This window comes from Streptomyces sp. NPDC043870 (assembly GCF_056435785.1).
Genome location: NZ_JBWKDT010000036.1, coordinates 1 through 56808, shown reverse-complemented (window position 1 = coordinate 56808; position 56808 = coordinate 1). Strand labels below are relative to the sequence as shown.

Sequence of the window (56808 nt, the reverse complement as noted above, 5' to 3'; positions counted from 1 at the left end):
CGGGTCAGAGGCGCCGGCTGGAGGGTTCGCAGCGCTCGGCGAGGACGACTGGGCCAGGGAGCTGAACACGAACCTGCTGGCCGCCGTCCGCCTGGACCGCGCACTCCTGCCGCACATGATCGCCACAGGTAAGGGCGTGATCGTGCATGTCACCTCTATCCAGCGCCGCATGCCGCTGTGGAACGGAACCCTGGCCTACGCAGCCGCCAAGGCCGCCCTGACCACCTACAGCAAAGGCCTGGCCAACGAGGTCGCCCCGCACGGTGTCCGCGTCAACACCGTCTCGCCCGGTTTCGTGCAGACCTCGGCCGCCGACAACCTCGTCGCCCGGATCGCCCGCGACGCGGACATCACCCAGGAAGCGGCGCCGGGCCGGCTCATGGACTCCCTGGGCGGCATCCCGCTGGGCCGTCCCAGCCGGCCCGAGGAAGTAGCCGGGCTCGTCACCTTCCTCGTTTCCGACCGCGCCTCGGCCATCGTCGGCGCCGAACACGTCATCGACGGCGGCACCCCCACCGTCTGAACCCGCCCCCACCCCAAGGAGCGTCATGCACGACGATCAGCCCCGAACCAGCATCCCGGACACCCTGCCCGAGGTGATCACCCGCTACCTGGCAGCGCACCGCGCCCACGACACCGCCACCGCAATCACGGCGTTCACCCGCGAAGCCACAGTGATCGACGACGGCAACACCTACGAGAGCACCGAGGCGATCAGGGAGTGGCTCGACCGATCCACCACCGAATTCGCCTACACCATCCACCTCACCGGCGCCCAGCAGACCGACGCAACCCGCTACATCGCCACCCACCACCTCGAAGGCAACTTCCCCGGCGGGACCATCGATCTGCGCTACCAGTTCACACTCCGCGACGACCTCATCGAACGCCTCGTCATCGAACCCTGAGCCCCTGTTGGAGCCACCCATTGCCGCCTCATGCGAGAAGCCCCGCTCGCCCCGCAATCTCGGTGACTCACCTTCCTGCCAGGTCACGCCGCCACTCGCAGGGGCCGCCCGCCCCAGCGGATGCTGGGCAATCACCGGCACGCGGTTCCCGCCGGCCGAGGCCGGCGGGATCATCGCGCGCCGGTCCAGAGCGCCGCCAGTTTGCGGTAGTTGAGGAAGACCACGAGGTCGTCGATCAGATCGCCGTTCCCGGCGAAAGCCGGTTGATCAGCGGGTACGTACCCGCGCGCCCGCCGTCGACGAGTACGCGCCGGGTGAAGTCACCGTCTCCGTACTCCAGGAGCAGACGGTCGCCGTCCTCACCAGGCAGCATTCTGAGCGGTATCAACGAGGCCCCTTCGCACATTGACGATGACGAACGGTTCCCGCATGTCCACCCGCCAGGACAACTGCCGCGCCCGGCCGAGCCGGCGTACGCACTCCGGGTCGTCCGGGAACTCGGACAGGCCGTCGATGAGCCAGCTCAGGCCGAGGGTGTAGAGGGGCACACCGCGGTCGTACGCCTCGATGAGCCCCGCCCTGGCCGTGTCCCTGTCGGCCTGCGTCCGTGCCCGGCGGAGCTGCCGCACCGCCCGCAGCACCGAGCCGTCGCTCATCCAGGGGTACCGTTCGCGCAGACTGACCAGCAAGGGATCCCAGGGCCTCGGTCCGTCCGCCAGGTCTGTGCCGACCAGCACGTAGGCGCCCGCGGTGGCCGCGAGCCGGTTGCGTCGCTCCCCGAAGAGCATCGCCTCGACATCGGTGAAGAGCGCCGCCGCCAGGTCGAGGGCCCCCCGGGCCATATAGGCCAGGCCCGCCCCCACGGCTCGGTCGCGGACCGTCACGGCGACGGGGCTGCCGGTCGGGCTCTGGCGCGCGTTGACCAGGATCTCGACCCTCGCGGAGCCCCACGGCACCGGCAGGGTCGCGAGGTGGGCGGTGTCAGCCATCTCGACGAGCAGGAACTGCCGCCGACCGGTGGGCCAGCCGACCGGGCCGGTCAGCTTGGTCCCGCCGAAGCGGAACAGATGCGAGGTGCCGTCGGTCTCGTCGGGGCGAGGGAGGACGTAGTGCGGCGCCGCCGCGACCTCGTCCGCGATCGAGGCGTCCGCCGGTTCGGCGATCAGCGCGTTCATCGCCTCGAAGGTCCAGCTCTCCGGTGTGGCGTCACTGATCCAGGTGGCCTTGACGGACCCGCCCGGGGCCGGGGCGGCCTCCTGCTGAGGGCCGGTGTCGGCGTAGCGCGACCCCGTCGAGCGCGGGACGGGGGCCGTCGCCGGGCCGTGGTAGACGGGACGGGACTCGATGTTGCCCATGAGGTACTGCCAGGCGTGCGTCTCGTACGGCGATTCGGAGGCGTCGAGAACGACGACTGTCTCCTCGCCCTCCCGTGCTTCGGCGTCCTCGCTGAGGACGACGCCGGAGGGCAGCGTCGCCGACACGACATAGCGGCCGGGCTCGACCTCGTACCGGGCCGGCCCGACTCCGGGCCCGCAGGGGAGGAGGACATTGCGCAGCCCGGCTCCCGAGGCGTCGGCCGGGTAGATGTTGCCGACGATCCGTGCCCCGCCGGCGAGGTCGTGCTCGTAGGTGAGCACGGTGACGCTCACGCTGAGAATCGCGGTTGCGGTCATGGCGGGACCGCCTCGGCCGGCGCCGCCAGGGGCACACGGCGGAACGGCGGGCGTACGGCTCTCGCCAGTTTCCGCACGTCCTGGGCGCCGAGGCGCGCCTCGAACTCGTAGTCGCCGGGTACCAGATCGATCGCCCACTCTCCGTCGGGGTGCTCGTCATCGGCCTCGGCCGCCGTACGCCGCAGGTGTTCCCGCCCCGCCCGACGGCAGGTGAAGTCGGCGATCGCGTTCTGCTCGGGCGGTACGCAGGTGACGTAGACCGGAACGACCGGGAGGCCGCGCAGCTCGTGCAGGTCGAACACGGGCAACTCGCCGACCGTCGGCACCTGAACGCCCGTGAGCGCGTCGGCGAACACCGGCTGCTTCATGTAGTGGTCGATGGCCACGTGCAGACCGGCCGTGGTGACGCGCCAGTCGCCTTCGGGATCGTCGCTGCCGACGCCGCCGAGACCTTTCAGCAGCGCCTGGGTGAACAGGCTGACCTGGCCGGGGCGGGCATGTGACCGGTCCCCCGCCAGGGTGGCGTAGTAGGGGATGTGCAGCCGCCTCGGCAGGTTCGCCGGACGGCTCCCGGGCCCGAGCGGCACCAGGCCCGCGAAACCGCCGCTCTGCTCGATGAGCACATCGGAACTCGCGCGGCAGGCGTCCACGAAGAACACCTGCTGACTGGCCCGGCAATTCTTGAGCCCGTTCATCAGGTTCTTGAAGTCCAGCGCGCCGTTGAGCGGATTGTCCTCGTCCGCGAAGACATCGGCGGCGAGGAGGGACATGTCGTCGCCCTGCGAGACGCCGTGGCCACAGAAGTAGAAAACGAGACGATTGTCCTCGTGGCTCTCGCCGCGCCCCTTCCATTCCTTGACCGCTTCAACGATGTTGGCGATGCCGGCGAATGCGACGGCGTGGTCCGTACCCGTCTCCGGATCGGTGAACGGGGCGGGAGACTCCTCGCTCAGCAGAAGGGCGAGGCTGGCCAGGGGCTTGCGGGGATGGTGGTAATCGGCGCGCAGCCAGGTCGCGAAGGCACGAGCCGAGACGGGAGGGGAGGACAGCTGCCTCATCCCGTCCGGATTGGCCACCGGCTTCTCGCCACCGGCGAGGTGCGGGTACGTGCCGACACCGATGACCAGCGCGTGAGTGCCGGGGGTGATGCCGGGGTCGTCGTGGATCGTGAAACCAGCCATCGATCCTCCGCTAGCGTCACCAACAGGATAATCGGCGACCTTATTCATGTATATGACATGAAAGCGTCGGGACAGACCGAGGGGGACGCGGGGCGTTCCGCATGCCGATGGCCGGACGGTCCGGAATTTCCGTCGGCCGGCCGGGGATTCGGGGTTCCGTCGCCGCCCGCCGCGAGCGGCTCAGCGCACACCCGGTCTGGCGGCGTTGATCGCCCGCACGACCTGCAGGGGGTGCCGGGTGGACACATACAGATAGCGGAAGGGCACCGTCGGATCGGCGACCTCGACCCTGACCGCTGTCGGGATGTAGGCCCGCAGCGCGAAACGGGCATGCGGGCCGGCCCGGAAGGTACGCCACTCCAGCGCCTCGTCCTCGTCGAGGATCTCGACCCAGCCGAGGCGCTCCACCCGCACGGCCAGACCGTCGGTGATCAGAACGCCGTCCTGGACGCGCAGGCGTGCCGCGCCGTAGCTCACGAGTCCCGCCGTGAGGAGCACGGCGCTCGCCGCGCCGGCCGCCAGTGCGGGTCCGGTGCCGAGCGGGGCGACCGTCAGAGCGACGGCGAGGCAGGCCGCACAGGCCAGCAGCCACCAGCGCACAGGTACGACGAGGCGTTCCTGATAGGCAGTCATGAGCCGATGGTGCCATGCCGGCTGTCGCGTCGGCGGACGGGGCCCGGTCGGCCGTCGCCGCATCCGCCGGACGGTCCGGCGGATGCGGCGAACGCGGCGGAGGCCCGGCGGCGAGGCGGACCCGGCCGCGGGGCCCGGCGGCGGGGCCTCGGCGGCGGTTGCGTCGGCGGTGCCAGGTCAGCGGGCCCTGTCGGTCCCGGGCTCGGGCCCGTCGTCCACTTCGGCGGGCTCAGGAGGCTCCGGTTCTCGGGCCACTGAACCGGGGGCGCCGTGCACCGCGGGGCCCGTGCGGGCGACCTCGGCACGGATCATGGCGTTCAGGGCTGCGTAGGGGTCGATGGGCATGGCTGTCTCCTTGCGTGTGCTGGGGGATGAGCGTCCGGAGCGGGACAGGGCACCTCGGGTGCCCGCCCCGTACGGCTCCTCAGCAACGCAGGACCACGAACCTCATGGCGGGCGGCGCGGGCGGCGGCGCCCCGGCCGGGGCCGAGGCGCGCGGATACGCGCCGGGCGCGGCGGCGTCCGTGGTGACGGCGGTGTCCCGCCCGCAGGCCGGTGCGCGTCGCTGTTCCGCCCGGCCGGGTGGGGGCTGCTCCGTCTCGGACGTGTCCTGTGGTCCCTCACCCGCGGGATCGGCGGGTGAGGACGCCGGCGACGTGTGTTCCGCGCCGAGCTGGGGGACGGCCGCGGCGCCCGCCTTCGTACCGAGTACGGCGACGAGCGCCATCAGGACGGCGAGCACGACACGATCGGCACAGCGCACGGGACGGTTCACGGGGCACAACCTCCTGGACATGCCACCTGTGCCCGCGATCCACCCCCGGCTCGCCGTCCGCGGCCGGTAATGCGCTCTTCCGGGGGACGTCCGTTAGGCCGAATCCCCTGCCCGCGCCGCCGCCCGGTGGTTGCGCGCCGACATCCACGCGAAGACGAGCACTCCGGCGAACAGGAACAGCACACCCTGGTAGACGGCCGCGTAACCCGACCCGGCGACCAGCCACACCGAGAAGCCGGCGGCGACCGCCGCGAGGACCCCGTCACGTACGAGCCGGGTCCGGCTGACGCGGTGCGACCGGCCCGATGCCAGGTAGTAGATCTGCGCGGCCGTGGACAGCAGATACGGCACGGTCGCCGTGAACGTGGTGACGAGGACCAGGATCTCGAACACGCCGTCCGAGCCCACCGTGTAGTTGTAGACCGTCAGCAGCGAGGCCAGCACGACGGTCGCGAGCACCCCGGCCGTCGGCACGCCGCGCCGCTTCCGGGCGAAGACGGCCGGGAACAGCCCGTCGCGGGCGGCCGCGTACGGCGTCTGGGCGCTGAGCAGCGTCCACCCGTTCAGTGCACCGGCCATCGACACGAGCGCCATGCAGGCCACGGCCGTACCGCCCCACGCCCCGCCGAACATCGCGTTGACGGCATCGGAGAAGGGCGCGGTGGATTCGGTGAGCTTGTCATGGGCGACGGTGCCGAACACCGCGAGCGTGCCGAGCAGATAGAGGACCGCGGCGCCCACGGTGCCGAGGATGGTGGCCCGGCCGACATTGCGCTGCGGATCGCGGACCTCGCCGGCGCTCACCGCCGCGGACTCCACGCCGAGGTAGCTGAAGAGGAGGATCGCGGCGGAGGCGGAGAGCGCGCCGACCGTGCCGGAGCTGCTCGCCTCGAACGGGCCGAGGTTGTCCGCGTCGAAGAAGAACAGGCCGCCGACGGCGACGAGCAGCAGCGGTACGAACTTCATGACGGTCGCGACGAGCTGGACGGCGCCGACGTACCGCGTACCCGCCAGGTTGGCGGCGGCGGGCAGCCATTGCAGGAGCAGGGCCGCCCCGATCGTCGCGGGCGTGGAGTCATCGAGCGGTACGAGGACGTCGAGGTAGCCGACAGCGGCCACGGCGAGTGCCGCGTTCGACACCCAGGCCGTGATCCAGTACGACCACGCGGCCAGGAAGCCGGCGAAGTCGCCGAACGCCTCGCGGGCGTAGACGTAGGGACCGCCGGTGCGCGGATGGCGCTCGGCGAGCCGCCCGAAGACGAGGGCGAGCGCGATCGCGCCGACGGTCAGAACGGCGAAGGCCAGGAGGCTGATGGTCCCGTACGGCGCGACGGACGCCGGGAGCAGGAAGATCCCGCCGCCGATGATGTTGCCCATGACCAGAGCGGTGGCGACGGGAAGTCCGAAGCGCCGGGCGTGCCTGCTCGGCTCACTGCCCTGCTCTGCGGCCTGCTCTGCGCTCTGCTCTCTGCGCTGCTCTTTGCTCTGTTCCCCGGCGGTGGCCGTGGTCGAGTCGTGCTGAGGAACAGTGCTGGTCATGAGGGTGGTACGCCTTTCTCCGTGCAAACCCGACCATGGTCAGGGACGGTGAACGCTGCACCAAATCACTCACTTTTGTCCTGCACGGCCCCGCCGGCCGCCGGAAATGCTCCGTCTGCCGGGCGCGGCGACCGGCGATCCTCCACGGCTCCGAGCGGCACCTGCGGGCCCGGCAGCTCGCCCCGGCACTCGTCCAGCCACCGCCGCAGCACCTGGTGCACCTGCTCCGCTCCCACCAGTTCCCCGCCGCCCGCGACCGGCTCGGAGAGCTCGCACGGTGAGAGGAGGAAGGGGTACGACTGCTCGCCGCCGAGCCCGCCGTGCGAGCCGATCTGCTCCTCGAAGGCGTGCACCCGGCCCGTCCCGGGGTCGTACACGGAGTTGACCATGATGTCCGCGACGTGCGGGAACGAGTCGGTGCGGCGGACGGCGTCGGCCGCGCCGGGCCCGAAGGTGGCCATCGGCCCCGAGCCGTCGAGCGTGTCCACCGGCAGCTCCACCGTCCCCACCCCGTCCTTGCCGAGCACCACCGAGCCGTGCCGCTCGCTGCGCACCAGCAGGAAGCCGATGCCGGGATGGTTGGCGAGGGTGTGCAGCAGGGCGGGGTGGCGGCGGTCGATCTGCTCCCGGCTGAGCCGTCCCGGGACGCCGGGGAAGAAGATCAGGCCCAGATTCCCGGAGGCGAGGACGACGGGGTCCGAGCCGGACGCCGGCCGTTCCCCGGCGTCCTCCTCCCCCACCGGCCGGTGCAGTGCGCTGCGCAGCGCGTCGCGGGCCGCGTCACGGGCCTCCGCGCCGCTCCTGGTGCGACCGGCGCGACGCGACACCGGCAGCCCGCACCCCGCCCGGACGAGATCCTTCAGGGTCAGCCCGTACACGCCCTGGAACGTCTCGCCGGGGCTCTGGCCGTGGTCGGAAAGCAGCACGATCCGGTAGCCGCGGGGGGCGTGCTCGGCGGCCTTCGCGATCAGGGCGACGGCACGGTCGATCCGCTGGAGGACCTTCGCCGCGTCCCGGCTGTGCGGTCCGGAGTGGTGGGCGACCTCGTCGTAGCCGACGAGGTCGGCGTACACGGCGGTACGTCCGGCCAGCATGTCGCCGATCACCGCGGCGACCACCACGTCCCGCTCGACGACGGTCGCGAAGGCCCGGATGAAGGGGTAGAGGCCGCCGCGGCCGATCCGCGGCGCGTCGCCGCGCAGCCGGGAGCGGATCGACTGACCGATCTCGCGGACGACTTCGGCGACGAACGACACGGCGGTACGGACGGCGTTGGCGGGGTCGGAGAAATAGGCGAAGTAGCCGGCCCGGGAGCGGTTGGCACGGCCGCGGCGGGCAGCCACGGAGAGCACCAGCGCGAGCTGGTCGGCGCCGCCGCTGAACAGATTGCCGCGGCTGGCCCCGTCGAGGCGGAGCAGTCCGGCGTCGCGGGTCCTGGTCACCGCGCGCCGCTGGAGTTCGACGGCGCTCGCCGGGCGGTTGCTGACCATGATCCGGCCGGTGTCCTTCTCGTACCAACGGAATCCCGGGACGTCGTGGTTCGAGCCGTGCAGGATGCCGAGCTGGCTGGCGCCGGTCTGGCTGGACCAGTCCGTACGCCAGCGGGTGAGCCGGTGCGACTCGTCGAGCCAGCGCGCCACGGTCGGCATCAGCCCGTCCTTGACCGCCTGTACGAGCACGGCGTGGCCGACCCCGTCGAGCTGCAGGAACACCGTGCCGGGCGGGGCGCTGCCCGCGATCCGTTCACCGCGTCTGCGGCGCCGGCGGTGGGCGAGGCGGGAGAGGCGCCGTCGGTAGGCGTTGTCGTCACGGACGGCCAGCGCGGTGGAGGTAGTGGAGGCGACGGCGGACATGACGGCAGCGACCACGACGGCGGTCTCGGGGTCGGCCGCGCCGCGTCCGTCGGGGATCATCCAGAGGGCGAGCAGCAGCAGCGATCCGTTGAGGAAGAACACCAGGAGCCCGAGTACCAGGGCCGGGACCAGTAGGAACGCCCGTACGGCCACGGGCCAGACCAGGGCGCTGAGCAGACCGAACGCGCCGGCCCCCCAGGCCGCGGTGATCGCCGTCCTGGTGATGCTGTCCCCGTCGTCGGACTGGAGCTGGAAGTCCGGGAGGGCCGCGGCGAGCGCGAGCAGCGTCAGGGTGGACACCGCCCACACCACGATCACCCGGAACAGGGCGCTGCCAGCGGTCCGCCATCGCCCTTCACCCACGCGCCGTCACAGCCTCTCGACTCGCCTCGGATCCAGCGTGGCACACAGCGCCGGCAGGAACGGGGTCGAAGCCGCGGCCCCCGGCCCTGGCCCCAGGTCCGGGGTGCGGAGTTCGGGGTTCGGGGTTCGAGGCCCGGGGTTCGAGGCCCGGGGTCCAGTGCGAGGTCTGACGTCTGAGGTCCGGGGTCCGGGCGATGCGCCCGGTGACGAGCCGTAGGCTCAGCAGCCGTCGTACCCGGCCGTCGGCATCGACAGGCGCCGGTGCACACTCGCCTTCATCGCGGCGTCGTAGGCGGGCTCGTCGAGCCCCGCGGTCTCCAGCCGTACGCCGCGGCGCTCGCATTCGGCGGAGAAGCCCGGCACGGAACTCAGCGCCCGGGCGAGCACGCGCTCGTTGGGGACGACGAAGAGGTCGACCAGACCCGCCTCGACATCGGCCCACAGGCCACAGTGGTCGGGGCGCAGCCCGTAGAAGAGCAGTTCCCTGATGACGACGTAGCCCTTGCCCGCGGCCCAGCGCGCACACATGGCGTGCTGGCTGCGGGTGTCGACGAGAAAGGGGTCGCTGTCGAGCTCCTCCAGCGGGGTCAGGCTGGCGATCGCCGCCACCCGCACGTCGTCTCGTGCGTCGTCCGGCACGTCGTCCCGTACGTCGTCCATGGACCGTCCCCCTGCGTCGGCTGTCGCGGCCGACACTACTCCGGCCGGGACCGCGCGAGGGAGGCGCACAACGGGGGCTGGCGGAAGACCGCCGGGCCTGCGAGCGCCTACGCTCGTACGCAGACGGCGGCCGGTCCCCGCGCCGGAGGCCGCGGGTGGACCGAGCCCCGAAGAAGGCGGGTGGACCGAGCCCCGAAGAAGGAGGCAGCGCGTGCCGGTGGAGGTCACCTGGTGGGGTCACGCCACCTGCACGGTCGAGGACTCCGGGGTCCGGGTGCTGACCGACCCGCTGTTCGTGGGCAGGCTCGCTCATCTGCGCCGTCGGCGCGGTGAACTGCCACCGCCCGAGGCCGCCGTCGCCGAGGCCGTGGTCGTCTCGCATCTGCACTCCGACCATCTGCATCTGCCGTCGCTCGCCCGGCTCGCCCCGGGCACCCTGCTGATCGTGCCGCGCGGCGCTCAGCGCGCGGTTCCCGGTCTCAGGAGGCTGGACGGGCTACGGATCAGCGAGGTGGCGCCGGGCGACGAGGTGGCGGTGGAAGGACTGCTCGTACGGGCCGTGCCGGCGGCTCACGACGGCCGGCGGCATCCGGTGGGGCGGCACCGCTCGCCGGCGCTCGGCTATGTGATCCGAGGTGCGGCGCGGACGTACTTCGCCGGGGACACCGGGCTGTTCGACAGCATGGCGGACGCGGTCGGGCCGGTGGACGTGGCGCTGCTGCCCGTCGGCGGCTGGGGACCGTTCCTGGGGCACGGGCATCTCAACCCGGACCGCGCGGCGCGCGCTCTCGCGGCGCTCGCGCCCCGCTCGGCCGTGCCCGTGCACTACGGCACGTACTGGCCGATCGGGATGGACGCGATCCGGCCGCACGAGTTCCACTCGCCGGGGGACGAATTCGCACGGAAGGCGGCGCGGCTCGCGCCGAGGGTGGCGGTGCACCGGCTGGGGCACGGCGAGAGCGTCCGGCCGGAGGTCGCCCGGTGACGATCGTGGACGTGGTGGCCGAGTTGCCGCCGGAGTCGACGCAGCGGGCCGTCGGCTATCTGTCGCTCTTTCTGCTGGTGGCGCTGGGGGCCCTGGTGCCGGTGCTACCGACGGGGGCGGTGGTGAGCTCGGCGGCCGTGGTGGCGCTCCATCAGACGGCGCCGTTCTCCCTGCTGTTCGTGTACCTGGTCGCGGCGTCCGCGGCCTTCCTCGGGGACATCTCGTTGTACTGGCTGGGGAAGCGCGGGGTCGGGTCCAAGAACGGCTCGAAATGGCTGGTGGCACTGAGGGAACGTGCGGCGCCGGACCGGCTGGCGCAGGCGCAGCGCAGACTCGACGAACACGGTGCGACCGTGCTGGTGCTGTCCCGGCTGGTGCCGGCCGGGCGTATTCCGGTGATGCTGGCGTGTCTGCTGGCGCGGATGCCGGTGGGGTGGTTCGCGCGCGGCGATGTGCCGGCGTGCCTCGCGTGGGCGGCGACGTACGCGCTCATCGGGATTCTCGGCGGGTCGCTGTTCGCCGAGCCCTGGCAGGGCGTGGTGGCGGCCGTGGCGCTGACGGTACTGCTGGCCGGGGCGCCGGCGCTGTGGCGCAGAGTCCGGCGGCCGCCCGGCTCGTCCGGTGATCAGCAGGCCTGAGGTCCCGGTCATGCGGTGGTCGGCCTGCGCAGCACGGCGGTCATCCGGTGGCCGGCCCGCGCGGGAACCCTGTCATCCGGTGGCCAGCACACGTGAGGCGCCGACCGGCAGGTCCCACAGTTCGTCGCGCGGCCGGCCGGTGTGCTCCCAGGCGGTCAGCAGCCGGGTGAGTGGCTCCATCACCGGCTCGGCGGAGAGCAGGAAGGTCGCCCAGTGCATCGGCGCCATGTTGCGCGCGCCGAGGTCCTCGAAGGCCTGTACGGCCTCCTCCGGGTCGGTGTGCACGGTGCTGAGCCACCAGCGCGGCGCGTACGCCCCGATCGGCAGCAGCGCCAGATCGATGTCCGGGTGTCGGCGGCCGATCTCCTTGAACCAGTGGCCGTATCCCGTGTCGCCCGCGAAGTAGACCTGCCGGCCGAGCCGGTCGGTGAGGATCCAGCCGCCCCAGAGCGAGCGGCAGGTGTCGGTCAGGGTGCGCTTGGACCAGTGGTGCGCCGGTACGAACTCGAAGCGGACCGTGTCCGAGCCGTTCCTGGCGGGGAGCTCGGCCGCCTCCCACCAGTCGAGCTCGGTCACCCGGGTGAACCGCCGGTGCCGGAACCAGCGGCCGAGGCCCGCGGGGACGAACAGGGGGGTGCGCCTGGGGAGCCGGGCGATGGTCGGGGCGTCGAGATGGTCGTAGTGGTTGTGGCTGATGACGACGGCGTCGACGGTGGGCAGATCCTCCCAGCGGACGCCCACCGGGGTCAGCCTGGCCGGGGTGCCGAGGATCCGGCGGGACCAGACGGGGTCGGTGAGCACGGTCAGCCCACCGATCGCCAGCACCCAACTGGCGTGCCCGGCCCAGGTGACGGCGACTGTTCCCGGGTCCGCGGCGGGCAGCGGCCCGGGCGCGAACGGCAGTTGCGGGATGTCCCTGAGCCCGGCGGCCGCGGGCCGCAGCGTGCCCTCCTTGGCCAGTCTGGCCATGGCCCGCACCCCGGGCAGCGGCGCGGTGAGCCGGTCGGCGAACGATCTCGGCCAGCGACGGGTGAGTCCGAGGGGCCGCAGGCCGGTGGTGACACCGGCGCCGACGCCGGGGGTGCTCGTCGCTCCGGCCGGCCTCGGCCGGGTGCCCGGGCCAGTGCCAGTACCGGGACCGGGACCGGTCTGCCCGGCAGCTGCTGCTCCCGGAGCCGGCTGCAGTTGTGGTTGCGGCTGCGGCTGTGATTGCGGCTTCGGTCGCGTCGAGCGCGCCGCTCGACCGGTGCCGACCGGGGTGGCCGACCCCGTCGTGTGCACCGTCGGCGCCTTCGGGACGGTGGGCGGGGAGGGGGGCGGCGGCTGCTCCGTCTGGTCCGTCATCTGCGGCTCCGTTCAGCGCGGTCGGTGGCTCGCGGGTCGCGGTTCGCGGTTCGGGTCATCGGAGCTCGTCGAACGCCGATGCAAAGAGGGTCAACGCCTGTGCGATGTGGGGCAATTCCAGGGGGGCCGGTGCGGCGAGGGCTTCCAGCCGCTCCTCGGGGCTCGCTCCGAGGAGCGGGCCGGTGGGCAGCCGGGCGCGGAGGGCGCCGAGTTCGTCGCCGAAGCGGTGGCCGCCCGGGACCTGGGTGCCGAGGCGGTCGCTGAGATAGTCCTCCAGCTCCATCGAGTCGTTGACACCGCGCTCCGCGAGGCGGCCGCGGAGCGGGCCGAGGTCGGCATAGAGATGACGGCCCGCCTGCGGGGGACGGGCCACTGCGCCGGCGGTGAGGACCGCGTGATGGGCCGCGGCCGCGACCCGCCCGTGCAGCGCGGCGGCCTGCGTGGACCTGGTGCTGACCGGCCCCGGCTCGCCGAGGGCATGCGCGGCGGCGGCCGCGACCGGTCCTGCGACGAACGCCCCGAGCGCGGTGAGGATGTCGAGCACCCTGGCCCGCCGCCCGACGGCGCGCTCGGTCGCGGGGAACCGGGCGACCGCCACCGGCCAGGCAGCTGGGGTCAGCGCGCCCGACAGGTCGCTGACGACGGTCACGTCGTCGGGGCACATCTCGGCAGGGCTGAGCAGCACCCGTTCGTGCGGCTGGTGGAGTGTGTCCCGCCAGGTCTCGTCGCTGATGATGTGCATGCCCTCGTCGACCGCTGCCTCACAGGCCTCGCGGACCAGTTCGGGCGGGGCTACGGTCGCCGTGGGGTCGTCGGCGACGGAGAGCAGCAGGACGTGCGGCGCACCGCCCTCCGCCCGCACCCTGCGCACGGTCTCCAGCAGCGCGTACTGGTCGGGCACGCCACCGCACTCCGCCGGGGTGGGCACGTGGTATGCGGGCCGCCCGAGCAGCCGCGCCTGCGGTGTCCACCAGGCGGGGCAGGGCCGCGGCATCAGCACATCGCCGCCGTGCGCGGCCAGCAGGGAGAGCAGCAGGGGTTGTGCGCCGGGCGCGGCCGCGATGTCCTCGGGACGGCTGCGCAACCCGCGCCGCCACCAGTACCCGGCGGCCGCCTCGCGCAGCACCGGTCCGCCGCCCGGCGGTTCGGGCGATGTGCGCCCGGAGGCGGCAGCGAGGACGGCGGCGAGCTCCGGCAGTACGGGCAGGCCGGGGTCGGGTGAGGGCGGACCGTAACGGACCGGACCGTGACCTTCCGGATCCGACCGCTGCATGCGCCCACCTCCCGTGCTCACCACCCGGGAACCCCTGCCCGGCCCACGTGCCCTTTATACGAAGATTCAGGCCGTTCCGCCGCTCCGGACGGGCCGTTCGGCAGCTTCGAACGGGCCGTTCGGCAGCTTCGGACCGGCCGCGCCACCGCACCGGACTGGGCGTTCGGCTGAGGGCTGCGCGACGGGCCGTTCGGCCGAGGGGTCGCACGGCCGTTCGGCCGAGGCTTCGCGACGGGCAGCCGCCCCGCCCCGGCCCACGGGTCAGACCACGGTCACCCCGTGGTGCACCACCGCGTCGAACAGATAGCCCTGGGTGTTGTGGACGGTCCGCACCGGCTGGGTGTTGCCCGCCGCGTCCGTCGTACGGGCCAGCAGCGCGGCCCCACCCGTATGACGCGGGCGCCAGAGCGCCGACCAGCGTACCCAGCCGTCACGGCGCGGGGTGTCCCGAAGCCGCGCCGGGTGCCACCGCGCGCCGCCGTCCGCGCTGATCTCGACCCGGCGCACGGGCGCCGCACCCGACCAGGAACGTCCGGTGAGGAGATGGGTCTCCCCGGCCGCCAGAGTCGCTCCCAGCGGCAGCTCGAAAGCACTCTTGACTGTCAGCCGGGTCAGCGGAGCGCTGCCCTCCGGCGGATAGGCGGCGCCGAGCAGCCGGTAGGTGTCGGTGGTCCAGGGCGAGCGCAGCGGCGTCGTGCTCACCTCGATGTCACCGACCCACTTGATCGATGCGATACCGACCCAGGACGGCACGATCACCCGGACGGGGTAGCCGTGGTCGTACGGCAGCGGCTCGCCGTTCATCTCGTAGGCGAGGATCACATCGTCAAGTGCCTTCGCCAGCGGCAGGGGGCGGCGCACCCGGCCGAGGCCGACGCCGCCGGAGACGTACTCGCCGTCCAGGCCGCGCGGCATCACGTCCACCGCGTCCGAGGCCACGCCGGCCCTGCGCAGCACCTCCGCGAGGCGCACGCCGCGCCAGCGCGCGGCCCCGATCGCGCCGAGTGTCCAGGGCGTGCCGCTGACGGCCTCGCCCTGCTGACTGGTGTAGAAGCTACGGCCGTTGCCGGCGCACTCGAGGAACGCGGTGCGGGTGACGGACGGCATCGAGCGCAACTGGCCGTAGCTGAACTCGACCGGACGGCGGCCGTGCAGCCCGGTGCCCCACAGGGTGAGCTTCCAGTCCGTCTCGTTCAGCCGGGGCGTGGACGTGTGGTTGCGGACGAAGAACCGGTCAGGGGGTGTGAGGGGTCCGGTGTCCCGGAACGCCGCGAAGTTCGCCTCGGCGTTGGTGCCACGGACGGTGAACAGCTCAGGAGGGAGAGGCTTGACGATGCCGGGAGCGACGGCGCCGGCCGGGGTGGCCGTGGCGAGGGAGCCGGCGGCCACCGGCACGGCGGCGAGCAGTTTGAGCAGGGAACGTCGGGCGGGTGTGCGGACCGACGTACGGGCAGGCGTGCGGGCAGGCGTGCGGGCAGGCGGAATCGGCACAGCGTTCCTCCAAGGGCGTGGCGGAGTACGGAAACGAGTACGGCTACGAGAACGAGTACGGGAGCGAGAACGTACGAGGAAAAGGCCAGAAGAGAGGAAGAAAGGCCACAGAAAGGGAAAATAGGCGGAAAGTCGCTGTCAGCGCGCCGGGCCAGGCCCTTGCGGAGACTGCTCCGGGCATCGTCAGGGACGGCGTCCCAGCAGACACAGCAGCTTCGTCTGCGCGTCCGCTCCCGCCGGTGGCTTCACCGCAGGGGCGAACAGCCCGCTCTTGACGAGGTCCGCGGCATACGGGGAGATCTCCTCCTCGGTGAAGCCGACGAGCTCGTCGGGCAGCGTCTCGTCCGCGCCGATGCCGCGCGACAGGTCCCAGGTGTGCACCACCGTGTCGGCCACCATCTGCGAGCAGTAGTCGGCGACGCTGCTCTCGCCGTACGACAGCCGCACCGTGCGGTCCAGCGCGCCGGGCTCGTTGAAGGCCGCCTTGGCCGCGGAGGCGGCGCGGTCCCAGGTGACGGCCGGATGGTCGCCCAGGACGTCGCCGTCGAAGGCGTCGCCGACGTCGGCGATGGTGCGGCCCTCACTGACCAGGGGCGGCACCCAGAACTGCTCGCTGGTCACATGGTTCACCAGATCCCGGACGGACCATCCGGAGCAGGGCGTGGCGGCGTCCCACTGGTCGGTCCGGACGGCGTGCACCCGGTCGGTGAAGAGTGCGAGCGCCTGGGCATACCGGTCCAGAAGGCGATTGTCCATACGGTCCACTCTGCTCCGGCGCCGCGACGCACGCGAACGCTCCGACGGCGGCCCGTGGGACCCACCCGAGCGCTCCGACGGCGCCCCTTGCGACCTACCCGAGCGCTCCGACGGCGCCCCATGGCCACGCGAACGCTCCGACGGCGTCCGGTCACTCTCCCCGGGCACCTCGGCGCTGCGGGGGAACTTGCACGAAGGGCCGCTTGGGCCGCGGACACGCGGGGTACCCGCGTTCCATGTCAGCCTTCGCCCCGGAGATCTCCCCGGCCACCACTTCGCGTCCCGGCACTGTCCGGCACCTCGCCTCGGCCGCGGCCGGCTGGGACCGGCGCGTCTTCCATGCGGTGGCGTCCCGCCACTGGCCGGGCGGGGACCTGTTTCTGCCGAGGCTCAGCCGGTCCGCCAACCACGGGCTCCTCTGGTTCGGCACGGCGGCCGCGATGGCGGTCGTCGGGCGCGGTCTACGGACGCGGCGTGCGGCCGTACGGGGCGTGGCCTCGCTTGCGCTCGCTTCCGCCACGATCAACACCGTGGGCAAGCGGTCGGTGCGCAGGGCCCGGCCGATACTCGACGCCGTGCCGCTGATCCGGCAGCTGAAGCGGCAGCCGTTCACCACCTCCTTCCCCTCCGGGCACTCCGCTTCCGCGGCGGCCTTCGCGACCGGTGTGGCGATGGAGTCGAAGGCGTGGGGCGCGGCGGTCGCACCCCTCGCGGCCGCGGTCGCACTGTCCCGTGTGTACACGGGGGCGCACTATCCGGCCGATGTGCTGGCGGGTGCGGCGCTGGGCGTGGGTGCGGCGTTCGCAGTGCGCGGACTGGTACCCACCCGCGATCAGCTGCCGCCGCCGGGCCGGCCGCATGCCCAGGCGCCGGTCCTGCCGGGCGGCAGGGACCTGGTCGTGGTCGCCAACCGCTCGGCGGGCGCAAGCAGCGCGGTAGCGCTCGGCGGACTCGCGGCCGCGGAAGGCACGGAGGGCACGCAGGGCACGCAGGGCGCGGAGGGCGCGGAGGGCGCGGAGGAAACCCAGGGCTCGCAGGGCGCGGCGGCCCTGGTGCGGGACGCCCTGCCGCTCGCCACGGTGGTGGAGTGTGCGCCGGAGGAGCTCGACGCCGCGCTGGAGGAAGCGGCGGCGAGCGGCTGCCGGGCGCTGGGGATCCTCGGCGGCGACGGCACGGTCAGCCGCGCCGCGGCGATCGCCGCCCGCCACCGGCTGCCGCTTGCCGTGTTCCCCGGCGGCACGCTCAACCACTTCGCGTACGACCTGGGCATCGAGACCGTCCACGACACCTGCCGGGCCCTGGCCGCCGGTGACGCCGTACGCGTCGACCTGGGCCGCTTCACGCCCGGCCCCGGCGGCGCACCGGAGGGCCACTTCGTCAACACCTTCTCCCTCGGCGTCTATCCGGAGCTGGTTCGGGTACGCGAGCACTGGTCTCCGCGGATCGGCAGCTGGCCGGCCGGCGTACTCGCCGCGCTGCGGACCCTGCGCGGCGAGCATCCGCTGGAAGCGGAGTTCGGGGGGCGCAGGCGCCCGTTGTGGCTGCTGTTCGCCGGGAACGGCATCTACCAGCGCTTCGGCCCGACGCCGGGCCGGCGGTACGACCTCGCGGACGGGCTGCTGGACGTCAGGGTGGTGCACGGTGGCCGGGGTCCGGGGCTGCGGCTGCTCGCGGCGGCGCTCGCCGGTCCGCTGAGCCGCTCTCCCTTCCACGCGGCGGTGCGGCTCCGGCGGCTGCGGATCTCCGGTCTGGCCCCCGGCACCCCGCTGGCGTACGACGGCGAAGTGGCCGAGTCCGCCCCGGAGTTGGTCGTGGACAAGGCGCTGGAGGCGCTGGTCGTGTACCGCCCGTTGACGGTCCCGTCGGTCATCGGGAGCTGAAAGCGCATCCGGACAGCATCGACTCCGGACACCAGGTCCGGACACCAGGGTCCGGGCACCAGCAGCGGTGGTCCGGAAGTCATCGCGTCCAGACACATCTGACCAAGACGCGCATGGTCCATATAGCAAGACGCCGATCTCATCATTCGACACATCGGCGTAGCGTGTTCGTACCACTTCACGAGAGGGAGTACGGCCATGCCGAAGGAGACCGCTGTCTACACCCACGGGCACCACGAGTCCGTGCTGCGCTCCCACCGCTGGCGGACCGCCGCCAACTCCGCCGCGTATCTCGTTCCCGAACTGCGCCCGGGCGCAGACGTGCTGGACGTCGGCTGCGGACCCGGCACGATCACGGCCGACCTGGCCTCGCTGGTGGCACCCGGCACGGTCACGGCCGTTGACGCCGCGGCGGACGTCCTGGAACAGGCCGGCGAGGTGGCGGCCGGCCGCGGCCTGGACAATGTCCGCTTCGCGGTCGCCGATGTCCACGCACTGAACTTCCCCGACGACTCCTTCGACGCCGTCCACGCCCACCAGGTCCTGCAGCATGTCGGCGACCCGGTGCGTGCGCTGCGCGAGATGCGGCGGGTGTGCCGTCCCGGCGGAATCGTCGCGGTCCGCGACAGCGACTACGGGGCCTTCACCTGGTTCCCCGAAGTCCCGGACCTGGACGGCTGGCGGGAGCTCTACCACCGGGTGGCCCGGGCGAGCGGCGGCGAACCGGACGCGGGACGCAGGCTGTACTCATGGGCCCGCCGCGCCGGCTTCACCGGCATCACGGCGACCGCATCCGCCTGGTGTTTCACGACGCCCGAGGAGCGCGCCTGGTGGAGCAGCCTGTGGGCGGACCGCACGACGGCGTCGGGCTACGCGAAACTGGCCGTCGACGGCGGACACGCACGCACCGAGGACCTGGCGGCCATCGCCGACGCCTGGCGCGAGTGGGACAGCCATGACGACGCCTGGTTCATGGTCCCGCACGGCGAACTGATCTGCCGGGCGTAGAACCTGTCCCGTGGACCAGGCCACGGGGCCGGCGGGTCCTTCGGGGTCCGGCGGCGGGAATCGATCTCGTGGCACTGCTGCGCCAACTACCCTCGCCCGTATGGAGATCCTCGGAACCACGCTGCGCATCTGCGTCGACGATCTTGAGGCCGCCGCCGGCTTCTACGAACGCCTCACCGGGACCCCCGCGCTCCGCTTCGAGCGCGGCGGGGTGTCGGTCGCGGCGGTGGGCTGCTTCCTGCTGATGAGCGGCCGTGAGTCGGAGCTGGAGGTGCTGCGCAAGGTCACGGCGACCATCGCGGTCGAGGACGTGGACGTGGCACACGCGACGCTCACCGAGGTCGGCGCCCGGGTCATCGCGGGACCGGTGCCGACCCCGGTGGGCCGCAATCTCATCGCCGTCCACCCGGACGGGTCGGTCTTCGAGTACGTCGACCGCCGGGCGGTCGTGCGGGACTGTGACGTGCGGGACTGAGGCGTGCGGGACTGAGGCGTGGGGCCCGTCGACGCGTGGACGGCGGCCTCATTCCTTGCCCGGGCCCCGCGAACGGGACGGCCGCATCCGGAACTCGTAACGCTCCGGCAGTGGATCGTCGGTCAGCTCCGCCCACAGCTCGCCCAGGTCTTCGGCGCCCTCGCGCAGGTCCGCCACCTCGAAACCCTCGTCGAAGACGGCGCGGGCTGCGGCGCGCTCGCCCTCGGCGAGCAGGAGCCGGGCTTCCAGCAGACGGAAGCGCCCCCGGCTGCGCAAGGATGGCCACAATCGGTCCAGTACCGTGCGGGCGTCCACGGTGCGCCCGGACGCGAGCAGTGCCTCGATCGACTCCTGGGCGAGCGCCGCCGTCGCCGCGGTCCAGCTCTCGCCGTGGTCGCGGCGCTCCGCGCACAAGTCGTCGAAGGCCTCCGCGTACAGCTCGGCGGCGTGCTCGCGGTGGCCACCGGTGAGCTCTGCGACGGCGAGGCAGCGCAGCAACGGCCAGCGGGACGGGGCGAGCCGCAGGCCGCGCTCCCAACTGCGTACGGCCTGGGCGAAATCGCCGGCGTGCCACTGGGCGACGCCGAGGTGGTACTCGGTGTGGGGCTCCGCGGGGGCCGTCTCGAGCATGTCGCGCCAGTGCGGGGCGACCAGCGTGGCGCCCGGCGGGGCGACGCGGCGCGGCGCGGGCAGGACGCCGGTGCGCAGCAGCTCCAGCCAGGGCGCCTGTTCGTCACCGAGCGTGGCCTCGTCGAAGGGCGTGCCGGGCAGTTTGACGCCGGTGCGCAGCACTTCCAGCGCGCCCCAGCCGGAGCCGGTGGCCAGGGTGTCCCCCGACTCGGTGTCGGCGCAGCGCTGCCACGCCTCGTACGCGGCGTCGACGTCCGCTCGCGGCAGCACGGCTTCCAGCCGTCCGGCCGTCTCGGCGCACGCCTCCGCCCAGTCGTCGCCGTGCACGGCCGCCGGGTCGGCCGACAGCGGTCCGTACGCCTCCAGCCAGCTGAACTCCTCCTCCGCATCGAGCCGCAGATGTTCCAGCTGGGTACGGGCGAGTCCGGCCTGGATCTCGGCATAGCCGGGAGTGCCGGGCTCCGTCAGCCACTCCTGCCAGCGCCGCCCGCCACGTCCCGAGCCCCAGAGGAAGACCTTGCGTCCGCGCAGCCGGTCCGTCGAGGTCTGCACCAGCCCGTGGCCGTGCGCGTCGAGTGCGGCGATCCACTTACGGGATTCCCCCGGTACGTCGTAGAAGTAGTCGGCGGGGTACTCGCTGCGGGTCGGGTACGTACGGTCGGTGGAGTCGTGACGCGGCACCGGGACCTTCCGCAGGGTGCGTTCGTAGCCGAAGCGCCAGGCCTCGTCGGCGGGTGCCAGGACCCTGGTCCGCTCGTCCTCCACGACCGCGATGTTGGACCACCAGTACACGGGCGCGGGCCGCTCGTGGGGGTTGCGTATCCGCACGCCGACGTAGAGGAAGTCGGAGTCGGCGGGCAGCCACAGGTCGACCTGGAACGGCAGGTCGCGCAGCCGCTCCCACTCCCAGAGCCTGACCATCTCGCCCCCGTCGGGAGCCGGGACCACGGCGGCGTGCAGCGGGGCGCAGGCCAGGGTGGTGTGGCCGGTCGCCCCGATGTTCCACTCGATTCCACCGGAGAACCAGGCGCCGTTGAGGGCGAAGCCGGCGGGCTGGAGGACGGGGTTGCGGTACACGAGTTCGCGGCCGGTGGGCTTGTGGTGCAGGGAGTGGACGCGGCCGCCGAGACCGGGCAGCACGGTGACCCGCAGCCGGTCGTTCTCGATGACGACGGTGTCGAGGTCCGCCCCGGCGCGTTCCCGGCCGTAGCCGTCGCGCAGACGCGTCGGCAGGACGGTGCGCAGCGGCTCGTACCCGATCTGGCGGGCCATGTCGCGGGGCAGCCCCTCCTTCGCACGTTCGTCGAGCGCGTGCAGCTCGTCGAGGGGCCGCAGGGCGGGCAGCGGATTCTCGGGCCCGGGCGGTGCCACGGGCAGGGTCAGTACGGCACGTCGCACGGTCGTGGCCAAGGCAACCTCGCTTCGTTCGCATCGTTCACGCGGCCGCCGGCAACTGCCGCGGCCGACGGACCCGTTGACCATGGAACACGGTGCGCTCCGCGCTGACCAGGGGCTCTGTGGGTCAGTCTTCGGCAAAGGCCGCAGTCCGCCGGGAGCGGGGGATATTCCGTATACGGGCCGTCCTCACCGCCGTACTCTCGATCTTCGATCGGTTCATCGCCGGGCAGGCGGCAGAGGATGGCGGGAGAGCATGGGTACGCAGCACACCTACCGGGTGATCGTGCGCGGCACTTGGGACGGTCTGACGGACGCGGCGCGTGAGGCGCTTCTCGCGGACGTGGAGGACCACGGCCTCGCGCAGATGCAGTTCACCGCGGAGGGCTCGCTCGTGTACGACCGTGCGCTCAAGCACTTCACGTACCGCTATGTCGTCGCGTCCGACGCGGCGGACGGTGAGGAGATGGCGGCCGCGATCGCCGAGGACCGTGCGGAGACCGCGCTCAAGGAGCGGGGGTACGGCTTCCGGGACCTCAGGTCGTCGGCGACCGACATGGACGCGATGAAGATCAACCGGAAGCGCGGCCGCTGAGGCGGGCGGGGGCGGACTGAAGCCGTGCCCTACCTGACAGGCGCATCGTGCGTCCGCTGAGCCGGCACGGATCCTGCACCGGTCGGCCGTGGAATCCTGAGCCCTGCCACGGTCGGCAGGATCAGGAGGACGGGCCCTCGTCGCGGACCGTCATCTCGGCGGTCATCGCCCACCGTTCATGATCGCGCCAGGCCCCGTCGATGAAGAGGAAGTCGGGCGAGAAGCCCTCCAGCCGGAAGCCCAGCCGTCGGACGAGGGCGATGGACGCCTCGTTGCGCGGCTGGATGTTGACTTCGAGGCGGTGCAGGCCGAGCGGGCCGAACGCATGGCGTACGACGAGGCGGAGTCCTTCGGTCATCAAGCCGCGGCCCGCGGCGGGCGCGAAGGCGCCGTAGCCGACGGCTCCGCAGCGGAAACCGCCTTCGACGATGTTGTTGATGTTGATGAAGCCGGCGATCCGGCCGCTTCGGCGCTCGCAGACGAGGAAGCCCGCCTTGGTCGGATCGTCGATGAGTTTGCCGGCGAACGCGGCGTACGCGGCGGTCGTCTGGGGCGGGAAGAGCCAGGGCCGGTGCAACTGCCTGCTCTCACGGGCGAGTGAGGTGAACTCCTCGGCGTCGTCGAGGCGGTAGTGACGTATGCCCACCCGCGGACCCACCGCGAGATAGCCGTCGTCCGGATCATCGTGGGAGCGGAGCGCGGAGTCGGACTCCGAGCCGGGAGCGGACTCGGGCCCGGAGGCGGAAGCGGGGTCTGGCCCGGAGGCGGGAGCGGGGTCGCGCTCGGAGCCGGAAGCGGGGTCGGAGCCCGGGTCCGGGGCGTCGGCGTCAGCGGGTACGGCAGACATGGCGGGCATGACGCCAGGCTAACGCCCGCTATTTGGTGCGGCGCCGGAAGACGTACCCACCACAGAGCCCGCCGAGGACCCAGGTGGCCAACAGCGCCAGATACAACGGCAGCGTGACCTCGGGGATCAGCATTCTGATCCTCACCCGCCGGGTGTTCTCGAAGATGAAGATCAGGGTGAGGACCGCGATCACCACCACGGCGATCCTGGACGGCGTGAGCCTGCTGCGGAAGCCGTCTCCGCTCTTCGCCCCGCCCTTCGTGCTGCCCTTCACGTCCTTGGAGCTCATGGGACCAGGATGGACGGATCCTGGTCCCATGAGGCGTTGGGGCGAGCCGTACGGGTGAGACGTACGGGCGGCGCGTACGGGCAGAACCTACGGGTGTACGGGTGGGGCCTACGGGCGTACGGGCGGGACGCGGGCCTCAGTGGTGGGTGAGTACCAGCTGCGGCTCGTCCTCATCGGCCGTGGTGGCCGGGTCGGGGCGCTTGATCAGCAGCGCGGTGACGACGCCCGCGCCGAGCATGGCGAGCGCCACGAACATCGCGTTCCGGTATCCGGCCTCGGTCACGCCCTGCGCAGTGCTGCCCGCCGTGATCATGGCGGAGGCGAGGGCGATACCGAGCGAGGCCCCGATGCCGAAGCATGCGCCGTTGAGTCCGGAGAGCGAGCCGGGCTTGTCCTTGGGCGCGGTGGTGACGGCCAGGCCGTTGAGGCCGGTGAGCATGAAGCCGCCGTACGTCACCCCGAGCGCGGCCAGCGAGGCGACGAGGATCCACTCGTTGTGCAGGAAGAACGTGGCGAAGACGAAGATCGCGAAGTTGGCGATGGCGCCGGTGACCACGATCCTGCGCCAGCCGAGCTTCGGGCCGAGCCGGCCGGTCAGCGGTGCGGAGACCACGCCGATGAGCTGGATGGGCGTCAGGAAGAGCACGGCGGCGGTGACCGCCGAGAGGCCGAGGCCGACCTGGGCGTCCTGGGCGAACAGCGGGATGGTCAGGGCGATCGCGCCGAAGGCTCCGCCGAGGGTGCAGATCGTGGTGATCAGCAGCGGCCACGCGCGGCGCGAGGCGAGCACCTCGATGTCGATGACCGGGTCGGTGGCGGACTTCTGCGAGATCACGAAGAAGACGAGGGCGGCGACGCCACCGAGCAGGAAGCCGAGGGTGAGCGGGGAGGTCCAGCCCCAGGCGGCACCCTGGGCGAGGCCGACGAGAATGCCGGTGAGCCCGAGGGAGAGCGCGGCGATGCCGCGGGAGTCGAAGCGGCCCGCCGTGGTGGTGGGCGGCACGTCGGGTACGTACCTGCGGACGCCGATCAGGCCCGCGACGGCGATCAGGGCGGAACAGACGAAGATGCCGCGGAAGCCGATGGTGTCGGCAATCTGGCCGCCGCCGATGGCGTCGATGCCCGCGAGACCGCCGTTGACGGCGGTGATGATGCCCGCGGCCTTGCCGAAGCCCGCCGGGCTGAGCAGCTGGTTCAGGGTGAGGAAGGCCAGCGTGAACATCGCCGCGGAGACGCCCTGGAGGATCCGGCCCGCGATGAAGATCTCGATGTTCGGCGCGAAGACGCACAGCAGATCGCCGACGATGAGCACGATCGCGCAGAGGATCATCATGGGCTTGCGGCCACGGCGATCACTGAGGCGGGCGAGGGTGACCTGGCCGATCGCGGCCATCAGGAAGAACAGCGTCTGGGAGAGGCCTGCGGCCGCGGTCGTGGTGCCGAGGCGCTGGATGACATCCGGCAGCGCGGGGCTCAGCATCGTCGCGTTGATCTGGTAGCCGAGCACGGCCAGCACCATGGCCAGCAGCATGCCGCCGCGGCCCGCCAGGTCGGAGTCGGCTCCGGAACGCGTCCGGCCGATCGTGGATGACATGTCGGCCCCTTTGCCTCGGATGTCAGATCTCGAATCCACCGATGTGCTCATCGATACGACCGACTCTCCGATCGATCATCTCGATAGAAGCTGTCAGTTGTCTGACAAGTGTCGCTCAGACAGGGTGGAATCTACGTGCGTAGAACGTCAAGGCCTTCTGGATGTGAATTACGGTGAGCGGGAAAATGAACCCTCAACCCGGCGTACGACGGGACGAGTAGTCAGCCGGCAGGCAGTCGTCAGCAGGGCAGACAGCAGCCAGACAAGTCAGCCAAGGAGGGGTCGTGGTGGTCAGCGGACAGCAGCGGAGGCCGGTGGTCGTCCTGTACGAGCGCATCGCGGACGCCATCCACGACGGCATCTACCCGCCCGGCTCCACCCTGCCGTCCGAGCCCCGGCTCGCGACCGAGCTGGGAGTCAGCCGGCCGGCCCTGCGCGAGGCACTGCTGCTCCTCCAGGAGGACGGGCTGCTGACGGTACGGCGCGGGGTCGGCAGGACCGTCAACGACCGCCCGCCGCGGCGCGGCTTCGAGTACATCCAGCCGCTGGAGGAGCAGCTCTCGGCGGGTGCGCCGCTGCGGGTACAGGCACTACTGCGGGCCGTCGAGGAGCCGACGGACTTCACCACGCAGCATCTGCTCGCGCCCGCCCGGGCGGAGCTGCGGTTCTGGGAGTCCCTGCTGTCGGGGGAGGGCGCGGCGGCCGCGCTCAGCCAGGAGTGGGCCGCGGCCGACGACGTACTGGACCGCGCGCATCCGTCGTTCGCGCAGGCGCTGCGCGAGGCCCGTGACGCCGACCGGACCTCGATGCTGGCGGTCCTGGCAGGGGCCTCTCGCGGGGTGTCGCTGACCGCGCACTCGGGGGTGACCGCGACCCTGCTCGGGCAGCGGCGCGGGGCCCAGCTGGACCGCCCGGCCGACACACCCGCGGTGCTGATCACGCAGGTCGTACGGGCCGGGGACGTGCCGATCCTGGCCGCGAAGCACATGCTGCCGACGGGGGCGCCGGCGCTGCCCGTGCTGCAGTCGAACTAGAGCCTGTCCGGTGGATCAGGCTGGATCAGCGAGCGGCGTCGCATGACGCCGCGAGCCCGGCAAGATCCACCGGACAGGCTCCGGGTGGCGCAGGCGACGGGAACTCTCCTTGAGCCCGCCGGGCGTACTCCTGGGCGAAGCCCACGTGGGCATGCCGGGGCCCCGGGTGCGTCACAGCGCCCGGCGCCGCCGTGCCGTACACTCCCGCTGCATGCACTTGTCTGACAACACCGCTGCCGCCTCGTCCGCCATCGCGGACTGGATCCGCCGGGCCCCGAAGGCCGTCCTCCACGACCACCTGGACGGCGGCCTGCGCGCCGCCACGATCATCGAGTTGGCCCGTGAGTGCGGCTACGGCGATCTGCCCACCGAGGACCCCGCGGCGCTCGCCGTCTGGTTCCGCGACGCCGCGGACTCCGGATCGCTGGAGCGCTATCTGGAGACCTTCGCCCACACCTGTGCGGTGATGCAGACCCGCGAGGCCCTCTTCCGTGTCGCCGCGGAGTGCGCCGAGGACCTGGCGGCCGACGGGGTCGTCTACGCCGAGGTGCGGTACGCCCCGGAACAGCATCTGGAGCGCGGTCTCAGCCTCGACGAGGTCGTGGACGCCGTCAACGAGGGCTTCCGCGAGGGCGAGCGCCGCACGGACGGCCGGATCACGGTCCGAGCGCTGCTCACGGGCATGCGGCACACTCGGCGCTCCCTGGAGATAGCGGAGCTGACGGTCGCCCACCGGGACCGCGGGGTCGCCGGCTTCGACATCGCGGGCGGCGAGATCGGCAACCCGCCGGCCGACCACCTCCCCGCTTTCCAGCACCTGAAGCTCCACAACTGCCACTTCACGATTCACGCGGGCGAGGCCGTCGGCGCCGAGTCCATCCATGAGGCGGTCCAGGTCTGCGGCGCCGAGCGCATCGGCCACGGCGTGCGCATCACCGACGACATCCAGGTCCACGACGACGGCACGGCGACGCTCGGCCACCTCGCCGCGTACGTCCGTGACAACCGGATCGCGCTGGAGGTCTGCCCGACCTCCAACCTCCAGACGGGCGCGGCGAAGGACTACGCGACGCACCCGATCGACCTGCTGCGCCGCCTCGGCTTCCGGATCACCCTCAACACCGACAACCGCCTGGTCTCCGGCACCACCATGAGCCACGAGTTCCAGCACATGGCGAACGCCTTCGGCTACGGCCCCGAGGTCTTCGAGAAGTTCACCGTCGCGGCCGTCGAGTCGGCGTTCCTGCCCCTCCCGGAGCGTCGCCGCATCATCGACGAGGTGATCCGTCCCGGGTACGCGGCGCTGTAGCCGAGGGACGGGGGCGGGGCCTGTCCGGTGGATCAGTCTGGATCAGCGCGCTCAGCAAGATCCACCGGACTTCAGCTCAACGAGCCACGCACCACGGGGAGCTCCAGGACACGGGTTTCCCCCGGGGCGCTGGTGACGGTCACCGGCTTGCTTCAGCCCGGCGCGGGGCGGGAGTTCAGCGCAGCGCGGGTACGTCGAGCCTGAGCACGCACGCGTCCGCGTCGAGCACCGCCGGAACACCCAGCGGCATCGTCAGCGCCGTCGCGCTGTGACCGAAGCCCAGCTCCTCGACGACGGGCACCCCGAGTCCGCCCAGCCGGTCCCGCATCAGCGCCTGGACCTCCTCGTACGGCCCGCACTCCTCCCAGGAGCCGAGCGCTATCCCGGCCACTCCGTCGAGCCGTCCGGAGCGGAGCAGCTGGGTGAGGATCCGGTCCAGCCGGTACGGCTCCTCGCCCACGTCCTCGATCAGCAGCAGTCCGCCCCGGGCCGAGGGCCGGGCATGGGGGGTGCCGAGCTCGGCGGCGAGCAGAGAGACGCAGCCGCCCAGCGTGATGCCGCTCGCGTGCCCCGGCACGAGGGTACGGGCGGTCTCCAGGCCGAGGGTCATGACCGACTCGGGCTCGAACAGGGTGGCGCGCAGCGACTCCTGAGTGCGGGCGTCCTTGACGAACGTCGCTGCCGCGGCCATCGGGCCGTGCAGGGTCGAAAGTCCGGCCCGGACGGCGAAGGCCTCGTGGAGGGCGGTCACATCGCTGTAGCCGATGAAGACCTTCGGGCCCGCCGCTCGTATCGCCTCCCAGTCGAGCAGGTCCACCATGCGCTGGGCGCCGTAGCCGCCGCGGGCGCAGATCACTGCGGAGACGGTCGGATCGCACCACGCCTCCTGCAGGTCCCGGGCACGGGCCTCGTCCTCTCCCGCGAGGTACCCGAGCCGCGGGTGCTCGTCGAGGACATGGGGCATCACGACCGGCTCCAGGCCCCAGCCGCGCAGAATGTCCAGGCCTGCTTCGAGCCGCTCGGCGGGGACGGGACCGCTGGACGCCACGACGGCGATCCTGGCGCCCGGCACGAGGCGCGCGGGCCGGGTCAGAGGCGTGAGGGTCACTTCGCGGGCTCCCAGATCACTTCTCCGGCGCTCACTTCTCCAGCGCTCACTTCTTCAGCGCTCACTTCTTCAGCGCTCACTTCTTCAGCGCTCACTTCTTCAGCGCTCACTTCTTCAGCGCTCACTTCTTCAGTTCGAGCTGGGGGATGTCGGTGCGGGTGATGCCGAAGGTCTGTGCGTACAGGGACAGTTCGGCCTCCAGGGCGCGGATCATGGTGTCCGCGCGGCGGAATCCATGGCTCTCGCCCTCGAAGGCGATGTACGCGTGCGCGATGCCGCGCCCCGCCATCCGGGCCAGGAATCGCTCGCTCTGCACCGGCGGGCAGACCGGGTCGTCCAGCCCCTGGAGCAGCAGGAACGGGGCGGAGATCCGCTCTACGTGCTCGATGGGCGATCTCTCCCGGTAACGCCCGGGGACCTCGGCGAGCGATCCGACCAGCGACTCCAGGTACTGGGACTCGAAGTCATGGGTCTCGTCCGTGGCCCAGCCCATCAGATCCAGGATCGGATAGATGATCGTGCCGCACGCATACACGTCGGTGGCGGTGAGGGAGGCCGCGGTGGTCCAGCCGCCGGCGCTGCCGCCGCGGATCGCCAGCCGCGCCGGGTCGGCCGTGCCTTCGGCGGCCAGGGCCTCGGCGACCGATGCGCAGTCCTCGACATCGACGACACCCCACTGCTCGCGCAGCCGGTTCCGGTACTCGCGGCCATAGCCGGTCGAGCCGCCGTAGTTGACCTCTGCGACGCCGATGCCACGCGAGGTGAAGTAGGCGATCTCCAGGTCCAGGACGAGCGGGGCATGGCCCGTGGGTCCGCCGTGCGCCCAGACCACATAGGGCGGCAGCTCATCGCCGGGCGCGATGCGGTCCGGGTTGTGGGGCGGATAGACATGGGCGTGGATCTCCCGGTTGTCCGGCCCGGTGAAGGTGCGGATCTGCGGCTCGGGGTAGTACGAGGGGTCCACGGGGTCGTCGTGCTTCGAGCCGATCACACGGGTCCTGCCCGTGCAGGTGTCGAGCTCCACCACTTCGTACGCGCTGCGCGGGCTCGCCGCGACGCCGAAGACGCGGCTGCCGTGCGCGGTCAGCGTCGGCGCCCACTCGGTCCAGGGGCCCGCGGCGTCCACGAGCTCCCCCGTCTCGGGGTCGAGTAGGCCGAGGGCTGTGGTTCCCTTTCCGTGAATGACCGCGACCAGCCCGTTGTCCAGCGGCTGGAACCATTTGAGGCCGATCTTCCACAGCGGCCCGCCGAACTCCTCGCCCCGCCCCTCGCAGAGTCCGGTGGCGGTCGCCCCGGCGGCGGCGAGAACATCGGGCCGGATGCGCCGCAGCTCCCACCAGTTGCCGGGGTCGGAGACGAACAGCAGCGAGCCGTCCCGGGCCCAGTCGACCTGGGCGACCGACTCGTCGGGCCCGCCGGCGACCTTCCGTACCGCGGCGAAGGGTCCGCCGTCCGTCACCTCGGCGACCATTGCCTCCGTGCCGTCCCACGGCATCCTCGGGTGGTCCCAGGCGATCCACGCGGCGTGCCGCCCGTCGGGCGAGAGCCGGGGGCCGGTGACGAAGCGGTGCCGGTCGTCGGTCAGCTCCCGGACGGCGCCGCGGTCGTCGGCCGCCGAACCGTCCAGCGGCACCGCCGCGATCACCCGCCGCAGATCGGTGGGGGCGTCCCCGGTGAACTCCTCCAGCACGCACCAGACCTCACCGCGGTCGAGGTGGATCGCCGGGTCCACCCAACGCAGCCCGCCGCCCACGGGGGACAGCGGGGTGAGCGGCCGCGGCTCGCCGCCGCCGTCCGGCTCGTACGCATACAGCCGCTGATCGGGGTGGTGGACGAAGACGACCAGCGGGCCGTCATCGGGCCGGGCGGCTCCGGCCCACGGCTGTCCGCCGTACTCGATGACTCTGCTGCGCACATTCCACGGGGCGGGCAGCACCGACTCCTCGGCTCCGCCGGCCCTCCGGCGCACCAGGGCACGGCGCCCGCCCTCGGTGGGGCGTGGCGCGGTCCACCACACCTCGTCGCCGACGGCGCCCGCGTACTCGGGACGGCCGTCGTGGGATGCGGCCAGCGCGGCGTCGATCGGCGACGGCCAGGTGCCGTAAGCCCCCGTGGGTACCATTGCCAACTCCCCTATGCGGACTTCAGATAGTGGTCGAGAACCCGGACACCGAAGTGAAGGGCCTCGACCGGCACGCGCTCGTCGACTCCGTGAAACATGGCCGCGTAGTCGAAGCCTTCGGGCAGCTTCAGCGGCGAGAAGCCGTAGCCGGTGATCCCGAGGCGGGCGAACTGCTTGGCGTCGGTGCCGCCCGACATGCAGAACGGGATGACGTGCCCGGCGGGATCGAAGCGCTCGATCGCCGCGCGCAGTTTGGCGAAGGTCGGGGAGTCGACGGGTGCCTCCAGGGCCACCTCCCGATGGTGGAACTCCCAGTCGACGTCGGGTCCGGTGAGCCGGTCCAGGGTCTCGCGGAACTCCTCCTCGCCGCCCGCCAGCATCCGCCCGTCGACATACGCGGTGGCATGCCCCGGGATCACGTTGACCTTGTAGCCGGCGTCCAGCATGGTCGGGTTGGCGCTGTTGCGCACGACCGGCTCGACCAGTGCCGCGGCCCGGCCGAGCTTCGCCATGAAGGCGTCCACGTCGAAGTCCGGGGCATCGACGTCGGCCTCGATGCCGTACAGCACGGCCAGCTCGGACAGGGCGGCCCGCACGGTGCGTGTGAGGCGGACCGGCCACTCGTGCCCGCCGATCCGGCCGATGGCCTCGGCCAGCCTGGTCACCGCATTGGACCGGTTGACCTTGGAGCCGTGCCCGGCCCTGCCGTGGGCGGTGAGCTTGAGCCAGGCGGTTCCCCGCTCTCCCGCCGCGATCGGGTACAGCGCCATTCCGGGCCCGGCGTGGAAGGTGAACGCCCCGGATTCGCTGATGCCTTCCGTGCAGCCCTCGAACAACTCCGCGTGCTGGTCGGCGAGGAAGCCCGAGCCGTCGACCGCGCTGGCTTCCTCGTCCGCCGTGTAGGCGATGACGATGTCCCTGCGGGGCCGGACGCCGGCGCGCTTCCAGGCCCGGACGACCGCGAGGATCATCGCGTCCATGTTCTTCATGTCGACGGCTCCGCGGCCCCAGACGACGCCGTCGCGGACCTCGCCGGAGAACGGGTGCACGGACCAGTCGGCGGGCTCGGCGGGGACCACGTCCAGATGGCCGTGGACGAGCAGGGCGTCGGCGGACGGGTCGGTGCCTTCGATCCTGGCCACCACATTCGTGCGGCCGGGGGTGCGCTCCAGCAGCACCGGCTCGAGGCCGGCTCCGGCGAGCCGCTCCGCCACGTACTCGGCGGCGGGCCTCTCGCGGCAGTCCCCGCCGCCGCGGTTGGTGGTGTCGATGCGGATCAGTTCGGAGGTGAAGGCCACCACCTCGTCGAGGGCGATGCTGTCGACGGTCGTGCCGGCGGGGGGCGCCGAAGGCGTGCCGGTCTGCGTTTCAGGACGAGTCACGTCAGCCATACTGCTCCTCCACCGCGGCTGAGACGATCGTCGTGACCGCCTTGAAGGTACGAATGGCCTCATACATCGTCTCGCTGGTGTAGACGGTGCGCCGCTCGCCGCTGCGGGTCGCGCCCGGTACGACGGTCGCGGCCGCGGCGAGGTGCTCCGCGTCGAACTCCAGCTCCACCGTGAACGGACCGCCCTGCACCGGCTCGTGGCGGACGGCCAGTGCCGTGGCCTCCTTGGCCGCCGCGCGGATGTCGGCGGCCGTGCGGGCCGGGGTGCGGCACACCGCCGCGTACCGTGAGACATGGTCCTTGACGGCGACCTTGCGGGCCTCCGGCGCGTACCCCAGAGCGTCCTCGCAGGTCAGATCGTCGCCGGTGACCAGGATCACCGGGACGCCGTACTCCGCGACCACGTGCGCGTTGAGCAGGCCCTCGCTCGCCCGTGTGCCGTTGAGCCAGACGCCCGTGATCGAGTTCGCCAAGTACGTGTGCGCCAGCACACCCTCGGCGCCCGCTCCTGTGTGGTAGCCGACGAAGGCGATGCCGTCCACATCGCCGTGCTGCACACCTTCGACCATGGAGAGTGATTTGTGCCGGCCTGTCAGCATCTCGACACGCTCGTCCAGCTGCTCCAGCAGCAGATTGCGCATGCTCCAGTGCGCTTCGTTGATGAGCACCTCGTCGGCACCGCCGTCGAAGAAGCCGAGCACCGCCGCATTCACATCCGAGGTGAACAGGGACCGGCACCGCTCCCACTGTGGCGTGCCCGGCAGCACGTCGGCCGGCCAGGTGACACCGGTGGCGCCTTCCATGTCGGCACTGATGAGGATCTTCATGCCTGGAACCGTACGCGTCGCCCGCCGGGCCGACCAGCCCTGTGGATAACTGTCCGGGGTTCAGACCTGTGGCGTCACCCGTTCCGGCCCACGACCAGCCAAGTCGACGGCAGTTCGATGCGCGAGCCGTCCGCCGCGTACTCGGTCGTGGCCAGCGGCAGTTCGCCGCTCGCCACCACGTCCAGGCCCGCTGCCCGGAAGTATTCCGGGACCTTTGCGTCGGCGACCGCGCCCGGCGCGATGCCGTGCCGCAGGACCGGCTGGAGCTTCGCAGGTGGGCCGGACGGGCTCTGCGCGAGGCTCATCAGGACCTGCCCGGCGGCCTCGGCCGGCTCCACGACGAAGGCCCGGCCGCCGTCCCCCACGAGAGTCGCGATGGACTCCGCCAGGGCCGCCCGGTCCTGCTGCTCGCTCTGGTGCAGCACGCCCCGCATGTAGACGTTGGTGTCGCCCAGCTCGGCGTGCAGCTGCCCCACTGCGGTCGCGTCCACCGCGTCGAACTCACGGAAGCGGACCTCACCCTGTCTGTCCTGCCGGCGGGCGTGCATGATCGCGGCCGCTGCCAGGTCCACCCCGAGCACCCATGGGAAGCGGTCCGCGAGGTACCGCGTCTGGGTTCCGTTGCCGCAGCCGAGATCTACGAGAGGCAGCCCCGGCGCCGTGAGATGCGGCTCGAAGAGAGCCAGGTGCCGGCTCGCCGTCAGCGCCGGCTCGGCGTCCCAGAACACCGCTCCCGGCTCGTCCGGAGCCTCCCGCCAGAAGCCCTCCCAGGCGTCCTTGTACCGACTCGTCACGCTCATACGCAGCTCCCCAGGACGAACGGACCGCGCGGCACCGTGACCTGACGCCGCGTCAAGATCGTTCTACCGCCGACGGGTCGGAGCGACAAGGTTCGTGCGCCATCGTTCATCTGGCGTTCGACACGCGCGCACGCCTCGCCCCGCTCGGGACCGGCAGCTCGCACCAGACCGACGTGCCGTGACCGGACCGGCTCGTCCCCCACTCGCTCGCCAGGGTGCTCACCACCCGCAGTCCGCGCCCGGACTCGTCGTCCGGGCCGGCGCTGAGCAGCGTGGGCAGGGTGTGCCCTTCGTCCGTGACCTCGCACAGCAGCGCGTCGGTGCGGACGAGCCGCAACTCGATCCGGCGGCTGTCCGTGTGCCGTACGGCGTTGGTGACCAGCTCGCTGACGAGCAGTTCCAGCGTGCCGGCCGATTCGACCAGGCCCCAGGCCGCCAGTTGTTCGCGCACCAGCCGGCGGGCCCTCGGGACCTCGCGCGGCTCGGGCGCCAGCTGCCACCGGGCGACGTCGTCGGCCGCGATGCCGTTGAGCCTCGCCATCAGGAGGGCGACATCGTCCTTGCGTCCGCCACGCGTGTTGAGCGCCCTGATGATGGTGTCGCAGGCGTCGTCCATGGAGGCCGCCGGGTGCGCCGCGGACTCGCAGAGTGTCGTCAGACCGACGCCGATGTCTTCGCCGCGTACCTCGACCAGCCCGTCCGTGCACATGACGAGCCGGTCACCGGGCTGGACGGGTACGCGCACGGTCTCGAAGGGGACTCCGCCGACGCCGATCGGCGCCCCGGTGGGCAGACCGAGCAGCTCGCTGCGGCCGTCCGCCGCACGGACGAGGACGGGCGGGACATGACCCGCGTTGGCCAGCAGCAGCTCGCCGGCGATCGGGTCGTACACGGCGTAGAGACAGGTCGCGAGGTAGTGCTCGCCGAGCCGCTGGGCCAGATCGTCGAGGTTGCGCAGGAGCTGCCCCGGTGGCAGGTCGAGGGCGGCCATCGTCTGGACGGCCGTACGCAACTGGCCCATCATGGCCGCCGAGTTGAGGCCGTGGCCCATCACATCGCCGACGACCAGTGCGGTGCGCGAGCCGGGCAGTTTGATGGCGTCGAACCAGTCTCCGCCGACCCGTCCGAGCAGGGTGCCAGGAAGGTAGCGGGTCGCCGTGTCGCAGCCCGCCATACGGGGCGTGACCTGCGGCAGCATCGAATCCTGAAGGGTCTCGGCGACGGTCTCCTGGTACGTGTACATACGTGCGTTGTCGAGAACGAGACCCGCGCGGGCGGCGAGCTCGGCGCCGGTCACCCGGTCCATGTCGTCGAACATGGCGCGTGCCGGGTGGCGCAGCAGGATCATGAAGCCCAGCACCACGTTGCGCGCCTTGAGCGGCACCACCAGCATCGACCGGCCGCTGATCAGCGGCCGGATGTCGCGCTTTTCGAACTGGGAGGCGATGGCGGTGCCCAGCTCCTCGCTGATCCTCGGTACCAGTACCGGCTCGCCGGTGGTCATGCACTGGAAGAAGGGGGTGTGCACGGGAAACGGCATGGATTCGCCGACGGGCACGACATCGTCCCAGCGTCCCGGGGCGTCGACATGCTCTACGGCGACCCGGTGCCACATGGTCGTGGCGTCCGGCGGGCCGTCCGGGAAGCCCTCGCCCGCGATGACCTGCTCGCGCAGATACGTACCCGCCACATCGGTGAACCGCGGCACCACGGCCGCGCTGACCTCGTGGATCGTCCGGGCGAGATCGAGCGAGGAACCGATGCGGCCGCTCACCTCGTTGAGGAATTCGAGCCGCTCCCGCACCGCGGCGTACTCGAGGTCGAGCTCCTGATCCGCCTCGTCCGGGTGGCGTCCCGCGGCCACCGCCTCCTGGGCGACGCGCAGCCGCTCCCGGCGCTTCTCGCGCCTCGGCACTCCCCAGTCGGGGGTGACCGGCACCCGGTCGTGGTGGCTGAACTCGATGACGGGATAGCCCAGTTCCAGCACCTGCGCGACGATGCGGGTGGATTCCTGGACGCTCATGCTCGGCAGGATCTCCGGGAGCCGCCGGGCCAGTTCGTCGAAGCCGGGGAACTCGGTGTGCAGCGCGAAGCCCGGAGCGATCCGCTCCACGCTCTCCTCGGCTCCCGGCGTGTCCTCGCCGGGGTCGAACTGCGCGGCGTCGGCGGCGAGGACGAGCAGCCTTTCCGGCCCGGGGCCGACGAGCGGATACGACCACCACAGGACGTCCACCCGGTCCTTCCGCGCCGTCGCCTCCGCCACGCCGCCACTGGTGAGCCGGGCCCGGCCCGCCGCGGGGTAGGACGTCTGCCCGTTCAACGAGGCGTCGAGGCCCGGTCCGAGACCGCCGTAGCTGTCCTCCGACTCGTACGAGCCTTCTTCGGTCAGCGCCCCGGTGACCGGCATCAACTCGACGGCGGGCTGGCCGAGGGCGGCCTCCTTCGCGTGGCCGAACAGCCGCCGGGCACCGGTCGACCAGTGCGACACGAGACCGTCGCCGTCCACGACGACCACGGCGAGCGGAATCCGCCCGGCTGCTGCGTACTGCCGTGGCAGCATCGGCGGAACACCACTGTCCATCGGTGGGAGGCTCCTTCCCCGGGCGCGGGATCTGCGGCGGTCACTCCACTCAAGGCTCTGCTTACTCCACGGTAGGCCCATGCGACCGCCGTGCGCCGGGCATCGGCCGAATCGGTCGTGCGCCCGCGCGCGGAATCGCGGAACGCATGACTCCGCCGGCAGGAAGTCAGGAACCCTGGTCCTCGTGCCCCAGTTGGAGATCGCGCTCCGTGCGTCCGCCGCCGGCGACCTGCAGCACTGTTGCCACCGGCGGATAGCCCGCCGCGATCACGGTGTACTCGCCGGACGACAGATCGACGAAGCGGAAGGTTCCGTCGGGGCCCGTGGTGAGGGTGTCGACGACATTGCCCGCCGCGTCGAGCAGCGTCACCCGCGCGTCCTCGACGGGCCGTCCGCCGCCGGCGCGCACGGTGCCGCGCAGGACCGCGCCGCCCGCGAGTTCGATGTCCTGCCGGGTCTCGCGGGACGACTGGACGCTCACGGGGAGGGCGGCGGGACGGAACGCGGGAGCGCTCGCCGCGAGGGTGTACTCCCCCGCCACCAGCTCCGCGATCACATAGCCGCCCTCGCGTCCGCTGCGGGTGGTGGCGACGACCTCGCCGCGTACGTCGGTCAGCGTCACCGCGGCGTCGCGCACCGGGCTGCCGTCGGCGGTGACGACGCTCCCGGCGAGCCGTCCCGCGCCGCCGAGGACGACGTCGAGTTCCACCGGCCGTTCGCCCACGGTGACGGACACGGCCTGCGGCTGGTGCCCGCCGGCCGCCGCGATCAGGACGTACGAGCCCGGGCCGGGCACGCTCAGCGCGTAGCGCCCCTCCTCCCCGCTGGCGCCGCGCCCGATCTGCTGCCCGCGTCCATCGATGAGGGTGAGCGCGGCACGCGGGACGGTGGTGCCGTCGTGGTGCTGGACGGAGCCGCAGACGGGTACGCCCACGAGGTACGGCGATGCGGGCGCGGGGGACGGTGGCGCGGTGCGTGCGTGCGGTACGGAGGTGGGCTCGGCGGAGGCGGGGGCGTAGTGGGACACCAGCGGTTTCTCCTTGAGGAAGAAGGCGAGGAAGAGGCCGAGGACGAGTACCGGCACGAGGTAGAGGAAGATCCGCGGCATCGCGTCCGCGTACGCCTGGATGTAGCCGTCGCGCAGGGCGGGCGGCATGGCGTGGACGAGCTGCGGAGTGATGGACTCCGGGGCGGGCAGTCCGGCGCCGGCCGGGAGCCGGCCGGCGAGGGAGTCGGTGAGCCGGTCGGCGAAGAGGGTGCCGAAGACGGCCGCGCCGACGCTGCCGCCGATCTGCCGGAAGTAGTTGTTGGCGCTGGTGGCGGTGCCGAGATCGGCGGGCGGCACCGCGTTCTGCACGGCCAGGATGAGGACAGGCATCACCAGACCGATGCCGACGCCGAGGATCGCCTGCCAGACGGAGTACTGGAGCCGGGTGGTGTCGGCCTCCAGCCTGGACAGCAGCCACATCCCGACGGCCGAGACGGCACTGCCCAGCACCGGGTAGACCTTGTAGCTGCCGGTGCGGCTGATGAGCTGTCCGGACACGACCGAGGCGACGACGATGCCGCCCATCATGGGGAGCATCAGCAGCCCCGACTCGGTGGCGCTGGCGCCGTCGACCATCTGCAGGAAGGTGGGCAGATAGCTGGCGGCGCCGAAGAGGGCGACACCCACGACGGCCCCGACCAGGCTGGTGATGGTGACGGCCGAGTCGCGGAACAGCCTCAGGGGGATGACCGGTTCGGGTGCGTAGTGCTCGACGACCAGGAACAGCAGGGCGGTTCCGGCTGCCCCGGCGGCGAGTCCGAGGATGACCCGTGAGTCCCACGCGTACTCCGTGCCTCCCCAACTGGTCAGCAGTACCAGGCAGGTGGAGGCGGCCGCGAGGAAGAGTGCGCCGAGGACGTCGAAGCGCGCCCGCGCCGCCGGCTTCGGCAGTTTGAGGACGACGGTGACGACGGCGAGCGTGACGAGGCCGAACGGCACATTGAAGTAGAAGCACCAGCGCCAGGACACATGGTCGGTGAAGAACCCGCCGAGCAGCGGACCCGCGACCGAGGCGAGACCGAAGGCGGCGCCGATCAGCCCCATGAAACGCCCGCGCTCCCGGGCCGGGACGATGTCGGCGATGATCGCCTGTACGCCGATCATGAGGCCGCCCGCACCGATGCCCTGGATGGCGCGGAAGGCGATGAGCTGGTCCATGGTGCGCGACCAGCCGGCGAGGGCGGAGCCGATGACGAAGACGACGATCGCGAACTGGAAGATGCCCTTGCGGCCGTAGAGATCGCCGAGCTTTCCGTAGACGGGCAGGCCGATGGTGGCGGTGAGGAGATAGGCGGTGATCGCCCAGGGCATCCGGTCCAGGCCCTGGAGTTCGCCGACGATCTTCGGCAGGGCGGTGGCCACGATCATCTGCTCGAGCGCGGCCAGCAGCAGCGCGAGCATCAGGCCGAAGAAGACGAGGCGTACGCGACGGGGGCTCAGGCCCGTTGCCACGTCGGAGGATCCTGCGGTCGGCGGCTCGGGGGCCCGGCGGTCTTCGGCCGTCTCCCCGGCGGCCTGCTCGTCCTTCACCAGCGTGATCCCGCCCACGTACTGCTCCCCTCGTCGCGGCTGCGCGGCGCCATTCTTCGCATTACGCGCCAAGACGGAGCAAGCGGGACGTTACTGGGGAGCGGGGGCGCGGACGGTGTGCCGAACGGGCCGCCGGGGCCGCTCCGGGCGCTCATCAGGAGCTTTCCCGCGGCTTCCGGCGCGCCGGGCGCGCGGCGGAGCCGCGGAGAAAACCACTCGAAACGGTGACCTTTACAGCGAGCCGCGAAAGGGCGGGACTACTTCTCGACCTCGGCGACCAGCTTGGCGAGGAGCTCGTCGTAGATCCGCGCGAGACCCTTGGGGGCGAAGGTCCGCTCGAAGAAGCCGCCGATGCCGCCGGCACCGTTCCAGACGGTGGTGACGACGACCTTGGAGCGGCCCTCGCCCGCCGGCGTGACCGTCCAGGTGGTGACCATGGAGGAGTTGCGGTCCTTCTCGACGAGCTGCCCGTCGGTCGGCTCGGTCACCTCCAGCAGGCAGTCGCGGACGCGCTTGCTGGTGGCCTGGAGCTTCCAGTGGACGAGGGTGCCCTCGCCGTCACCGCCCTCGCGCACCTGGTACTCACTGAAGTGCCCGGGCAGGAGCTTCGCGCGGGTGTCCTTGTAGTCGGCCAGCGTGTCGAACACGGTCTCCGCGTCCGCCGCGATGATCCGCTCCGTCGTGGCCTCGACCTGCGCCATGCCTCATCCTCCAGCATTCGGTTCTTGGGATGGACCAGCCAACCACTACACGCACGGCCGCCCAAAATCGGGGTTGCGACGATCAAGGGAACACATGTTCTATTCTGTGGTCAGCGCTACCGAGGAGGCGCCCATGCGCTGGGACAATCTCGCCGAGAACACCCGGAACACCCTCAGTACTCCGCACGCCACGGACCCCGAGAGCCCCGCCGGGGCCGGGGACATCGCGCTCTTCGGCACCGACGCGGTGACCACACGCACCTTCGACACCCCGGAGTTCCGCGGGATCACCTTCCACGAGGTCCGTGCCCGCTCGATACTCAACCAGGTCCCCGGCGCCTCACGGATGCCGTTCGAGTGGACGGTCAATCCGTACCGCGGCTGCACCCACGCATGCGTGTACTGCTTCGCCCGCAAGACCCACAGTTATCTGGACCTCGACACGGGCCTCGGCTTCGACAGCCAGATCGTCGTCAAGATCAACGCGCCCGAGCTGCTCCGCCGCCAGCTGGCCTCCCGCCGCTGGCAGGGCGCACACATCGCGATGGGCACCAATGTCGACTGCTACCAGCGGGCGGAGGGGCGCTACCGGCTGATGCCGGGGATCATCGGCGCCCTCCGCGACTACGCGAACCCCTTCTCGATCCTCACCAAGGGCACGCTGATCCTGCGGGACCTGGACCTGCTGCGACAGGCCGCCGCGGTCACCGAGGTCGGGATCTCCGTCTCCGTCGGCTTCACGGACCGCGAGCTCTGGCGCACGGTCGAGCCGGGCACCCCCTCGCCGGAGCGCCGCCTCGACGTCGTACGGACCCTCACCGACCACGGCATCGGCTGCGGGGTCCTGATGGCCCCCGTGATCCCGTTCCTCGGCGACCACCCGGATCAGCTGCGCGCGACGGTACGGGCGATCGCCGCGGCCGGGGCGACGTCCGTGACCCCGCTCGTCCTCCATCTGCGGCCGGGGGCGCGCGAATGGTTCATGACGTGGCTCGGGCGGGAGCATCCGCATCTGGTGCGCCGCTACGAGCGGCTCTACGCGGAGGGGGCCTACGCGCCCAAGTGGTACCAGCGGCGGATCACCCGTCACGTCCATGAGCTCGCCTCGGAGTTCGGCATCGGACCTGCCCAGCGGGGCACACCGCGCCGGATTCCGGTGACCGCCGAGCCCGCTCTCGCCGAACCCGCCGCCACTCAGCTCACCCTCCTCTGAAGCCTGTTCACGGGCCCTCCACCTCACCAAACGGGTCACTTCCCGTACGAACATGACCTTCCGGGCGGATATCGGGGAACGCTGCCGCCGGGGCTCTGCCACTCGGCCGCGCCCCCCGCCATCACGGGAGGCCATATGTACAGACGCGCAGGAGTGCTGGTCGCCGTCGGAGCGGCGGTGACCGGACTGGTCGCCGCCGTGCCCTCCGCGTCCGCAGGACCCGCCGAACCCGCGGCATCGCAGGGCGGGGCCTTGAAATGGACCAGCTGCGCCACCGAGAAATACCCGAGGCTCGAGTGTGCCCAGCTGGCGGTGCCGCTGGATCACACCGATCCGCACAGCAGGCGGATCTCGCTCGCGCTCTCGCGGGTCCGGCACACGGCGCGGACGTTCCAGGGGCCGCTGCTGGTCAACCCCGGCGGTCCCGGGGGAAGCGGGCGCAAGCTGGCCGGGTTCGTTGCGGCCTCGCTGCCCGCGAAGGTCGCCGCCCAGTACGACGTCGTCGGCTTCGACCCGCGCGGTGTGGGCGCCTCGAAGCCCGCACTGAACTGCAGACCCGGCCACTTCGCCCCCGTACGCCCCGACACGGTGCCGGGGAACCAGGAGCTCGAGGAGGCGAATCTGGCCAGGGCACGGTCCTTCGCCCGGGCCTGCACGGCCAAGTACGGCAATGTGCTGCCCCATATGCATACGGTGAACGTGGCGAAGGACCTGGATCTCATCCGGCACGCCCTCGGTGCCACGCAGATCAACTACCTCGGATACTCGTACGGCACGTATCTCGGTGCCGTGTACGCCAAGTACTTCCCGCACCGGGTGCGGCGCGCGGTGTTCGACTCCGTGGTGAACCCGGACGGCGTCTGGTACGACGCCAACCTCGGCCAGGACTACGGCTTCGACGCCCGCCACAAGGCCTTCGCCGCATGGGTGGCCAAACACCACGCGACGTACCGGCTGGGCAGCGACCCGGCGAGGGTCGAGGCCGCGTGGTACGCGATGCGTGACGCGCTGCGCAAGCAGCCGGGCGGCAGGAAGGTCGGTCCCGCCGAACTCGAGGACACCTTCCTGCCGGGCGGCTACTACAACGGCTTCTGGCCGTACCTCGCCGAGGCGTTCGCGGCGTACGTGAACGACAAGGACCCCCGCCTGCTGGTCGAGGCGTACAAGACCTTCGGCGCGGTCGACGCGGAGGGCGAGAACGGCTACTCCGTCTACACGGCGGTGCAGTGCCGGGACGCCGGCTGGCCCCGGGACTGGGCCACCTGGCGCGGCGACAACTGGACGGTGTACGCCAAGGCACGCTTCTCCACCTGGAACAACGCCTGGTACAACGCCCCGTGCGCGTCCTGGCCCGTGGAGCCGCTGCGCCCGACGGACGTCTCGAACCATGCACTGCCGCCGGTACTGATCTTCCAGGCCACGGAGGACGCGGCCACCCCGTTCGAGGGCGGTGCCGCTCTCCACCGCAAACTGCGCGGCTCCCGTCTGGTGGTCGAGGACGGCGGCGGGAACCACGGGATCACGCTGGGCGGAAACGCCTGCCTGGACCGCCATCTGACGGACTATCTGGCCACCGGGAAGCTGCCGCGCGCAGGCGCCGGTGAGGCGGACGCCGTCTGCGCGGCGGGGCCGGAGCCGAAGCCGCTCAAGACGTCGCTCCGCCCCGGTTCCACGGACGCGGCCCGGGCCGGGTCCGCGCTGCACCAGGCGCTCGGTCACAGAAACTGACCGGCACCCCGGCCGGGCCGCCCCGTTGTCAGTGGCGTGCGCCAGGATGAGGGCATGAATACGCGCCTCACCCATGTGCACGCCCCTGACGGCGTCCTCCCCGCCACCGGCCACACCCGTGCGGCGACGGGCGCCGGCCGTTTCGCCGCGGCGTCGGGCCGGATCGCCTCCGCCGAGGGCCGGTAGCCATGGACGTTCGGGTGCGGGACATGACGGATGCCGACTGCGAGGCGGTCGCGGCCGTCCGGGTCGGCGGATGGCGGCACGCGTACGCGGGGCTGATACCGCGGTCGTATCTCGACGGGATGGACGAGGCGGAGGACGCCGAGCGGCGCAGGGCGCAGCTGGCCGCCGCGGCCGGCGCGGGGGTGGTCCATGTGGTCGCGGAGGTGAACGGCGAGGTGGTCGGCTGGGGCTGCTACGGGCCGTACCGCGAAGAGGACACGACGACCCGCGATGGCGAGGTCTACGCGCTCTATGTGCGGCCGGAGCGGATCGGGACCGGGGTGGGACGTGTGCTCATGGCCGAACTGGTCTCCCGGGCGGAGGCGGACGGCTGTCCGTCGCTGCTGCTGTGGGTGCTGAAGGAGAACGCGGCGGCGCGCCTCTTCTACGAGCGGGCGGGGTTCGCGGCGGACGGGGCCGAGGAGCCGTTCGAGGTGGGCGGCGTCGCGGTGCGCGAGGTGCGCTACGGCAGGCGGCTGAGTGCCGCGGAGGCGGCGGCGGACAGGCGCGGGTGAGCACGGGCCGCTTCCAGGACCGGGCGGGCGCGCTCGTCCGCGAGCGCGCCCAGACCTTCGACGCAGGCGAGTGCCACCCGCCAGTGCGGATCTCCCGGGGCCAGCCGCCGCCCAAGGGTGGTGATCAGTGCCGGGGCGGATTCGGGGGCCCGCAGGGTGATGAGGAGGCGCACCGGAGTCAGGGCGTAGGCGACCCGCAGCTCATTGGTGGCGAGCGCGGCGGCGGCGCGTGCGGTGCGTGGGTCGCGGAGCCTCGTCAGGGCGTACGAGGCGGAGACGCAACGCTCGGCGTCGCGGTGGTTGAGCAGCAGGACGAGCGGTTCGAAGGCCCGGCCGTCCCCGGCGCAGCCGAGCCGGAACGCGGCGATCTCCCGCGCCCATAACGGCCGCTCGGTCTCGGTCAGCACGGCGGCGAGTGCGTCGAGGTCGACCGTGGCGGTCAGCTGCCGGTGCAGCTCCTCGTCGGCGGGACCGGTCAGCTCCTGTTGCGTGCGCAGCGCCAGGTCCTCGAGATCCGCGTCCATGGGGAGCACCCTATTGCCGGGCCTGCGCGTCCGCGGGGCGCGCGGCGCAGATCACATCCGCACAGGGCTGGCGCGCTCGTTACCCGCGAGTTAACCTCAAGTGAGCGGGTCACACCCGCGCAGCTCTCGGTGGCCTGGTGACGCAGCCACCGCGAGTGTTGTCGGTTCGGCAGTTCTGTACGACGTGGCTCCGGGACAGAGTCCGTCGCTTCCTCACCGCGGTTTCGCCGCGGTTCACAGCGACACGCACCGCAGCGCGCCCCTTCCGCACGCGCGCCCTCCCTCAGTCGTCACTCATTCCTGGAGTCCCGTGATGGACACCCCTCTCTCCACCATTGCCGTCGTCGGCCTCGGCACCATGGGCACCGGCATCGCCGAGGTCCTCGCCCGCGCCGGCCGCGAGGTGATCGGCATCGACATCAGCGACGCCGCCGCCCGCCACGCCGTCTCCACCCTCGAAGCGTCCACGGCCCGCGCCGTGCAGCGCGAGCGCATCACCGAGGAGGAGCGGCGGAACGTCCTCGCCCGCTTCCGCACCTTCTCCGATCTGCAGGCGGCGGCCGACGCCGACCTCGTGATCGAGGTCGTGCCCGAGTCGTACGAGACGAAGCAGCAGGTCATCCGTGCGCTCGACGCCATCGTCCGCCCGCAGGCGATCCTGGCCACCGGCACCAACGCGCTGTCCGTGACCCGGCTCGCCGCCGACTCGGCGCACCCCGAGCGCGTCCTCGGCCTGCACTTCTTCAACCCGGCCCCGGCGATGAAGCTCGTCGAGGTGGTCTCCTCGGTGCTGACCGCCCCGCAGGCGGTCGAGTCCGTCACCGCCCTCGCCCGTGACCTGGGCAAGGAGCCCGTCGCGGTCGGCGACCGGCCCGGGTTCGTCGCGGACGGGCTGCTCTTCGGCTACCTCAACCAGGCCGCCGCGATGTACGAGGCGAAGTACGCCTCCCGCGAGGACATCGACGCCGCGATGAAGCTGGGCTGCGGACTGCCGATGGGCCCGCTCGCGCTGCTCGACCTGATCGGCATCGACACCGCGCGTACCGTCCTCGACGCGATGTACGCCGAGTCCCGTGACCGGCTGCACGCCCCCGCGCCCATCCTGAAGCAGCTCAGCGAGGCGGGCCTGACCGGCCGCAAGTCGGGACGCGGCTTCTACACCTACGAGGCGCCGGACAGCAGCACGGTCGTGCGGGACGCGCTGACGCCGCTGGAGGCCGCGCAGAGCGCCGCCGCCCGCCCGGTGAGCTCGGTGGGCGTGGCCGGTTCCGGCACGATGGCGAGCGGGATCGCGGAGGTCTTCGCGAAGGCCGGCTACGACGTGGTCCTCGCCGCCCGCAGCCAGGAGAAGGCCGAGACCGCCAAGTCCCGTATCGCCAAGTCGCTTTCACGCTCTGTCGACAAGGGCCGGCTGACCGCCGAGGCCCGGGACGAGACGCTGGCCCGGATCACCCCGGCCGACTCGCTGGACGCCTTCGCCGAGGTCGATCTGGCGGTGGAGGCCATCGCCGAGGACCTGGAGATCAAGCAGGAGCTGTTCGCCACTCTCGACAAGGTCTGCAAGCCGGGCGCGGTGCTCGCCACCACCACGTCCTCGCTGCCCGTCGTCGCCTGTGCGCGCGCCACCTCGCGGCCCCAGGACGTCATCGGGATGCACTTCTTCAACCCGGCCCCGGCGATGAAGCTCGTCGAGGTGGTCCGTACGGTCCTGACCTCGGACGATGTCCACGCCACGGTCCGCGAGGTCACCGCCCGGATCAAGAAGCACCCGGTGGACTGCGGCGACCGGGCCGGCTTCATCGTGAACGCGCTGCTGTTCCCGTACCTCAACAACGCGATCAAGATGGTCCAGGAGCACTACGCATCGCTCGACGACATCGACGCCGCGATGAAGCTCGGTGGCGGCTACCCCATGGGGCCCTTCGAACTGCTCGACGTGGTCGGTCTCGATGTCTCGCTGGCCATCGAGAAGGTGCTGCACCGCGAGTTCCGGGACCCGGGCCTGGCCCCCGCGCCACTGCTCGAGCACCTGGTGGCCGCGGGCTGCCTCGGCCGCAAGACGGGGCGCGGCTTCCGCGAATATGCCCGTCGCTGATTCCGGCCGCGCGGACGGCGCGGGGTGGGGCGGGTTGCTCGACGGCGCGGGCGGCCCGCCCCCGCAGGCACAGTCTCCTGCGCAAATGCAGTACGTTCAGGGCATGTCCCAGCCCGCTGACGCTCCCCGACGGACGGCCCGTACCTCCGCCACGACCGACGCCCCGGAAAGTGCCGCAGGCAGTCGCGCCGCAGCTCAGCGGCTCAAGATGCGCCGAGAGCTGGCCGCGGCAGCGATGGAGCTGTTCGCGACCAAGGGGTACGAGGCGACGACCGTCGACGAGATCGCCGCGGCGGCCGGTGTCGCCCGCCGGACGTTCTTCCGGCACTTCCGCTCCAAGGAAGAGGCCATCTTCCCCGACCATGACGACACGCTCGTACGGGCCGAGGCGGTGCTGAACGCCGCTCCGGCCCATGAGCACCCGCTCGACACCGTGTGCCGGGGCATCAAGGAAGTCATGAAGATGTACGCGGCTTCGCCGGCGGTCTCCGTCGAGCGTTACCGCCTCACCCGCGAGGTGCCCACGCTGCGCGAGCGCGAGATCGCCTCGGTGGCCCGCTACGAGCGGCTCTTCACCCGCTATCTGCTGGGCCATTTCGACGAGCGCGACCACCACGACGGCAACGACGACCCGCTGCTCGCCGAGGTGGCGGCGTCCGCCGTGGTCACCGCCCACAACCACGTACTGCGCCGCTGGCTGCGGGCGGGCGGTCAGGGCGATGTGGAGGCCCAGCTCGACCACGCCTTCGCGATCGTCCGCGACACGTTCGGCACGGGGATCGGCGCGGGGCGCTCCGGCGCGGACCGGAGCCCTGCCGCGCAGGTGCACGCGAGCGGCGAGGTGCTGGTGGCCGTGGCCCGCACGGACGCGCCCCTGCCGGAGGTCATGCGCACGATCGAGCAGGCGCTGAGGAAGAAGTAGCGCGGGGGCCTGGTCCCGGCCCGCCCCTTCCGCCGTGCCGATGGGCGGCTTCCGCCGGCGTGGGGGCTCCGCCCCAGACCCCTCTCCTCGATTCCCCTTCAATCGCCGGACGAGCTCATTCTGAGCCCGTCCGGCGATTGTCGCTTTTCAGCGAACTTTCGATCGATCATCGCTCATCTGTGACGCCCGGATTGCATCTGAGTGAAATTGTTGGCACCCAGTGTCTTGCGACTTGGCACGGGGTGCCATACGTTGATGTTGTCCGGGCGGCCGGCGTGCAGACAACTGTCGTACGCCGGCTGTCCCCGCAAGCCTCCCGGCTCGCGCGCCCGGACGCCTGCGTCACAGGCAACCTCCCGCGCCGACAAAGCGCTGCCACAGCATCACCCCCGCCGAACCGACGGCACCTCCGAAGCAGCACTCCCCGACGTTCCCCTCAGCGTTCCCGAATCGAACGCTCTTCGCCGGAGGCAACACCGTGAAGGAAATCCTGGACGCGATTCAGTCGCCGGACTCCACGTCCGCCGACTTCGCCGCACTGCCCCTCCCCGAGTCGTACCGTGCGGTGACCGTGCACAAGGACGAGACCGAGATGTTCTCGGGTCTCGCCACGCGCGAGAAGGACCCGCGCAAGTCCCTCCACCTCGACGACGTGCCCGTCCCGGAGCTCGGCCCCGGTGAGGCGCTGGTCGCGGTCATGGCCTCCTCGGTCAACTACAACTCGGTCTGGACCTCGATCTTCGAGCCGATGTCGACCTTCGGCTTCCTGGAGCGCTACGGACGGCTCTCCGAGCTCACCAAGCGCCACGACCTGCCGTACCACGTCATCGGCTCCGACCTGGCGGGCGTCGTCCTGCGCACCGGCCCCGGCGTCAACGCCTGGACCCCGGGTGACGAGGTCGTCGCGCACTGCCTCTCCGTCGAGCTGGAGTCCTCGGACGGCCACAACGACACGATGCTCGACCCCGAGCAGCGGATCTGGGGCTTCGAGACGAACTTCGGCGGCCTGGCGGAGATCGCGCTCGTCAAGTCGAACCAGCTGATGCCGAAGCCCAAGCACCTGAGCTGGGAGGAGGCGGCGGCACCGGGTCTGGTCAACTCCACCGCGTACCGCCAGCTGGTCTCCCGCAACGGCGCCGGCATGAAGCAGGGCGACAACGTGCTGATCTGGGGCGCGAGCGGTGGACTCGGTTCGTACGCCACCCAGTTCGCGCTGGCCGGCGGCGCCAACCCGATCTGCGTCGTCTCCAGCGAGCAGAAGGCGGACATCTGCCGCGCGATGGGCGCCGAGGCGATCATCGACCGCAACGCCGAGGGCTACAAGTTCTGGAAGGACGAGCAGACCCAGGACCCCAAGGAGTGGAAGCGCTTCGGCAAGCGCATCCGCGAGCTCACGGGCGGCGAGGACATCGACATCGTCTTCGAGCACCCGGGCCGCGAGACCTTCGGCGCGAGCGTCTACGTCACCCGCAAGGGCGGCACGATCACCACCTGCGCCTCGACCTCGGGCTACATGCACGAGTACGACAACCGCTACCTGTGGATGTCGCTGAAGCGCATCATCGGCTCGCACTTCGCGAACTACCGCGAGGCGTGGGAGGCCAACCGCCTGATCGCCAAGGGCAAGATCCACCCGACTCTCTCCAAGGTGTACTCCCTGGAGGAGACCGGCCAGGCCGCCTACGACGTGCACCGCAACCTGCACCAGGGCAAGGTCGGCGTGCTGGCGCTCGCTCCGAGCGAGGGCCTGGGTGTGCGCGACGAGGAGATGCGCGCCAAGCACATCGACGCCATCAACCGCTTCCGGAACATCTGAGTCAGAGGTCCGTTAGATGACAGAGCGTCAGAGGGTCCAGAAGGACCGGCCGTGGCTCATGCGCACGTACGCCGGTCACTCCACGGCCGAGGCGTCCAACGAGCTGTACCGGCGCAATCTCGCCAAGGGCCAGACCGGCCTGTCGGTGGCGTTCGACCTGCCGACGCAGACCGGCTACGACCCCGACCACATCCTCGCCCGCGGCGAGGTCGGCCGGGTCGGGGTCCCGGTCTCGCACCTCGGTGACATGCGCCGGCTGTTCCAGGACATCCCCCTGGAGCAGATGAACACCTCGATGACCATCAACGCCACCGCCATGTGGCTGCTGGCGCTCTATCAGGTGGTCGCGGAGGAGCAGGGCGCCGACATCACCAGGCTCCAGGGGACGACGCAGAACGACATCGTCAAGGAGTACCTGTCGCGCGGGACGCACGTCTTCCCGCCGGGACCGTCGCTGCGCCTGACGACCGACATGATCACCTACACGGTGGCGAACATCCCCAAGTGGAACCCGATCAACATCTGCAGCTACCACCTGCAGGAGGCCGGGGCCACGCCCGTCCAGGAGATCGCGTACGCGATGTCCACGGCGATAGCCGTGCTCGACGCCGTACGCGACTCCGGGCAGGTGCCGCAGGAGAAGTTCGGGGATGTCGTCGCCCGTATCTCCTTCTTCGTGAACGCGGGTGTCCGCTTCATCGAGGAGATGTGCAAGATGCGCGCCTTCGGCCGCATCTGGGACAAGGTGACGCGCGAGCGGTACGGCATCGAGAACGAGAAGCAGCGCCGCTTCCGCTACGGCGTCCAGGTCAACTCGCTCGGACTGACCGAGGCCCAGCCGGAGAACAACGTCCAGCGCATCGTCCTGGAGATGCTCGCCGTGACGCTGTCCAAGGACGCGCGCGCCCGCGCCGTCCAGCTGCCGGCGTGGAACGAGGCCCTGGGCCTGCCCCGGCCCTGGGACCAGCAGTGGTCCCTCCGTATCCAGCAGGTCCTCGCGCACGAGAGCGATCTGCTGGAGTACGAGGACATCTTCGCGGGCTCGCACGTCATCGAGGCCAAGGTGGACGCCCTGGTCGAGGAGTGCCTCGCCGAGATCGCCCGGATCCAGGAGATGGGCGGCGCGATGGCGGCCGTCGAGTCCGGCTACCTGAAGTCGCAGCTGGTGTCCTCGCACGCCGAGCGGCGGGCCAGGATCGAGGCCGGCGACGAGAAGATCGTCGGCGTCAACATCTTCGAGACCACCGAGGAGAACCCGCTCACCGCGGACCTCGACACCGCGATCATGACGGTGGACCCGGCGAACGAGGCGCGGGTCGTCGCAAAGCTCCACGAGTGGCGCGACAACCGCGACGAGAGCCGCGCCCAGGACGCCCTGGCCGCGCTGAAGGCCACGGCCGCCGGCGACGGCAATCTGATGGCCGCCACCGTCGAGTGCGCCCGCGCGGGTGTCACCACCGGCGAGTGGTCGTGGGCGCTGCGGGACGTCTTCGGCGAGTTCCGCGCCCCGACCGGGGTCTCGTCGGCGCCGGTCGCCGTGACCGCCGAGGAGGGCACCCCGCTGGCTCTCGTACGGGAGAAGGTGGCCCGTACCGCCGACGAGCTGGCCTCCGGCCGGCTGCGGCTGCTCGTGGGCAAGCCGGGCCTGGACGGGCACTCCAACGGTGCCGAGCAGATCGCGGTCCGCGCGCGCGACGCCGGCTTCGAGGTGGTCTACCAGGGCATCCGGCTCACGCCCGAGCAGATCGTCAACGCCGCGCTCGCGGAGGACGTGCACTGTGTGGGCCTGTCGATCCTCTCCGGCTCGCACGCCGAGCTGGTGCCGGATGTCCTCGACCGGCTCCGCGAGGCGGGTGCCGGCGACATTCCGGTCATCGTCGGCGGGATCATCCCGAACGCCGACGCCGCCGAACTGAAGCGCGCGGGTGTCGCCGCCGTCTTCACCCCGAAGGACTTCGGTATCACGGAGATCATCGGCCGTATCGTCGACGAGATCCGTACAGCGAACAAGCTCGACCCTCTGGAGGTCCCCGCATGACCACCCCCGTCAACCGGCTTCGCCCGCGTCGCTCCTGCCTCGCGGTCCCCGGTTCGAACCCGCGCTTCCTGGAGAAGGCCCAGGGGCTGCCGGCCGACCAGGTCTTCCTGGACCTGGAGGACGCGTGCGCGCCGCTGGCCAAGCCCGAGGCCCGGCACACCATCGTCAAGTTCCTCAATGAGGGCGACTGGACGGGCAAGACGCGTGTCGTGCGGGTCAACGACTGGACGACCCACTGGACGTACCGGGACGTGGTGACGGTCGTCGAGGGCGCGGGCCAGAACCTCGACTGCATCATGCTGCCGAAGGTCCAGGACGCCGAGCAGGTCGTGGCGCTGGACCTCCTGCTGACCCAGATCGAGAAGACGATGGGCTTCGAGGTCGGCAAGATCGGCATCGAGGCGCAGATCGAGAACGCCAAGGGTCTGGTGAACGTCGACGCGATCGCGGCCGCCTCCCCGCGCGTCGAGACGATCATCTTCGGCCCGGCCGACTTCATGGCGTCCATCAACATGAAGTCGCTGGTCGTGGGCGAGCAGCCGCCCGGCTACCCGGCGGACGCGTACCACTACATCCTGATGCGCATCCTGATGGCGGCCCGTACGCACAACCTCCAGGCGATCGACGGCCCCTACCTGCAGATCCGCAACCAGGAGGGCTACCGCGCCGTCGCCCAGCGGGCCGCCGCCCTCGGCTTCGACGGCAAGTGGGTGCTGCACCCGGACCAGGTCGCCGCGGCCAACGAGATCTTCTCGCCCTCCCAGGAGGACTTCGACCATGCCGAGCTGATCCTGGACGCGTACGAGTACTACACGTCCGAGGCCGGCGGCAAGAAGGGCTCGGCGATGCTCGGCGACGAGATGATCGACGAGGCGAGCCGCAAGATGGCCCTGGTCATCTCCGGCAAGGGCCGCGCGGCCGGCATGACCCGTACCTCGAAGTTCGAAGCCCCGGAGGCCTGAGCACCATGCAGTTCGGACGCACCTACGAGGAGTTCGAGGTCGGCGCTGTCTACAAGCACTGGCCCGGGAAGACGGTCACCGAGTACGACGACCACCTCTTCTGTCTCCTGACGATGAACCACCACCCCCTCCACATGGACACCAACTATGCGGAGAAGACGACGGACTTCGGGAAGAACGTCGTCGTGGGCAACTACATCTACTCGCTGCTGCTCGGCATGTCCGTGCCGGACGTCTCCGGCAAGGCCATCGCCAACCTGGAGATCGAGTCGCTGCGGCACGTGGCGCCGACCTTCCACGGCGACACGATCTACGGCGAGACGACCGTCCTCGACAAGACCCCGTCGAAGTCGAAGAGCGACCGCGGGATCGTCTACGTCGAGACCAAGGGCTACAAGCAGGACGGCACGCTCGTCTGCGTGTTCCGCCGCAAGGTGATGGTCCCCACCGAGACGTACATCAAGGAGCGCGGCGGCGAGCAGCCCGGGCGCCCGGAGCTGATCGAGCCCTCGAAGAAGGCGGAGAAGTAGTCATGGCACGACTCGCCCAGACCGCCGGTCTGACCGACATCCAGCAGGAGATCCTGGCCACCGTCCGGGATTTCGTCGACAAGGAGATCATCCCGGTCGCGACCGAGCTGGAGCACCGCGACGAGTACCCGCAGCAGATCGTCGACGGCCTCAAGGAGCTCGGACTCTTCGGCCTGATGATTCCGGAGGAGTACGGGGGCCTGGGCGAGTCCCTGCTCACGTACGCGCTGTGCGTCGAGGAGATCGCCCGCGGCTGGATGTCCGTCTCGGGCATCATCAACACGCACTTCATCGTGGCGTACATGCTGAAGCAGCACGGCACCCAGGAGCAGAAGGATTACTTCCTGCCCCGGATGGCGGCCGGCGAGGTGCGCGGCGCGTTCTCGATGTCCGAGCCGGGGCTCGGCTCGGACGTGTCGGCTATCACGTCGAAGGCGGTGAAGGACGGCGACGAGTACGTCCTGAACGGCCAGAAGATGTGGCTGACGAACGGCGGCACCTCGACTCTGGTCGCCGTTCTGGTGCGAAGTGACGAAGGACACCCTGAGGGCACCGCCCCGCACAAGTCCATGACCACCTTCCTGATCGAGAAGGAGCCCGGATTCGGAGAGGTCCGCCCCGGCCTCACCATCCCCGGGAAGATCGACAAGATGGGCTACAAGGGGGTCGACACCACCGAGCTCATCATGGACGGACTGCGCATTCCGGCCAATCGAGTCCTCGGCGGCACCACCGGCCGAGGGTTTTACCAAATGATGGACGGCGTGGAGGTCGGCCGCGTCAATGTGGCGGCGCGTGGCTGCGGTGTCGCCCAGCGTGCCTTCGAGCTGGGTGTCTCCTATGCCCAGCAGCGTCACACTTTCGGAAAGCCGATCGCCCAGCACCAGGCGATCCAGTTCAAGCTGGCCGAGATGGCTACCAAGGTCGAGGCCGCTCATGCCATGATGGTCAACGCGGCACGCAAAAAGGACTCCGGGGAACGAAACGACCTGGAGGCAGGGATGGCGAAGTACCTCGCCTCCGAGTACTGCAAGGAAGTCGTCGAGGACGCCTTCCGGATCCATGGCGGCTACGGCTTCTCCAAGGAGTACGAGATCGAGCGCCTCTACCGTGAGGCTCCGATGCTGCTGATCGGTGAAGGTACCGCCGAGATCCAGAAAATGATCATTGGCCGTCGACTCCTCGAGGAATACCGGTTCCAGGGCTGATTATCACTTTTGAGTCGATTCGGCCGCGAAGAAGATCACACCCTGTTATCGTCTTCCGGCCGTCGACTCAGCCTCTGGCTTGCCCAGTTGCGCCCCGCAACCGATAGCATCGCCGGAAAGCCGCCGTCCCCCTGTTGCCAGCGCGGCATCATCCGCTACGAAGGTCATCCATGCCCCACAGCCAAACCTCTGCACATCGCGACAGCCTCGCCGGCGTACGCCTCGCGCGCGGAGCATCGCCGTGGCTTCTCCCGACCGTCGCGACCGCAGCGCTCAGTCTGGCGCGCTCTCGCCGGTCGAGGCGTGCCGCGGCCATCGCCGTGCCCACCACCGCGCTCGCGGCGGGCATGCTGTGGTTCTTCCGCGACCCCGAGCGCGAGATCGCCCAGGGCCGGGTCATCTCCCCGGCCGACGGTGTGGTGCAGAGCATCATGCCGTGGAAGGACGGGCGCACCCGCGTCGCCATCTTCATGAGCCCGCTGAATGTCCACGTCAACCGCGCCCCGCTCGCGGGCACGGTGACCTCCGTCGAGCACGTGCCCGGCGGTTTCGTTCCGGCGTTCAACAAGGAGAGCGAGAACAACGAGCGCGTTGTCTGGCACTTCGACACCGAGCTCGGTGACATCGAGATGGTCCAGATCGCCGGCGCCGTGGCGCGCCGCATCGTTCCCTACATCCCGCAGGGCACCAAGGTCGAGCAGGGCGAGCGCATCGGCCTGATCCGCTTCGGCTCCCGGGTCGACATCTACCTTCCGGCTGGTGTCGATGTCGCCGTCGAGGTCGGCCAGGCCACGACCGCGGGGGTGACTCGCATTGACCGTGATTGATCCCGAGACACAGGCCGGCTGGGCCGCTGAGGCCGAGTCCGGGTCCGCGGACGAAGCCGAGGAGATGCCTCTTTCTCTGCGGCTGTCGATAGCGGACACCCTCACTCTCGGTAACGCGACGTGTGGCTTCATGGCGGTGTACTTCACCACCACCGGGATCCTCATCCCGCACCTCACGGGTGACGAGTCGGGCATGGCCCGCAACAGCGCGGCCACGGCCGTGATCCTGATGTTGTGCGCGGCTGTCTTCGACCTGTTCGACGGCCTCGTCGCCCGCAAGCTGCGGTCGTCGCCGATGGGCGCGGAGCTGGACAATCTCTCCGATCTGATCAGCTTCGGTCTGGCGCCCGCGTACTTCGTGCTCGTGTACGGCATGGTCGCGAGGGACGCGCATGAGCGGGTCGCGGCGGTGGGCGCGATCGTTGTGCTGTTGGCGGTGGTGCTGCGGCTTGCCCGCTTCTCGTGCGTCACCGTGAAGGACGGCACGTTCCAGGGCATGCCCTCGCCGTTCGGTGCGCTCACGGTCGTCTCGATCGTGCTGCTCGAGCTGCCGTTCGAGGCGACACTGCTGGCGGTCGTCGGTACCGCGTGGCTGATGGTGAGCCGGGTCGAGTACCCGAAGCCGCGGGGACGGCTGGCCGTCGCGATGCTGTCGTGGATCGTGCTGAGCATAGGGCTGCTGGCGGCCTGGGCCTTTGATGCTCCGGGTGGGCAGCTGCTGCTTCAGACGGGTTGCGCGCTGCAGCTCGTGCTCGGCGCGGTGATCCCGATGTTCGCCACGGCGCGACGGGTGAACAACTTCCGTGACAACCGCCGCGAGGCGCGGACGACGCAGTTGCCGTAGCTCGTCCTTGTACGTTTTGCCCGAGGGGCCCGGACCGAATCACGAATCGGTCCGGGCCCCTCGGGCTTTCCTGCGGCGGTACCGCTCGATGCCCTACCGGGCTGGTCGGAGCCGCTCGTACACCGTCACCCGCCGCCCGCGGACCTGCTCGTCCGCCACCACTGTGAAGCACTTCTTCAGCACGGCGGTCTTCTCCTTGTCCCTCTTCGCTGACACCGGCCGGGCCACCTCAGGCGTATCGGTGATCAGCATGATCCGCCGCTGCGCCAGCATCGCGGTCCGTATGCGCTCCGGACTCGCCTCCTCACCCTTCAGCGTCCCGGACGCCACAGGACTCTCCGCCAGCGCGATGTCCTGCAGACCGGCGAACGCGGCGGGGGAAACCAGCGCGGTATCGCGCCGGGCCGCCGGAATGAAGACCACCGCGTCGCCGTCCTTCTTGAGCTGTCGCACGTCCGCCGCTACCGCCAGGACGTCGTCCACGCGGCTGGCCGGGGACCGTTTGGCCAGCGATTGCGGCAACAGTGCGATCACCGCCACGGCTACCACGGCCGGGACCAGCCATCGTGACACTCGGGGGAACCGCGGCTCGGTCATCCGTGCCACCGCACCCAGTGCTGCGCCGATCAGCAGAGCCAGGCCCAGCATGCTGAACAGGACATAGCGGTCCAGGAAGAGTGGCTTGGCCAAGGAGAGGCCGATCAGGCCGATCTGCGGCACGGCCAGCAAGGGCAGAGCAACGGCTGCCAGCGACAGTCGGCCTGCCCGTGGCCGGTCCAGCAGGGCCCCGAGAGTGCCGATGGCCAGCAGGATCGCCGGGCCGATCAGCATGTGCCAGGTCAGCGGCGGGATCCAGGACACTTGCCCGGACTGGGTCCGGGTGAACAGGATCAACGGCAGGGCGGCTGCCACGGCGGCCGTTGCGGCCGCCGCCCAGCGGATCCACGTCCCGCGCCCGGCTTTCGTCCAGGCCAGGGTCGCCACGTGCGCGGGCAGTATCAGCAGTGACAGCCAGTTGAGCAGCGCGCACAGCAGGACCGTGCCGCCGTACGCCGCCCAGTGTGCGTTCCGGTCGCGTCCCCGCAACGCGGTGACCAGCAGCAGTGTGGAGATGCCGGCTCCTGCCGCGACCAGGGCGTACGGGCGTCCCTCCTGGAGGTAGAACTGCACGGCCGGAAGCAGCCCGAACGCCAGCCCTCCTCCCAGGCCCGCCCAGACACCGGCCAGCCGGTGGCCGATGACCGTCACACACGCCGCCGCCACCGCCATGGCCAGCACGGAGGGCAGGCGCAGGGTCGTGGTGCTGGGCCCGAAGCATTCGAAGAGCCCGTGCATGAGCAGGTAGTAGAGGCCGTGCACGGCATCGACCTCCCCCAGCATGTGCCAGATGTCGGCGACGGACCGCCGGGCCACCTGCCAGGTTGCGGCTTCGTCCCGCCACACGCTGTGTTGCCGGGACAGCCCCCACAGGCCCAGAGCGAGGGTCCACAGCAGCGGTATCAGCCAGACGGGCAGGCGGCGCCGGAGGATGGTTATGTGGCAGCTCATGGAGTCGTTCAGGTCCTTGGGGTGTCGGAGCCGGCCGAAGTCGGCCTCGGGCGTCTGACGAGACGCCCGACTCGACGGATGGCCGCGTGTGGGGGGGAGAGCGCCCTGGCCGGCAGGAGTGGGGATCGGTCGGATCGCCGACGCATGCGGGAAACGCTCAAATCGGGCTGAATGAAGGGCGATCGGTCGCCTGGCGATGCGTCCCCTCGGCCCTCCGGGCCTGGGGAGACCCCATGCATCTGACGCCGCGGCCTGTTCCTCGAAGAGCGCCCGGACAGGGCCTAGGCCGTGTTTGAGAACTAGGGCGTGTTGCGAAAGTAGCGCCGTCCGCCCGCAGGGCGGGGCTCGCGGCGTCTGGTGCGTGCGATCGCAAGGCGGAGGATCGTCCTCGTACTGGACGTACTTGGATGAGTCCGACAACGCAGCGAGGGTGCGTGCCAGGCGTCGCGGGCCAGGCGGGAGTTCTCAAACACGGCCTAGCCCCAATACCGGTGACTTTGTTGGGGGTGGGTCGTTGGGTGTGGTGTGCCAAGGCCTGGACAGGTGAAGTCGTCGGGTGAGCGGTTGTCGGACCGGAT

51 protein-coding genes (1 of these 51 only partly in view) are annotated in these 56808 nt (G+C 71.1%); 23 read left to right on the top strand and 28 right to left on the bottom strand.

Annotated elements, in window-relative coordinates; all coding sequences use genetic code 11:
* Positions 1-523 carry the 3' portion of an SDR family oxidoreductase gene (locus tag AC0699_RS31485; protein ID WP_478667282.1) on the top strand. It extends 218 nt beyond the left edge of the window, so 523 of the gene's 741 nt are visible here — the last part of the coding sequence; its start codon lies beyond the left edge, outside the window; the stop codon is at positions 521-523.
* Positions 524-548: 25 nt separating this feature from the next.
* Complete coding sequence (locus AC0699_RS31480) at positions 549-908, top strand: nuclear transport factor 2-like protein (protein ID WP_478667241.1); 360 nt, start codon at positions 549-551, stop codon at positions 906-908.
* Positions 909-1143: 235 nt separating this feature from the next.
* Here AC0699_RS31480 and AC0699_RS31475 read toward each other — a convergent pair whose 3' ends face one another.
* From AC0699_RS31475 to AC0699_RS31435, 9 genes are all read right to left on the bottom strand, one after another.
* Positions 1144-1281 (bottom strand): hypothetical protein, encoded by a 138-nt coding sequence (locus AC0699_RS31475; RefSeq protein WP_478667239.1) that lies wholly within the window; start codon positions 1279-1281, stop codon positions 1144-1146.
* Positions 1268-2581: a hypothetical protein gene (locus tag AC0699_RS31470; protein WP_478667237.1), complete on the bottom strand. Its 1314-nt coding sequence runs from the start codon at positions 2579-2581 to the stop codon at positions 1268-1270. The genes AC0699_RS31475 and AC0699_RS31470 overlap by 14 nt, the downstream gene beginning before the upstream one ends.
* Positions 2578-3762: a caspase family protein gene (locus AC0699_RS31465; RefSeq protein WP_478667235.1), complete on the bottom strand. Its 1185-nt coding sequence runs from the start codon at positions 3760-3762 to the stop codon at positions 2578-2580. Before AC0699_RS31465 ends, AC0699_RS31470 begins: the two co-directional genes overlap by 4 nt.
* A 180-nt stretch (positions 3763-3942) precedes the next feature.
* The gene (locus AC0699_RS31460) at positions 3943-4395 is read right to left on the bottom strand and encodes a DUF3093 family protein (RefSeq protein WP_478667233.1); all 453 of its coding nucleotides are present in this window, start codon (positions 4393-4395) and stop codon (positions 3943-3945) included.
* A gap of 177 nt (positions 4396-4572) precedes the next feature.
* Positions 4573-4740 carry a hypothetical protein gene (locus tag AC0699_RS31455; RefSeq protein ID WP_478667232.1) on the bottom strand — a complete coding sequence of 56 codons (168 nt, stop codon included), beginning with the start codon at positions 4738-4740 and terminating at the stop codon, positions 4573-4575.
* A 79-nt stretch (positions 4741-4819) separates the two neighbouring features.
* On the bottom strand, positions 4820-5170 hold the full coding sequence (locus tag AC0699_RS31450; protein ID WP_478667230.1) for a hypothetical protein: 351 nt from the start codon (positions 5168-5170) through the stop codon (positions 4820-4822).
* Between the two features lie 93 nt (positions 5171-5263).
* The gene (locus tag AC0699_RS31445) at positions 5264-6709 is read right to left on the bottom strand and encodes an amino acid permease (protein ID WP_478667228.1); all 1446 of its coding nucleotides are present in this window, start codon (positions 6707-6709) and stop codon (positions 5264-5266) included.
* A gap of 65 nt (positions 6710-6774) precedes the next feature.
* A complete protein-coding gene (locus tag AC0699_RS31440; protein WP_478667226.1) occupies positions 6775-8925 on the bottom strand; it encodes an alkaline phosphatase family protein in 2151 nt (716 codons plus the stop codon).
* A gap of 219 nt (positions 8926-9144) precedes the next feature.
* Complete coding sequence (locus tag AC0699_RS31435; protein ID WP_478667224.1) at positions 9145-9585, bottom strand: recombinase family protein; 441 nt, start codon at positions 9583-9585, stop codon at positions 9145-9147.
* A gap of 211 nt (positions 9586-9796) precedes the next feature.
* Here AC0699_RS31435 and AC0699_RS31430 point away from each other — a divergent pair, with 211 nt between their 5' ends.
* Positions 9797-10570 (top strand): MBL fold metallo-hydrolase, encoded by a 774-nt coding sequence (locus AC0699_RS31430; RefSeq protein ID WP_478667222.1) that lies wholly within the window; start codon positions 9797-9799, stop codon positions 10568-10570.
* Positions 10567-11208 carry a DedA family protein gene (locus AC0699_RS31425; RefSeq protein WP_478667220.1) on the top strand — a complete coding sequence of 214 codons (642 nt, stop codon included), beginning with the start codon at positions 10567-10569 and terminating at the stop codon, positions 11206-11208. The genes AC0699_RS31430 and AC0699_RS31425 overlap by 4 nt, the downstream gene beginning before the upstream one ends.
* A 72-nt stretch (positions 11209-11280) precedes the next feature.
* Here AC0699_RS31425 and AC0699_RS31420 read toward each other — a convergent pair whose 3' ends face one another.
* The 4 genes from AC0699_RS31420 to AC0699_RS31405 all read right to left on the bottom strand — a co-directional run bounded on the left by AC0699_RS31420 (position 11281) and on the right by AC0699_RS31405 (position 16072).
* The gene (locus tag AC0699_RS31420; RefSeq protein ID WP_478667280.1) at positions 11281-12258 is read right to left on the bottom strand and encodes an MBL fold metallo-hydrolase; all 978 of its coding nucleotides are present in this window, start codon (positions 12256-12258) and stop codon (positions 11281-11283) included.
* A gap of 349 nt (positions 12259-12607) precedes the next feature.
* On the bottom strand, positions 12608-13825 hold the full coding sequence (locus tag AC0699_RS31415) for an aminotransferase class I/II-fold pyridoxal phosphate-dependent enzyme (RefSeq protein WP_478667218.1): 1218 nt from the start codon (positions 13823-13825) through the stop codon (positions 12608-12610).
* 261 nt (positions 13826-14086) lie between these two features.
* Entirely contained in the window at positions 14087-15310 is a 1224-nt protein-coding gene (locus tag AC0699_RS31410) for a sulfite oxidase (protein WP_478667279.1), read from the bottom strand.
* 189 nt (positions 15311-15499) lie between these two features.
* Positions 15500-16072 carry a TIGR03086 family metal-binding protein gene (locus AC0699_RS31405; protein WP_478667216.1) on the bottom strand — a complete coding sequence of 191 codons (573 nt, stop codon included), beginning with the start codon at positions 16070-16072 and terminating at the stop codon, positions 15500-15502.
* A gap of 236 nt (positions 16073-16308) precedes the next feature.
* On the opposite strand from AC0699_RS31405, the gene AC0699_RS31400 reads away from it, so the two are divergent.
* The 3 genes from AC0699_RS31400 to AC0699_RS31390 all read left to right on the top strand — a co-directional run bounded on the left by AC0699_RS31400 (position 16309) and on the right by AC0699_RS31390 (position 19435).
* Positions 16309-17952 (top strand): phosphatase PAP2 family protein, encoded by a 1644-nt coding sequence (locus AC0699_RS31400; protein WP_478667215.1) that lies wholly within the window; start codon positions 16309-16311, stop codon positions 17950-17952.
* Between the two features lie 198 nt (positions 17953-18150).
* On the top strand, positions 18151-18960 hold the full coding sequence (locus AC0699_RS31395) for a class I SAM-dependent methyltransferase (RefSeq protein ID WP_478667213.1): 810 nt from the start codon (positions 18151-18153) through the stop codon (positions 18958-18960).
* A gap of 100 nt (positions 18961-19060) precedes the next feature.
* The gene (locus AC0699_RS31390; protein ID WP_478667211.1) at positions 19061-19435 is read left to right on the top strand and encodes a VOC family protein; all 375 of its coding nucleotides are present in this window, start codon (positions 19061-19063) and stop codon (positions 19433-19435) included.
* 48 nt (positions 19436-19483) lie between these two features.
* Here AC0699_RS31390 and AC0699_RS31385 read toward each other — a convergent pair whose 3' ends face one another.
* Entirely contained in the window at positions 19484-21475 is a 1992-nt protein-coding gene (locus AC0699_RS31385; RefSeq protein ID WP_478667209.1) for a DUF5107 domain-containing protein, read from the bottom strand.
* 241 nt (positions 21476-21716) lie between these two features.
* Between AC0699_RS31385 and AC0699_RS31380 the strand changes: the two genes are divergently transcribed.
* On the top strand, positions 21717-22055 hold the full coding sequence (locus tag AC0699_RS31380; protein ID WP_478667207.1) for a DUF6204 family protein: 339 nt from the start codon (positions 21717-21719) through the stop codon (positions 22053-22055).
* Positions 22056-22176: 121 nt separating this feature from the next.
* Here AC0699_RS31380 and AC0699_RS31375 read toward each other — a convergent pair whose 3' ends face one another.
* The 3 genes from AC0699_RS31375 to AC0699_RS31365 all read right to left on the bottom strand — a co-directional run bounded on the left by AC0699_RS31375 (position 22177) and on the right by AC0699_RS31365 (position 24785).
* Complete coding sequence (locus tag AC0699_RS31375; RefSeq protein WP_478667276.1) at positions 22177-22713, bottom strand: GNAT family N-acetyltransferase; 537 nt, start codon at positions 22711-22713, stop codon at positions 22177-22179.
* A gap of 217 nt (positions 22714-22930) precedes the next feature.
* Positions 22931-23191 carry a LapA family protein gene (locus AC0699_RS31370; protein WP_478667205.1) on the bottom strand — a complete coding sequence of 87 codons (261 nt, stop codon included), beginning with the start codon at positions 23189-23191 and terminating at the stop codon, positions 22931-22933.
* A gap of 136 nt (positions 23192-23327) precedes the next feature.
* Entirely contained in the window at positions 23328-24785 is a 1458-nt protein-coding gene (locus tag AC0699_RS31365; RefSeq protein ID WP_478667203.1) for an MFS transporter, read from the bottom strand.
* 284 nt (positions 24786-25069) lie between these two features.
* On the opposite strand from AC0699_RS31365, the gene AC0699_RS31360 reads away from it, so the two are divergent.
* Together AC0699_RS31360 and AC0699_RS31355 are read left to right on the top strand one after the other, a co-directional pair.
* A complete protein-coding gene (locus tag AC0699_RS31360; protein WP_478667202.1) occupies positions 25070-25819 on the top strand; it encodes a GntR family transcriptional regulator in 750 nt (249 codons plus the stop codon).
* Between the two features lie 211 nt (positions 25820-26030).
* Positions 26031-27128 (top strand): adenosine deaminase, encoded by a 1098-nt coding sequence (locus AC0699_RS31355; protein ID WP_478667200.1) that lies wholly within the window; start codon positions 26031-26033, stop codon positions 27126-27128.
* Positions 27129-27303: 175 nt separating this feature from the next.
* Here the strand turns inward: AC0699_RS31355 and AC0699_RS31350 are convergent, their stop codons facing one another.
* From AC0699_RS31350 to AC0699_RS31310, 9 genes are all read right to left on the bottom strand, one after another.
* Positions 27304-28236 (bottom strand): S66 peptidase family protein, encoded by a 933-nt coding sequence (locus tag AC0699_RS31350; protein ID WP_478667198.1) that lies wholly within the window; start codon positions 28234-28236, stop codon positions 27304-27306.
* Positions 28233-28361, bottom strand: coding sequence for a hypothetical protein (locus AC0699_RS31345; RefSeq protein ID WP_478667196.1), 129 nt, complete (start codon positions 28359-28361; stop codon positions 28233-28235). The genes AC0699_RS31350 and AC0699_RS31345 overlap by 4 nt, the downstream gene beginning before the upstream one ends.
* Complete coding sequence (locus AC0699_RS31340; protein ID WP_478667193.1) at positions 28358-30358, bottom strand: prolyl oligopeptidase family serine peptidase; 2001 nt, start codon at positions 30356-30358, stop codon at positions 28358-28360. The genes AC0699_RS31345 and AC0699_RS31340 overlap by 4 nt, the downstream gene beginning before the upstream one ends.
* 11 nt (positions 30359-30369) lie before the next feature.
* On the bottom strand, positions 30370-31749 hold the full coding sequence (locus AC0699_RS31335; protein WP_478667192.1) for a M20/M25/M40 family metallo-hydrolase: 1380 nt from the start codon (positions 31747-31749) through the stop codon (positions 30370-30372).
* On the bottom strand, positions 31742-32575 hold the full coding sequence (locus AC0699_RS31330) for a M55 family metallopeptidase (RefSeq protein ID WP_478667190.1): 834 nt from the start codon (positions 32573-32575) through the stop codon (positions 31742-31744). The genes AC0699_RS31335 and AC0699_RS31330 overlap by 8 nt, the downstream gene beginning before the upstream one ends.
* 74 nt (positions 32576-32649) lie before the next feature.
* A complete protein-coding gene (locus AC0699_RS31325) occupies positions 32650-33375 on the bottom strand; it encodes a class I SAM-dependent methyltransferase (protein WP_478667188.1) in 726 nt (241 codons plus the stop codon).
* A 106-nt stretch (positions 33376-33481) separates the two neighbouring features.
* The gene (locus tag AC0699_RS31320) at positions 33482-35956 is read right to left on the bottom strand and encodes an ATP-binding SpoIIE family protein phosphatase (protein WP_478667186.1); all 2475 of its coding nucleotides are present in this window, start codon (positions 35954-35956) and stop codon (positions 33482-33484) included.
* Between the two features lie 166 nt (positions 35957-36122).
* A complete protein-coding gene (locus tag AC0699_RS31315) occupies positions 36123-38552 on the bottom strand; it encodes an MFS transporter (RefSeq protein WP_478667184.1) in 2430 nt (809 codons plus the stop codon).
* Between the two features lie 239 nt (positions 38553-38791).
* The gene (locus AC0699_RS31310) at positions 38792-39235 is read right to left on the bottom strand and encodes an SRPBCC family protein (RefSeq protein WP_478667183.1); all 444 of its coding nucleotides are present in this window, start codon (positions 39233-39235) and stop codon (positions 38792-38794) included.
* 133 nt (positions 39236-39368) lie between these two features.
* On the opposite strand from AC0699_RS31310, the gene AC0699_RS31305 reads away from it, so the two are divergent.
* From AC0699_RS31305 to AC0699_RS31290, 4 genes are all read left to right on the top strand, one after another.
* Positions 39369-40448: an Rv2578c family radical SAM protein gene (locus AC0699_RS31305; RefSeq protein WP_478667181.1), complete on the top strand. Its 1080-nt coding sequence runs from the start codon at positions 39369-39371 to the stop codon at positions 40446-40448.
* A 135-nt stretch (positions 40449-40583) separates the two neighbouring features.
* Entirely contained in the window at positions 40584-42176 is a 1593-nt protein-coding gene (locus AC0699_RS31300; protein ID WP_478667179.1) for an alpha/beta hydrolase, read from the top strand.
* 54 nt (positions 42177-42230) lie between these two features.
* The gene (locus tag AC0699_RS31295) at positions 42231-42362 is read left to right on the top strand and encodes a hypothetical protein (RefSeq protein ID WP_478667178.1); all 132 of its coding nucleotides are present in this window, start codon (positions 42231-42233) and stop codon (positions 42360-42362) included.
* A gap of 23 nt (positions 42363-42385) precedes the next feature.
* Complete coding sequence (locus tag AC0699_RS31290) at positions 42386-42916, top strand: N-acetyltransferase family protein (protein ID WP_478667176.1); 531 nt, start codon at positions 42386-42388, stop codon at positions 42914-42916.
* On the opposite strand, the gene AC0699_RS31285 is transcribed toward AC0699_RS31290, so the two are convergent.
* Complete coding sequence (locus tag AC0699_RS31285; RefSeq protein WP_478667173.1) at positions 42865-43440, bottom strand: HEAT repeat domain-containing protein; 576 nt, start codon at positions 43438-43440, stop codon at positions 42865-42867. The genes AC0699_RS31290 and AC0699_RS31285 overlap by 52 nt on opposite strands.
* Positions 43441-43753: 313 nt before the next feature.
* Here AC0699_RS31285 and AC0699_RS31280 point away from each other — a divergent pair, with 313 nt between their 5' ends.
* The 9 genes from AC0699_RS31280 to pssA all read left to right on the top strand — a co-directional run bounded on the left by AC0699_RS31280 (position 43754) and on the right by pssA (position 54682).
* A complete protein-coding gene (locus tag AC0699_RS31280) occupies positions 43754-45535 on the top strand; it encodes a 3-hydroxyacyl-CoA dehydrogenase family protein (protein WP_478667171.1) in 1782 nt (593 codons plus the stop codon).
* A 103-nt stretch (positions 45536-45638) separates the two neighbouring features.
* The gene (locus AC0699_RS31275) at positions 45639-46457 is read left to right on the top strand and encodes a TetR family transcriptional regulator (RefSeq protein ID WP_453661486.1); all 819 of its coding nucleotides are present in this window, start codon (positions 45639-45641) and stop codon (positions 46455-46457) included.
* A 478-nt stretch (positions 46458-46935) separates the two neighbouring features.
* On the top strand, positions 46936-48273 hold the full coding sequence (gene ccrA, locus AC0699_RS31270) for a crotonyl-CoA carboxylase/reductase (protein ID WP_478667169.1): 1338 nt from the start codon (positions 46936-46938) through the stop codon (positions 48271-48273).
* Between the two features lie 16 nt (positions 48274-48289).
* On the top strand, positions 48290-50311 hold the full coding sequence (locus AC0699_RS31265; protein WP_478667167.1) for a protein meaA: 2022 nt from the start codon (positions 48290-48292) through the stop codon (positions 50309-50311).
* Positions 50308-51273 carry an HpcH/HpaI aldolase/citrate lyase family protein gene (locus AC0699_RS31260; protein WP_478667165.1) on the top strand — a complete coding sequence of 322 codons (966 nt, stop codon included), beginning with the start codon at positions 50308-50310 and terminating at the stop codon, positions 51271-51273. Before AC0699_RS31265 ends, AC0699_RS31260 begins: the two co-directional genes overlap by 4 nt.
* 5 nt (positions 51274-51278) lie before the next feature.
* Positions 51279-51803: a MaoC family dehydratase gene (locus tag AC0699_RS31255; protein WP_385422837.1), complete on the top strand. Its 525-nt coding sequence runs from the start codon at positions 51279-51281 to the stop codon at positions 51801-51803.
* A gap of 2 nt (positions 51804-51805) precedes the next feature.
* Positions 51806-53011: an acyl-CoA dehydrogenase family protein gene (locus tag AC0699_RS31250; protein ID WP_453661478.1), complete on the top strand. Its 1206-nt coding sequence runs from the start codon at positions 51806-51808 to the stop codon at positions 53009-53011.
* A gap of 170 nt (positions 53012-53181) precedes the next feature.
* Positions 53182-53838: a phosphatidylserine decarboxylase gene (locus tag AC0699_RS31245; protein ID WP_453661477.1), complete on the top strand. Its 657-nt coding sequence runs from the start codon at positions 53182-53184 to the stop codon at positions 53836-53838.
* The gene (pssA, locus tag AC0699_RS31240) at positions 53825-54682 is read left to right on the top strand and encodes a CDP-diacylglycerol--serine O-phosphatidyltransferase (protein ID WP_478667160.1); all 858 of its coding nucleotides are present in this window, start codon (positions 53825-53827) and stop codon (positions 54680-54682) included. The genes AC0699_RS31245 and pssA overlap by 14 nt, the downstream gene beginning before the upstream one ends.
* Positions 54683-54775: 93 nt before the next feature.
* On the opposite strand, the gene AC0699_RS31235 is transcribed toward pssA, so the two are convergent.
* Positions 54776-56230, bottom strand: coding sequence for a glycosyltransferase family 39 protein (locus AC0699_RS31235; RefSeq protein ID WP_478667158.1), 1455 nt, complete (start codon positions 56228-56230; stop codon positions 54776-54778).
* Between the last annotated feature and the right edge of the window lie 578 nt (positions 56231-56808).

Excerpts from the sequence above, each read along its gene's own strand:
- AC0699_RS31480 (WP_478667241.1), top strand. The coding sequence starts at position 549 with ATGCACGACGATCAGCCCCGAACCAGCATCCCGGACACCCTGCCCGAG.
- AC0699_RS31475 (WP_478667239.1), bottom strand. The coding sequence starts at position 1,281 with ATGCTGCCTGGTGAGGACGGCGACCGTCTGCTCCTGGAGTACGGAGAC.
- AC0699_RS31470 (WP_478667237.1), bottom strand. The coding sequence starts at position 2,581 with ATGACCGCAACCGCGATTCTCAGCGTGAGCGTCACCGTGCTCACCTAC.
- AC0699_RS31465 (WP_478667235.1), bottom strand. The coding sequence starts at position 3,762 with ATGGCTGGTTTCACGATCCACGACGACCCCGGCATCACCCCCGGCACT.
- AC0699_RS31460 (WP_478667233.1), bottom strand. The coding sequence starts at position 4,395 with ATGACTGCCTATCAGGAACGCCTCGTCGTACCTGTGCGCTGGTGGCTG.
- AC0699_RS31455 (WP_478667232.1), bottom strand. The coding sequence starts at position 4,740 with ATGCCCATCGACCCCTACGCAGCCCTGAACGCCATGATCCGTGCCGAG.
- AC0699_RS31445 (WP_478667228.1), bottom strand. The coding sequence starts at position 6,709 with ATGACCAGCACTGTTCCTCAGCACGACTCGACCACGGCCACCGCCGGG.
- AC0699_RS31435 (WP_478667224.1), bottom strand. The coding sequence starts at position 9,585 with ATGGACGACGTACGGGACGACGTGCCGGACGACGCACGAGACGACGTG.
- AC0699_RS31415 (WP_478667218.1), bottom strand. The coding sequence starts at position 13,825 with ATGCAGCGGTCGGATCCGGAAGGTCACGGTCCGGTCCGTTACGGTCCG.
- AC0699_RS31405 (WP_478667216.1), bottom strand. The coding sequence starts at position 16,072 with ATGGACAATCGCCTTCTGGACCGGTATGCCCAGGCGCTCGCACTCTTC.
- AC0699_RS31400 (WP_478667215.1), top strand. The coding sequence starts at position 16,309 with ATGTCAGCCTTCGCCCCGGAGATCTCCCCGGCCACCACTTCGCGTCCC.
- AC0699_RS31395 (WP_478667213.1), top strand. The coding sequence starts at position 18,151 with ATGCCGAAGGAGACCGCTGTCTACACCCACGGGCACCACGAGTCCGTG.
- AC0699_RS31390 (WP_478667211.1), top strand. The coding sequence starts at position 19,061 with ATGGAGATCCTCGGAACCACGCTGCGCATCTGCGTCGACGATCTTGAG.
- AC0699_RS31380 (WP_478667207.1), top strand. The coding sequence starts at position 21,717 with ATGGGTACGCAGCACACCTACCGGGTGATCGTGCGCGGCACTTGGGAC.
- AC0699_RS31370 (WP_478667205.1), bottom strand. The coding sequence starts at position 23,191 with ATGAGCTCCAAGGACGTGAAGGGCAGCACGAAGGGCGGGGCGAAGAGC.
- AC0699_RS31365 (WP_478667203.1), bottom strand. The coding sequence starts at position 24,785 with ATGTCATCCACGATCGGCCGGACGCGTTCCGGAGCCGACTCCGACCTG.
- AC0699_RS31355 (WP_478667200.1), top strand. The coding sequence starts at position 26,031 with ATGCACTTGTCTGACAACACCGCTGCCGCCTCGTCCGCCATCGCGGAC.
- AC0699_RS31340 (WP_478667193.1), bottom strand. The coding sequence starts at position 30,358 with ATGGTACCCACGGGGGCTTACGGCACCTGGCCGTCGCCGATCGACGCC.
- AC0699_RS31335 (WP_478667192.1), bottom strand. The coding sequence starts at position 31,749 with ATGGCTGACGTGACTCGTCCTGAAACGCAGACCGGCACGCCTTCGGCG.
- AC0699_RS31330 (WP_478667190.1), bottom strand. The coding sequence starts at position 32,575 with ATGAAGATCCTCATCAGTGCCGACATGGAAGGCGCCACCGGTGTCACC.
- AC0699_RS31325 (WP_478667188.1), bottom strand. The coding sequence starts at position 33,375 with ATGAGCGTGACGAGTCGGTACAAGGACGCCTGGGAGGGCTTCTGGCGG.
- AC0699_RS31320 (WP_478667186.1), bottom strand. The coding sequence starts at position 35,956 with ATGGACAGTGGTGTTCCGCCGATGCTGCCACGGCAGTACGCAGCAGCC.
- AC0699_RS31310 (WP_478667183.1), bottom strand. The coding sequence starts at position 39,235 with ATGGCGCAGGTCGAGGCCACGACGGAGCGGATCATCGCGGCGGACGCG.
- AC0699_RS31305 (WP_478667181.1), top strand. The coding sequence starts at position 39,369 with ATGCGCTGGGACAATCTCGCCGAGAACACCCGGAACACCCTCAGTACT.
- AC0699_RS31300 (WP_478667179.1), top strand. The coding sequence starts at position 40,584 with ATGTACAGACGCGCAGGAGTGCTGGTCGCCGTCGGAGCGGCGGTGACC.
- AC0699_RS31295 (WP_478667178.1), top strand. The coding sequence starts at position 42,231 with ATGAATACGCGCCTCACCCATGTGCACGCCCCTGACGGCGTCCTCCCC.
- AC0699_RS31290 (WP_478667176.1), top strand. The coding sequence starts at position 42,386 with ATGACGGATGCCGACTGCGAGGCGGTCGCGGCCGTCCGGGTCGGCGGA.
- AC0699_RS31285 (WP_478667173.1), bottom strand. The coding sequence starts at position 43,440 with ATGGACGCGGATCTCGAGGACCTGGCGCTGCGCACGCAACAGGAGCTG.
- AC0699_RS31280 (WP_478667171.1), top strand. The coding sequence starts at position 43,754 with ATGGACACCCCTCTCTCCACCATTGCCGTCGTCGGCCTCGGCACCATG.
- AC0699_RS31275 (WP_453661486.1), top strand. The coding sequence starts at position 45,639 with ATGTCCCAGCCCGCTGACGCTCCCCGACGGACGGCCCGTACCTCCGCC.
- AC0699_RS31265 (WP_478667167.1), top strand. The coding sequence starts at position 48,290 with ATGACAGAGCGTCAGAGGGTCCAGAAGGACCGGCCGTGGCTCATGCGC.
- AC0699_RS31260 (WP_478667165.1), top strand. The coding sequence starts at position 50,308 with ATGACCACCCCCGTCAACCGGCTTCGCCCGCGTCGCTCCTGCCTCGCG.
- AC0699_RS31255 (WP_385422837.1), top strand. The coding sequence starts at position 51,279 with ATGCAGTTCGGACGCACCTACGAGGAGTTCGAGGTCGGCGCTGTCTAC.
- AC0699_RS31250 (WP_453661478.1), top strand. The coding sequence starts at position 51,806 with ATGGCACGACTCGCCCAGACCGCCGGTCTGACCGACATCCAGCAGGAG.
- AC0699_RS31245 (WP_453661477.1), top strand. The coding sequence starts at position 53,182 with ATGCCCCACAGCCAAACCTCTGCACATCGCGACAGCCTCGCCGGCGTA.
- AC0699_RS31235 (WP_478667158.1), bottom strand. The coding sequence starts at position 56,230 with ATGAGCTGCCACATAACCATCCTCCGGCGCCGCCTGCCCGTCTGGCTG.